The 56,225-nt window shown below is 71.2% G+C and carries 53 protein-coding genes and 1 pseudogene (2 of these 54 only partly in view); 31 read left to right on the forward strand and 23 right to left on the reverse strand.

Going from position 1 to position 56,225, the window contains the following annotated elements:
• The 12 genes from BFN33_RS25175 to hypE form a co-directional block, all read left to right on the forward strand.
• A protein-coding gene (locus BFN33_RS25175; RefSeq protein WP_069762422.1) for a hypothetical protein crosses the window boundary here: on the forward strand, positions 1-108 show its 3' portion. Its footprint begins 411 nt before the window's first position; only the last 108 of its 519 coding nucleotides appear in the window; its start codon lies beyond the left edge, outside the window; the stop codon is at positions 106-108.
• Positions 105-746 (forward strand): DUF5947 family protein, encoded by a 642-nt coding sequence (locus BFN33_RS25180; RefSeq protein ID WP_069762423.1) that lies wholly within the window; start codon positions 105-107, stop codon positions 744-746. Before BFN33_RS25175 ends, BFN33_RS25180 begins: the two co-directional genes overlap by 4 nt.
• A complete protein-coding gene (locus BFN33_RS25185) occupies positions 743-1,426 on the forward strand; it encodes a DUF6084 family protein (protein ID WP_069762424.1) in 684 nt (227 codons plus the stop codon). Before BFN33_RS25180 ends, BFN33_RS25185 begins: the two co-directional genes overlap by 4 nt.
• A complete protein-coding gene (locus tag BFN33_RS25190) occupies positions 1,423-2,853 on the forward strand; it encodes a hypothetical protein (protein ID WP_069762425.1) in 1,431 nt (476 codons plus the stop codon). Before BFN33_RS25185 ends, BFN33_RS25190 begins: the two co-directional genes overlap by 4 nt.
• On the forward strand, positions 2,850-3,410 hold the full coding sequence (locus tag BFN33_RS25195) for a hydrogenase maturation protease (protein ID WP_069762426.1): 561 nt from the start codon (positions 2,850-2,852) through the stop codon (positions 3,408-3,410). The genes BFN33_RS25190 and BFN33_RS25195 overlap by 4 nt, the downstream gene beginning before the upstream one ends.
• Positions 3,407-3,511, forward strand: a complete 105-nt coding sequence (locus BFN33_RS55585; RefSeq protein ID WP_370743317.1) for a hypothetical protein — start codon at positions 3,407-3,409, stop codon at positions 3,509-3,511. Before BFN33_RS25195 ends, BFN33_RS55585 begins: the two co-directional genes overlap by 4 nt.
• Before the next feature lie 142 nt (positions 3,512-3,653).
• Positions 3,654-4,052 (forward strand): hydrogenase maturation nickel metallochaperone HypA, encoded by a 399-nt coding sequence (locus BFN33_RS25200; protein ID WP_069762427.1) that lies wholly within the window; start codon positions 3,654-3,656, stop codon positions 4,050-4,052.
• Positions 4,053-4,054: 2 nt separating this feature from the next.
• A complete protein-coding gene (gene hypB / locus BFN33_RS25205; RefSeq protein ID WP_069762428.1) occupies positions 4,055-4,816 on the forward strand; it encodes a hydrogenase nickel incorporation protein HypB in 762 nt (253 codons plus the stop codon).
• On the forward strand, positions 4,813-7,203 hold the full coding sequence (gene hypF / locus BFN33_RS25210) for a carbamoyltransferase HypF (RefSeq protein ID WP_069762429.1): 2,391 nt from the start codon (positions 4,813-4,815) through the stop codon (positions 7,201-7,203). Before hypB ends, hypF begins: the two co-directional genes overlap by 4 nt.
• Before the next feature lie 32 nt (positions 7,204-7,235).
• Complete coding sequence (locus tag BFN33_RS25215) at positions 7,236-7,544, forward strand: HypC/HybG/HupF family hydrogenase formation chaperone (protein WP_079141009.1); 309 nt, start codon at positions 7,236-7,238, stop codon at positions 7,542-7,544.
• Positions 7,541-8,668, forward strand: a complete 1,128-nt coding sequence (gene hypD, locus BFN33_RS25220) for a hydrogenase formation protein HypD (RefSeq protein WP_069762430.1) — start codon at positions 7,541-7,543, stop codon at positions 8,666-8,668. The genes BFN33_RS25215 and hypD overlap by 4 nt, the downstream gene beginning before the upstream one ends.
• Positions 8,661-9,740 (forward strand): hydrogenase expression/formation protein HypE, encoded by a 1,080-nt coding sequence (gene hypE / locus BFN33_RS25225; protein WP_069762431.1) that lies wholly within the window; start codon positions 8,661-8,663, stop codon positions 9,738-9,740. Before hypD ends, hypE begins: the two co-directional genes overlap by 8 nt.
• Positions 9,741-9,833: 93 nt before the next feature.
• Here the strand turns inward: hypE and BFN33_RS25230 are convergent, their stop codons facing one another.
• Complete coding sequence (locus BFN33_RS25230) at positions 9,834-10,208, reverse strand: hypothetical protein (RefSeq protein ID WP_069762432.1); 375 nt, start codon at positions 10,206-10,208, stop codon at positions 9,834-9,836.
• Between the two features lie 197 nt (positions 10,209-10,405).
• Here BFN33_RS25230 and BFN33_RS25235 point away from each other — a divergent pair, with 197 nt between their 5' ends.
• Positions 10,406-10,930, forward strand: a complete 525-nt coding sequence (locus BFN33_RS25235; protein ID WP_069762433.1) for an ATP-binding protein — start codon at positions 10,406-10,408, stop codon at positions 10,928-10,930.
• 269 nt (positions 10,931-11,199) lie between these two features.
• A complete protein-coding gene (locus BFN33_RS25240) occupies positions 11,200-12,264 on the forward strand; it encodes a LacI family DNA-binding transcriptional regulator (RefSeq protein ID WP_069762434.1) in 1,065 nt (354 codons plus the stop codon).
• Here the strand turns inward: BFN33_RS25240 and BFN33_RS25245 are convergent.
• Genes BFN33_RS25245 through BFN33_RS25260 form a run of 4 tightly spaced genes read right to left on the reverse strand, consistent with a single transcriptional unit; the run spans position 12,227 to position 16,939 of the window.
• Entirely contained in the window at positions 12,227-13,627 is a 1,401-nt protein-coding gene (locus BFN33_RS25245; protein WP_069762435.1) for a glycoside hydrolase family 32 protein, read from the reverse strand. The genes BFN33_RS25240 and BFN33_RS25245 overlap by 38 nt on opposite strands.
• 5 nt (positions 13,628-13,632) lie before the next feature.
• Positions 13,633-14,493, reverse strand: a complete 861-nt coding sequence (locus BFN33_RS25250; protein ID WP_069762436.1) for a carbohydrate ABC transporter permease — start codon at positions 14,491-14,493, stop codon at positions 13,633-13,635.
• A 53-nt stretch (positions 14,494-14,546) separates the two neighbouring features.
• Complete coding sequence (locus tag BFN33_RS25255; protein WP_069762437.1) at positions 14,547-15,533, reverse strand: carbohydrate ABC transporter permease; 987 nt, start codon at positions 15,531-15,533, stop codon at positions 14,547-14,549.
• Positions 15,530-16,939, reverse strand: coding sequence for an ABC transporter substrate-binding protein (locus tag BFN33_RS25260; RefSeq protein WP_069762438.1), 1,410 nt, complete (start codon positions 16,937-16,939; stop codon positions 15,530-15,532). The genes BFN33_RS25255 and BFN33_RS25260 overlap by 4 nt, the downstream gene beginning before the upstream one ends.
• Before the next feature lie 207 nt (positions 16,940-17,146).
• On the opposite strand from BFN33_RS25260, the gene BFN33_RS25265 reads away from it, so the two are divergent.
• Entirely contained in the window at positions 17,147-18,724 is a 1,578-nt protein-coding gene (locus BFN33_RS25265) for a glycoside hydrolase family 32 protein (RefSeq protein ID WP_069762613.1), read from the forward strand.
• 1,344 nt (positions 18,725-20,068) lie between these two features.
• On the opposite strand, the gene BFN33_RS25270 is transcribed toward BFN33_RS25265, so the two are convergent.
• The 6 genes from BFN33_RS25270 to xylB all read right to left on the reverse strand — a co-directional run bounded on the left by BFN33_RS25270 (position 20,069) and on the right by xylB (position 27,592).
• Complete coding sequence (locus BFN33_RS25270) at positions 20,069-21,592, reverse strand: aldehyde dehydrogenase family protein (protein WP_069762439.1); 1,524 nt, start codon at positions 21,590-21,592, stop codon at positions 20,069-20,071.
• Positions 21,593-21,647: 55 nt separating this feature from the next.
• Positions 21,648-22,928 carry a GAF domain-containing protein gene (locus tag BFN33_RS25275; protein WP_069762440.1) on the reverse strand — a complete coding sequence of 427 codons (1,281 nt, stop codon included), beginning with the start codon at positions 22,926-22,928 and terminating at the stop codon, positions 21,648-21,650.
• Positions 22,929-23,025: 97 nt separating this feature from the next.
• Positions 23,026-23,625, reverse strand: a complete 600-nt coding sequence (locus BFN33_RS25280) for an N-acetylmuramoyl-L-alanine amidase (protein ID WP_069762441.1) — start codon at positions 23,623-23,625, stop codon at positions 23,026-23,028.
• 29 nt (positions 23,626-23,654) lie between these two features.
• Entirely contained in the window at positions 23,655-24,668 is a 1,014-nt protein-coding gene (locus BFN33_RS25285; protein WP_069762442.1) for an acetamidase/formamidase family protein, read from the reverse strand.
• 262 nt (positions 24,669-24,930) lie between these two features.
• On the reverse strand, positions 24,931-26,139 hold the full coding sequence (locus BFN33_RS25290; protein WP_069762443.1) for an ROK family transcriptional regulator: 1,209 nt from the start codon (positions 26,137-26,139) through the stop codon (positions 24,931-24,933).
• A 7-nt stretch (positions 26,140-26,146) separates the two neighbouring features.
• Positions 26,147-27,592, reverse strand: coding sequence for a xylulokinase (gene xylB, locus BFN33_RS25295; RefSeq protein WP_069762444.1), 1,446 nt, complete (start codon positions 27,590-27,592; stop codon positions 26,147-26,149).
• A gap of 162 nt (positions 27,593-27,754) precedes the next feature.
• Between xylB and xylA the strand changes: the two genes are divergently transcribed.
• Together xylA and BFN33_RS50185 are read left to right on the forward strand one after the other, a co-directional pair.
• The gene (gene xylA, locus BFN33_RS25300) at positions 27,755-28,921 is read left to right on the forward strand and encodes a xylose isomerase (protein ID WP_069762445.1); all 1,167 of its coding nucleotides are present in this window, start codon (positions 27,755-27,757) and stop codon (positions 28,919-28,921) included.
• A 180-nt stretch (positions 28,922-29,101) separates the two neighbouring features.
• Positions 29,102-29,557, forward strand: a complete 456-nt coding sequence (locus tag BFN33_RS50185; RefSeq protein WP_256122867.1) for a hypothetical protein — start codon at positions 29,102-29,104, stop codon at positions 29,555-29,557.
• A 1-nt stretch (position 29,558) separates the two neighbouring features.
• Here the strand turns inward: BFN33_RS50185 and BFN33_RS25310 are convergent, their stop codons facing one another.
• A complete protein-coding gene (locus BFN33_RS25310) occupies positions 29,559-30,899 on the reverse strand; it encodes an esterase-like activity of phytase family protein (RefSeq protein WP_069762446.1) in 1,341 nt (446 codons plus the stop codon).
• A gap of 136 nt (positions 30,900-31,035) precedes the next feature.
• On the reverse strand, positions 31,036-31,716 hold the full coding sequence (locus BFN33_RS25315; protein WP_069762447.1) for a TetR/AcrR family transcriptional regulator: 681 nt from the start codon (positions 31,714-31,716) through the stop codon (positions 31,036-31,038).
• A gap of 100 nt (positions 31,717-31,816) precedes the next feature.
• On the opposite strand from BFN33_RS25315, the gene BFN33_RS25320 reads away from it, so the two are divergent.
• Both BFN33_RS25320 and BFN33_RS25325 read left to right on the forward strand, forming a co-directional pair.
• Positions 31,817-32,662, forward strand: coding sequence for a patatin-like phospholipase family protein (locus tag BFN33_RS25320; RefSeq protein WP_069762448.1), 846 nt, complete (start codon positions 31,817-31,819; stop codon positions 32,660-32,662).
• A gap of 51 nt (positions 32,663-32,713) precedes the next feature.
• Positions 32,714-33,889, forward strand: a complete 1,176-nt coding sequence (locus BFN33_RS25325; protein WP_069762449.1) for a cytochrome P450 — start codon at positions 32,714-32,716, stop codon at positions 33,887-33,889.
• Here BFN33_RS25325 and BFN33_RS25330 read toward each other — a convergent pair.
• Entirely contained in the window at positions 33,869-35,137 is a 1,269-nt protein-coding gene (locus BFN33_RS25330; protein WP_069762450.1) for an SWF or SNF family helicase, read from the reverse strand. The genes BFN33_RS25325 and BFN33_RS25330 overlap by 21 nt on opposite strands.
• Complete coding sequence (locus BFN33_RS25335; RefSeq protein WP_256122868.1) at positions 35,134-37,905, reverse strand: DEAD/DEAH box helicase; 2,772 nt, start codon at positions 37,903-37,905, stop codon at positions 35,134-35,136. The genes BFN33_RS25330 and BFN33_RS25335 overlap by 4 nt, the downstream gene beginning before the upstream one ends.
• Before the next feature lie 296 nt (positions 37,906-38,201).
• Here BFN33_RS25335 and BFN33_RS25340 point away from each other — a divergent pair, with 296 nt between their 5' ends.
• The gene (locus BFN33_RS25340; RefSeq protein ID WP_069762451.1) at positions 38,202-39,260 is read left to right on the forward strand and encodes an acyl-CoA desaturase; all 1,059 of its coding nucleotides are present in this window, start codon (positions 38,202-38,204) and stop codon (positions 39,258-39,260) included.
• Positions 39,261-39,392: 132 nt separating this feature from the next.
• Positions 39,393-39,575 carry a hypothetical protein gene (locus BFN33_RS25345; protein ID WP_069762452.1) on the forward strand — a complete coding sequence of 61 codons (183 nt, stop codon included), beginning with the start codon at positions 39,393-39,395 and terminating at the stop codon, positions 39,573-39,575.
• Between the two features lie 53 nt (positions 39,576-39,628).
• Here BFN33_RS25345 and BFN33_RS25350 read toward each other — a convergent pair whose 3' ends face one another.
• Both BFN33_RS25350 and BFN33_RS25355 read right to left on the reverse strand, forming a co-directional pair.
• On the reverse strand, positions 39,629-40,606 hold the full coding sequence (locus BFN33_RS25350) for a hypothetical protein (protein ID WP_069762453.1): 978 nt from the start codon (positions 40,604-40,606) through the stop codon (positions 39,629-39,631).
• Between the two features lie 135 nt (positions 40,607-40,741).
• A complete protein-coding gene (locus BFN33_RS25355; RefSeq protein ID WP_069762454.1) occupies positions 40,742-41,038 on the reverse strand; it encodes a hypothetical protein in 297 nt (98 codons plus the stop codon).
• Between the two features lie 370 nt (positions 41,039-41,408).
• On the opposite strand from BFN33_RS25355, the gene BFN33_RS25360 reads away from it, so the two are divergent.
• Positions 41,409-42,767: an NAD(P)/FAD-dependent oxidoreductase gene (locus BFN33_RS25360; protein WP_069762616.1), complete on the forward strand. Its 1,359-nt coding sequence runs from the start codon at positions 41,409-41,411 to the stop codon at positions 42,765-42,767.
• A 17-nt stretch (positions 42,768-42,784) separates the two neighbouring features.
• Positions 42,785-43,556, forward strand: a pseudogene (locus tag BFN33_RS25365) (alpha/beta fold hydrolase).
• A 6-nt stretch (positions 43,557-43,562) separates the two neighbouring features.
• Here BFN33_RS25365 and BFN33_RS25370 read toward each other — a convergent pair.
• Complete coding sequence (locus BFN33_RS25370) at positions 43,563-44,162, reverse strand: class I SAM-dependent methyltransferase (protein WP_069762617.1); 600 nt, start codon at positions 44,160-44,162, stop codon at positions 43,563-43,565.
• A 153-nt stretch (positions 44,163-44,315) separates the two neighbouring features.
• On the opposite strand from BFN33_RS25370, the gene BFN33_RS25375 reads away from it, so the two are divergent.
• The 5 genes from BFN33_RS25375 to BFN33_RS25395 all read left to right on the forward strand — a co-directional run bounded on the left by BFN33_RS25375 (position 44,316) and on the right by BFN33_RS25395 (position 49,389).
• Positions 44,316-45,089, forward strand: coding sequence for an MHYT domain-containing protein (locus BFN33_RS25375; protein ID WP_069762455.1), 774 nt, complete (start codon positions 44,316-44,318; stop codon positions 45,087-45,089).
• 63 nt (positions 45,090-45,152) lie between these two features.
• Positions 45,153-47,678: a nitrate- and nitrite sensing domain-containing protein gene (locus tag BFN33_RS25380; protein ID WP_069762456.1), complete on the forward strand. Its 2,526-nt coding sequence runs from the start codon at positions 45,153-45,155 to the stop codon at positions 47,676-47,678.
• The gene (locus BFN33_RS25385) at positions 47,675-48,148 is read left to right on the forward strand and encodes a roadblock/LC7 domain-containing protein (RefSeq protein WP_069762457.1); all 474 of its coding nucleotides are present in this window, start codon (positions 47,675-47,677) and stop codon (positions 48,146-48,148) included. Before BFN33_RS25380 ends, BFN33_RS25385 begins: the two co-directional genes overlap by 4 nt.
• A 22-nt stretch (positions 48,149-48,170) precedes the next feature.
• Positions 48,171-48,584 carry a DUF742 domain-containing protein gene (locus BFN33_RS25390; RefSeq protein WP_069762458.1) on the forward strand — a complete coding sequence of 138 codons (414 nt, stop codon included), beginning with the start codon at positions 48,171-48,173 and terminating at the stop codon, positions 48,582-48,584.
• 199 nt (positions 48,585-48,783) lie between these two features.
• Positions 48,784-49,389 carry an ATP/GTP-binding protein gene (locus tag BFN33_RS25395; RefSeq protein ID WP_069762459.1) on the forward strand — a complete coding sequence of 202 codons (606 nt, stop codon included), beginning with the start codon at positions 48,784-48,786 and terminating at the stop codon, positions 49,387-49,389.
• Between the two features lie 29 nt (positions 49,390-49,418).
• Here BFN33_RS25395 and BFN33_RS25400 read toward each other — a convergent pair whose 3' ends face one another.
• Positions 49,419-49,847, reverse strand: a complete 429-nt coding sequence (locus tag BFN33_RS25400) for a PPOX class F420-dependent oxidoreductase (protein WP_069762460.1) — start codon at positions 49,845-49,847, stop codon at positions 49,419-49,421.
• Positions 49,848-49,941: 94 nt separating this feature from the next.
• On the opposite strand from BFN33_RS25400, the gene BFN33_RS25405 reads away from it, so the two are divergent.
• Positions 49,942-50,355, forward strand: a complete 414-nt coding sequence (locus tag BFN33_RS25405) for a roadblock/LC7 domain-containing protein (protein ID WP_069762461.1) — start codon at positions 49,942-49,944, stop codon at positions 50,353-50,355.
• Between the two features lie 125 nt (positions 50,356-50,480).
• Complete coding sequence (locus BFN33_RS25410) at positions 50,481-51,365, forward strand: DUF6397 family protein (protein ID WP_069762462.1); 885 nt, start codon at positions 50,481-50,483, stop codon at positions 51,363-51,365.
• Between the two features lies 1 nt (position 51,366).
• On the opposite strand, the gene BFN33_RS25415 is transcribed toward BFN33_RS25410, so the two are convergent.
• Positions 51,367-52,233, reverse strand: coding sequence for an acyl-CoA thioesterase II (locus BFN33_RS25415; RefSeq protein WP_069762463.1), 867 nt, complete (start codon positions 52,231-52,233; stop codon positions 51,367-51,369).
• A 19-nt stretch (positions 52,234-52,252) separates the two neighbouring features.
• Complete coding sequence (locus tag BFN33_RS25420) at positions 52,253-54,766, reverse strand: RNA helicase (protein ID WP_069762464.1); 2,514 nt, start codon at positions 54,764-54,766, stop codon at positions 52,253-52,255.
• A gap of 145 nt (positions 54,767-54,911) precedes the next feature.
• Between BFN33_RS25420 and BFN33_RS25425 the strand changes: the two genes are divergently transcribed.
• Positions 54,912-55,706 carry a metal-dependent hydrolase gene (locus BFN33_RS25425; RefSeq protein WP_069762465.1) on the forward strand — a complete coding sequence of 265 codons (795 nt, stop codon included), beginning with the start codon at positions 54,912-54,914 and terminating at the stop codon, positions 55,704-55,706.
• A 23-nt stretch (positions 55,707-55,729) separates the two neighbouring features.
• On the opposite strand, the gene BFN33_RS25430 is transcribed toward BFN33_RS25425, so the two are convergent.
• Positions 55,730-55,990, reverse strand: a complete 261-nt coding sequence (locus BFN33_RS25430; protein WP_069762466.1) for a type B 50S ribosomal protein L31 — start codon at positions 55,988-55,990, stop codon at positions 55,730-55,732.
• Positions 55,991-56,068: 78 nt separating this feature from the next.
• Positions 56,069-56,225, reverse strand: partial view of a DUF5709 domain-containing protein gene (locus tag BFN33_RS25435; protein WP_069762467.1) — the 3' portion only. The gene runs 314 nt beyond the window's last position; the window shows 157 of its 471 coding nt (coding positions 315-471); the start codon falls outside the window, past its right edge — the gene reads right to left on this strand; it ends in the stop codon at positions 56,069-56,071.

Genomic DNA, 56,225 nt, shown 5'->3' on the forward strand with positions numbered 1-56,225 from the left:
GCAGCGCTCGCCTGCTTCGCACCGGAGGTCAGGGCGGTCGACGTACAGACCGCCCCGGCGGGGCCGACGCTCCTCCAGATCGGCACGGCACCGACGGGGGCCCGATGACGGCGTCCCCGGCGACACGCACGCCCGGCCTGCGGCGGTTCCTCACCGAGAGGCTTCCGCAGCCCGAACGATGTGAGCTGTGCGCCGTAGCGGTGGAGGCGGGCCACCGTCATCTCGTCGACACCGAGAAACGCGCCCTCGTCTGCGCCTGTGCCCCTTGCGCGCTGCTGATGGAGCAGCCGGGCGCCGCCGCGGGCCGCTTCCGTACGGTCCCGGCCCGCTACCTCACCGACCCCGGACACCGCCTCGACGAAAGCGCGTGGGAGGCGCTGCAGATCCCGGTCGGCGTCGCCTTCCTCTTCCGCAACGCGGCGCTCGACCGGCTGGTCGCCCTCTACCCGAGCCCGGCCGGAGCCACCGAGAGCGAACTCGAACCGGCCACGTGGACGGACGTCCTCGGTGGCAGCCGCCTCGCCGGACTGCTCGAACCCGACGTGGAGGCGCTGCTGTTGCGCCGCACCGACGGCCGCTTCGAGTGCCACCTCGTACCGATCGACATCTGCTACGAACTCGTCGGCCGTATGCGCCTGTTGTGGCAGGGCTTCGACGGTGGGGCCGAGGCCCGCGCCGCGCTGGACGCGTTCTTCGCGGACGTCGCGCGACGCGTCCGGCCCCTAAGCGAGGTGGGTCAGCCGTGACCGAGTTCTCCTTCGCCTGCACCGGCGTCCGCGCCGACCGGTACGCCGCCGGACCGACCCTCGTCTTCCGGCTCCGCGTCACCGCCGCCGACAACGCACGCGTGCACGCCCTCGCGTTGCGCTGCCAGATCCGCATCGAACCCGCCCGCCGCGGTTATGCACCCGCCGAGGCCGACGGCCTCGCGGATCTCTTCGGCGAGCGCTCACGCTGGGGCAGCACGCTCCAGCCGGTGCAGTTCGCCCAGGTCGCGGTCATGGTCCCGAGCTTCACCGGAGAGATCGAGACCGACCTCGTCGTGCCCTGCACCTACGACATGGAGATCGCCGCCACCCGCTACCTCACCGCCCTCACCGACGGCGAGGTGCCCCTGCTGATGCTCTTCTCCGGTACGGCGTTCACCGGAACCGGCGGCTTCCAGGTGGAGCCCGTCCCGTGGGACCGCGAGGCGGCCTTCCGGATGCCCGTCACCGCCTGGCGGGAGATGGTCGAGCAGCACTTCCCCGGCTGCGGCTGGATCCGGCTGCCCCGCGACACCATGGACGCCCTCCTCGCCTACCGCTCCCGGCACGCCCTGCCCTCCTGGGAGGCGACCCTCGCGGCCCTGCTGGACGGTGCCGACCCACCCGCGCACGACCCGCTGCGCGCCCTCACCGCCACCACCGGAAGGACCGATCCGTGACCGTGACCGCGTTCGCCCCCGAGACCGAGGAGCGCTTCGCTCTCGCCCGGCAGGTGGCCGACGCCGTCCTCTTCGAGGGCTATGTGCTCTACCCGTACCGCGCCTCGGCGGCCAAGAACCGGCTGCGCTGGCAGTTCGGTGTGCTCGTGCCGCCCGGCTGGGGCGCCGAGTGCGAGGAGCACGACTTCCAGCACACCGAATGCCTGATGGAACCGAAGGCGGGGGCGACCCTCTCGGTCGAGGTGCGCTTCCTGCACGCCCGAAGGCGCACGGTGCAGCGGGCCCGTCCGGACGGCGGCTTCGACACGGTGCCCGAACTCCGCCTCGAAGACCGGGTGTTGATGCCCTGGGACGAGGGAGGCGAGGAGCGCGTCGAGGTGGTCGCCTCGGTGGACGAGCTCCTCGGCGACGGCGTCACACATCCCTTCCGGCTCCCCGCCCGCGAGGACACCGAGCCGGTCGTGGACGAGGACGGCCGTGCCGTCGGCCGACTGGTCCGGCGCTGCGAGGAGATCAGCGGGGCGGTACGGCTCTCCGCCCGCGAACTCGACGGTCCCTACCGGACCGTGCGGCTGACCGCCGTCGTCGAGAACACCAGCGACTGGACTCCGCCCGAGGGCCACGGCGCGGACCGGGAGGCGGCCCTGCCGCGCTCCCTGGTGGCCACCCACCTCCTCATGGCCCTCAGCGCTGGATCGTTCCTGTCGATGACCGATCCCCCCGAGTGGGCGAAGGGCGCGGTCGCCGCCTGCCGCAACCTGCACACCTGGCCCGTACTCGCCGGCGAACCCGGCCGCGCCGACCTCGTGCTGTCCTCGCCGATCATCCTTCAGGACCACCCGGCCATCGCGCCGGAGAGTCCCGGCGCGCTCTACGACGCCACCGAGATCGACGAGATCCTCGCGCTGCGCACCGCGGCCCTCACCGACGAGGAGAAACGCGAGGCCCGGGGTACGGACGAGCGGGCGGCCGCCGTGATCGACCTGGCGGACTCGATGCCGCCCGAGGTTCTGGAGCGTCTGCACGGGGCGGTGCGCAGCCTGCGCGAGGTGACCGGTCCCGGCCCGGCCGCCCCGGACGGCGGCTTCCCCGACGAACACGGGGTGATGCGGCCGGACACCCCCTGGTGGGACCCCGCGAGCGAGGAGGGCTTCGACCCGGCGCGGGACCGGGTGGTCGTGGACGGCCGGTCGGTGGGCCAGGGCAGCCGCGTCGAACTGCACCCGGGCCTGCGGCGCACCGACGCGCAGGACATCTTCCTGCGGGGCCGCACCGCGACGGTCGAGGCGGTGCTGCACGACGTGGACGGCGGGGTGCACCTGGCGGTCACCGTGGAGGGCGACCCCGGCGCCGACGTCCGCCGCGAGCAGGGACGGTTCCTGTACTTCCAGCCCGACGAGGTCACACCGCTGGAGGACGACGTATGACCCTTCTCCCACCGCCGGGTCCGAGGACTCTCGTGGCGGGCATCGGCAACGTCTTCCTCGGCGACGACGGCTTCGGGGTGGAGACCGCACGCCGGCTCGCCAAGCGTGACCTGCCCGGACACATCGAGGTCGTGGACATCGGAGTGCGCGGGGTGCACCTCGCCTATCAGCTGCTGGACGGCTACGACACCCTCGTCCTCGTGGACGCCACGGCACGCGGCGAAGCACCCGGCACGCTGTACGTGATCGAGCACGACGTCGGCGGAGCGAGCCCTTCACCCGCCGTCCCCGCGCTGGACGGCCACCGGATGACCCCCGACACCGTCCTGGCATTGCTGGGCACCCTGTGCGCCGGGACCGGCAGCGAGCCACCACGCCGCGTCCTGGTCGTGGGATGCGAACCGACCTCGGTGGACGAGGGCATCGGTCTCAGTCCGCCGGTGTCCGACGCCGTACCGAAGGCCGTCCGGCTGATCGAAAAGCTGCTGCGGGACGGCGAGCCGTCCGTGGCGCAGGCCTCAACCGCTGGGGCTCCGACAAGAGGAGAGACCGGATGAAGAAGATCGTCATCGGCGGAGCGGCCCTCGCCGCCATGGTCGCCGTCGTCGCCGAGGTGCTTCCCGACCTGAGGCGCTACCTGCGGATCCGACGCATGTGAAACGTGGGAGCCACCGGTACGCCGTGAGGTTGCGTCGAACGGTGTATCTGCCGGCCGGTGACGGCGTGCCGGGCCGTGCGACCGGGGGCGCCCGCCTCTAATGAAGCCCGGCGGGAGGCAGGCTGCGGAAGGACGGAGACCCATGCACGAGATGTCCATCGCGCTGGCCGTCGTCGACCAGGTGCAAGAGGCCGCCACACGCGCCCAGGACGTCACGGCGGTGCGATCGGTACGGCTCCAGGTGGGCGCACTGGCCGGCGTCGTACCCGACGCGCTCGCCTTCTCCTTCGAACTGGCCTGCGCCGGAACCCTGCTGGAAGGCGCCGAACTGATCACAGAAGCGGTGCCGGGGCGGGCCCGCTGCACCCCCTGCGCACACGAATGGGCCGTCGGCATGCCGCCCCGGCTGACCTGCCCCGCGTGCGGCGGTACGCGGACCGACCTGCTCGCGGGCCGGGAACTGCAGATCCTCGACGTGCACTGGGAGGACAGCGGCCCCGCGCACACGCCCACCCGCGAACCGATCTCCGAGGAGCGCTGAACATGTGTCGTGTCGTCGACCTGCGGCAAGCCGTTCTCGCGAAGAACGACGCGAGCGCCCACGAACTGCGCGCGCACCTCGCGGCTCGCGGCATTGCGGTCGTCAACCTGCTGTCCAGCCCGGGCAGCGGCAAGACCGCGCTGCTGGAGCGCGAGCTGCTGCGGGCACGGGAGCGGGCCGTCCCCGTCGCGGCGCTGAGCGCCGATCTGGCCACCGAGAACGACGCGGTCCGGCTGGCGCGTTCGGGAGTCCCCGTCAAGCAGGTGCTCACCGACGGACTGTGCCATCTGGAGGCGGGGATGCTCGCCGGGCACCTGGACGGGTGGCTGCCCGACGACACCCGGCTGCTGTTCGTGGAGAACGTCGGCAACCTGGTCTGCCCGGCCTCCTACGACCTGGGGGAGACTCTGAGGGTCACCCTCGCCTCCGTGACGGAGGGCGAGGACAAGCCGCTCAAGTACCCCACCGCCTTCGGCCTCGCCCACCTCGTGGTGGTCACCAAGACCGACATCGCGGAGGCCGTCGACTTCGACGAGACGGCGTTCCGCGCGAACGTGGAGCAGGTCAATCCCGGAGTCGAGGTCGTCCTGACGTCGGCACGTCGGGGGCAGGGAGTCGGCGCGCTGCTCGACCGGGCGCTGGGTGCCCTGGACGGCACGCCCGTCCACGCACCGGTCATGGCCCGGGAGCCTCATCACCACGGTCACGGTCATACGCACGCGCACCCGGAGGCCACCGGCACCACGGCCCACATCCACTCGTGAGCGGTCCCCAGGCTCCGACCGCCGTCGCCGAGAACACCCCACGACGCCGCCGGGTCACCGTCCGGGGAGTGGTGCAGGGCGTGGGATTCAGGCCCTACCTCTACGGCCTCGCCACCGAACTCGCCCTGGCCGGACACGTGACCAACACCCCGGAGGGTGTCGTCGCCGAGGTCGAGGGCAGCGCCTCGGCCGTGGCCCGGTTCTGCGACCTGATCGCCGCCCAGGCACCGCCGCTGGCCCGTGTGGAGTCCGTCCACCACCGGGAGATGCCTGCCGTCGGCGGCACCGCGTTCACCATCCGCACCTCGCGCACCGGCGGACCGGCCCGCACCCTGGTCTCCCCCGACTCCGCCACCTGCGCCGACTGCCTCGCCGAGCTGACCGCCCCGGCGGACCGGCGCCACCGGCACCCGTTCGTCAACTGCACCCACTGCGGCCCGCGCTTCACGATCGTCACCGGCGTGCCCTACGACCGGGCGAACACGACCATGGCCGGCTTCGCGATGTGTCCCGACTGCGCCCGGGAGTACGCGGATCCGGCCGACCGCCGGTTCCACGCGCAGCCGGTCGCCTGCCCGGCCTGCGGGCCCCGGCTGCGGCTGGTCCTCGCCCAGGAGGCACGGCTCGGCGATGTCGAGCGGGCGGACCCGGTCACCGAGTCCCGCGCGCTGCTGGAGCAGGGCGCGATCCTCGCGGTGAAGGGCCTGGGCGGCTACCACCTGGCCTGCGATGCCTCGAACCAGGAGGCGGTCGCCCTCCTGCGCCGGCGGAAGGCGCGCGGGGACAAGCCGTTCGCCGTCATGGCCAGGACAGCGGACGACGTCCGTCACCTCGTCCGGCTGAGCCCGGCGGAGCGGACCCTGCTCGAAGGCCGTGCCAGGCCGGTCGTACTGATGAGGCGGCGTCCGCACCCGTCGTACGCCCCAGGGGACCTCCGGCCCGCCGAGGCCGTGGCACCCGGCAGCCCCGACCTCGGCGTGATGCTGCCTTACACGCCCGTGCACCATCTGCTGCTCGGTCTGCCAGGCGACCCGGACGGCCCCGGTCTGCTCGTCATGACCAGCGGCAACCTGTCCGGCGAGCCGATCGTCACCGACGACGACGAGGCGCTGGAGCGACTCGCTCACCTGGCCGACGCCTGGCTCACGCACGACCGGCCGATCCACGTCCCGTGCGACGACTCCGTGGTCCGCGTCTGCGACGGGGAGCCACTGGTGCTCCGCCGCTCGCGTGGCTACGCCCCGTTGCCGGTCTCCCTCCCGCTGCCCGTGCGGCCGGCCCTCGCCGTCGGCGGAGACCTGAAGAACGCCTTCTGTCTCGGGGCGGGCCGGCAGGCCTGGCTGTCGGCGCACATCGGCGACATGGACGACGTCGGCACACAGCGGGTCTTCGAGCGCGCGGTCGAGCAGTTGGAGTCCATTACTGGGGTGCGCCCCGAGTCCCTGGTCTCCGACCGGCATCCCGGCTACGGCTCCGTCGGATGGGCCGACCGGAACGCGGCGCACCGGCCCGTCGTACGCGTCCAGCACCATCACGCGCACATCGCCGCCGCCATGGCCGAGCACGGACTGGACGGCACCCGGCAGGTGATCGGCGTCGCCTTCGACGGCACGGGGCACGGCGACGACGGTGCCGTATGGGGCGGGGAGTTCCTGCTCGCGGACTACGACCGCTTCACCCGGTTCGGACATCTCGCGTACGTTCCACTGCCCGGTGGTGACGCCGCGGTGCGCCGGCCGTACCGCATGGCGCTGGCCCATCTGAGGGCGGCCGGGATCGACTGGGCCGGCGACCTCGCCTGTACGACCGCCTGCCCGCCCGACGAACTCCACGTCCTGGAACGGCAGTTGGAGCGGGGCCTGAACTGTGTCCCCACGTCCAGCATGGGCCGGCTCTTCGACGCCGTGTCCTCTCTCGCCGGGGTGTGCCACCGAGCCGGATACGAGGCACAGGCCGCCGTCGAACTCGAGGGGGCGGCTCTGCACGCACCGGCCGACGACACCACCGCGTACGACTTCGCCCTGCACGCGTCGCAGGAGACGCGGGACGGCGCCGTACGGGCCGATCCGGCACCCGTACTCGCGGCGATCGTCCGCGACCTGCGCGCGGGCGTCGAGCCGGCCCTGGTCGCCGCGCGCTTCCACCGCTGCGTGACCGGCCTGGTGCACCGGATGTGCGCGCGGGCCCGAGAGCGGCACGGGCTGGACACGGTGGCCCTGACGGGAGGCGTGTTCGCCAACACGCTGCTCTCCTCGGCCTGTGCCGCCACCCTGCGCGAGGACGGCTTCACGGTCCTGCGACACCACCTGGTGCCGCCCAACGACGGTGGCCTGGCGCTGGGCCAACTGATGGTGGCCGCCCGCGCCACCCCCCTTCCCACCGACTGAGCAAACGCGCGACCCACAGCGAGGAGAGGCTCATGTGCCTGGCGGTACCCGGCAGAGTGCTGGACATCGAGGAACGGGACGGCACCCGGATGGCCACCGTCGACTTCGGCGGCGTGGTCAAGGAGGTGTGCCTGGAGTACCTGCCCGACCTCCAGGTCGGCGAGTACGCCATCGTCCACGTCGGGTTCGCCCTGCAGCGGCTGGACGAGGAGTCGGCGCGCCAGACGCTCGAACTCTTCGCCGAACTCGGCCTGTTGCAGGAGGAGTTCGGCGATCCCTGGGAAGCGGCGGCGGCGGACGCCGCCGGCTCGGAACCGGTGGAAGAGGTGCACAACCAGTGAAGTACATCGACGAGTTCCAGGACCCGGAGCTGGCACGCCGGCTCCTCGACGACATCCACGCCACCGTGACCAGGCCGTGGGCCCTGATGGAGGTGTGCGGAGGGCAGACGCACAGCATCATCCGGCACGGCATCGACCAACTCCTGCCGGACAAGGTCGAGTTGATCCACGGACCTGGCTGTCCGGTGTGCGTGACTCCGCTGGAGGTCATCGACAAGGCACTGGAGATCGCCTCCCGACCGGAGGTGATCTTCTGCTCCTTCGGTGACATGCTGCGGGTGCCGGGCACCGGACGGGACCTGTTCCAGGTCCGCGGAGAGGGCGGTGACGTGCGCGTCGTCTACTCACCGCTCGACGCGCTCGGGATCGCCCAGCAGAACCCGGACCGCGAGGTGGTGTTCTTCGGCATCGGCTTCGAGACGACCGCACCCCCCAACGCCATGACGGTCCATCAGGCCCGGAAGCTGGGCATCCCGAACTTCAGCATGCTGGTGTCCCACGTCCGGGTGCCTCCCGCCATCGAGGCCATCATGTCGTCGCCGAGCTGCCGGGTGCAGGGCTTCCTCGCGGCCGGCCATGTCTGCAGCGTGATGGGCATGGGGGAGTACCCGGAACTGGCGATGCGCTTCCGGGTGCCGATCGTGGTGACGGGCTTCGAGCCACTGGACATCCTTGAAGGCGTGCGCCGTACCGTGCGGCAGCTGGAACGCGGTGAGCACACCGTCGACAACGCCTACGCCCGTGCCGTTCGCGCGGAGGGCAACCCGGCCGCCCGGGCCATGCTGGAGGACGTCTTCGAGGTCACCGACCGCGCCTGGCGCGGCATCGGAGTGATCCCGCAGAGCGGCTGGCGGCTGGCGCCGAAGTACCGCGCCTACGACGCCGAGCACCGGTTCTCCGTCGAGGGCATCCGCACGCAGGAGCCGGCCGAGTGCCGCAGCGGTGAGGTCCTGCAGGGGCTGCTCAAGCCGCACGAGTGCGAGGCCTTCGGCACTCTGTGCACGCCTCGTACACCGCTGGGGGCCACCATGGTCTCCAGCGAGGGAGCCTGCGCCGCGTACTACCTCTACCGGCGGCTGGACATGCCCGCCACCAAGGCCCAGGAGGCGACCCCCGTTGTCTGACACCACCGATCTCCCCGTCCCCGCCCTGGACGTCGAGGCGTGGACGTGTCCGGCGCCGCTGCGGGACCGGCCGCGTGTCGTCATGGGCCACGGCGGCGGCGGAGTGCTCTCCGCCGAACTGGTCCAGCAGATCTTCGCGCCCGCTTTCGGAGGCGAGGTGCTCGCCCAGATGGGTGACGCCGCCGTCCTCTCCCTGGGCGGTGCCCGGCTGGCGTTCTCGACCGACTCCTACGTGGTGCGGCCGCTGTTCTTCCCCGGCGGCAGCATCGGCGACCTGGCGGTCAACGGCACCGTCAACGACCTCGCCATGAGCGGCGCCCGTGCCGCCTACCTCTCCTGCGGATTCATTCTGGAGGAGGGTGTCGAGCTGGACGTGGTCACGCGCGTGTCCGAGGCGCTGGGCGCGGCCGCGCGCACGGCCTGCGTGGAGGTGGCCACCGGTGACACCAAGGTGGTGGAGGCCGGCCACGGCGACGGGATCTACATCAACACCGCGGGCATCGGTCTGGTCCCGGCCGGCGTGGATCTGCGCCCTGAGCGGGTCGTCCCCGGCGACGTCGTGATCGTCAGCGGCGCCATCGGCGTCCACGGGGTGGCGGTCATGAGCGTTCGCGAGGGACTGGAATTCGGGGTGGAGATCAAGAGCGACTGCGCGGCGCTCGGCGGCCTGGTCGACGCCATGCTCGCCGTCACGCCGGATCTGCACGTCCTGCGCGACCCCACCCGAGGCGGCCTGGCCGCCTCGCTCAACGAGATCGCGCAGGCCTCCGGCACCGGAGTGGTCATCCAGGAACGCGACGTGCCTGTCCCGCCGGCCGTGGCCAACGCCTGCGCCATTCTCGGACTGGACCCCATGTACATCGCCAACGAGGGCAAGCTGGTGGCCTTCGTCCCGCGCGAGCACGCCGACGCCGTCCTCGCGGCGATGCGCGCCCACCCTCTGGGCGCGGACTCCGTGATCATCGGTGAGGCGGTGGAGGCGCATCCCGGCATGGTCGTGGCACGGACCGGCCTGGGAGGGACGCGGGTGGTCGATCTGCCGATCGGGGAGCAACTGCCGAGGATCTGCTGACAGGGGCGTCGTTCGCGGAGGAGCTGCCGTCCGGGGCCGATCGGAGCGGATCGCTGCGGATCGGATCGAAGCGGGATCGGAGCGCTGATCCGGTCAGCGTCCGGGCGGCGGATCCTGTGGGTCCACGCCGGTCTTGGCGGCGGCGTCCTTGGTACCGCTGGGGCGCTGGGAGCGGCCCTTGCGTCCGGTGTCGCGCCTGCCCTTCTCGTCCGCGTCGCCGTACTCCTCGCCGCTCGTGTTCGGGCTCTTGACCGTGTCACCGGGGACGGACTTCGTCTCCTCGGCGGACTTCGTCCGACCCGGACCGGGCTTGCCTGCATGCTCGGCACGGAAGGAGCGTTCGGCGCTCGGATTGTCCTGCTGACGCGTCTCGTCCACATCGGGCGACCAGCCGTGCTGTCCGGTGCCCTCGTGTCGGCTGGGGCCCTTTCCGTGTGGTGGCTCGGACGAACGTGGTTTCTTCGACATGGTCGGATCCGCCTTTTCACGGTTGGTGGGGGGCGCTGGCAACGCGTCCCGAGTTACGTGAATTATCCCATCTTGCGTAATTTTGGTCACTTCATACGTGTCCTTGGGTGGGGGCCTCCTGGAGAGGCCAAGTCGAGCGAACGGTCGACGCGCCGAAGCACTCCGTGATCACTTGGCCTGCGTGACAAGATCTGGGCGTGACGGCGTTGTTCCTGACGGTCGGCCTGCCAGGGGCCGGAAAGACCACCAGAGCGCGGCAGCTGGCTGAGGAGCACAGTGCCCTGCGGCTGACCCCGGATGAGTGGATGATCCCGCTGTTCGGTGATCCGCAGCCGGAAGGGAAGCGCGATGTGCTGGAAGGACGGCTGCTCCGGCTCGGTCTGGAGGCGCTGAAGCTGGGGACGAACGTGGTCCTGGATTTCGGATGCTGGTCTCGTGACGAGAGGTCCGCGATCCGCTGGTTGGCGATGTCTGTGGGCGCGTCCTGTCGCCTTGTGTACGTGCCGGTGGACCATGAGACCCAACGCGCTCGCATCGCCCATCGCCAGTCGACCACCCCTGAGCAGACCTTCGCGATGAGCGAGACGGACCTCGCGCACTGGAGAACGCTGTTCGAGGAGCCCGACGCCACGGAACTCGATGGACACGAGGTGGGAGCTCCGCCTCCTGGGTGGCCAGGATGGCTGGAGTGGGCCGCCGACCGGTGGCCATCACTCGCGTGACTGTCCCGACAACTGGTGGTGATGAGCGAGATCGCCTGGACCAAGCACCGCCGTGTGCAGTGGTCGCCCACGTTGGCAGTTGCGCGCGACTTTGTGGAACGCGGGCGTCTGCGACCGTTCCGGTGTTCCGGCGTGGATCCGTACTGCTGACGGCGTGCCGAGGACAGCGGCTGTTCCACCGCGGTGTCCCCATTCGGTCTGCGTCGGGCTCCCCGACTTCTCCCGCAGGTAGGCTTCGGCTGATCAGGCAAAGTCGGCGGGGACGAGGCATGGGCGGGGTCGAGAAGACGCGGGGCGGCGGGGCCGAGCGGGCGACCTCGCGCGATGTCGCCCGGCTTGCCGGGGTGTCGCACACGGCCGTGTCCTTCGTCTTCAACGGGCGTGCCCAAGGCAACCTCTCCGCCGAGACGCAGGAGAAGATCCGCAAGGCGGCCGAACAGCTCGGCTACCGGCCGAACGCGGTCGCCCGTGGTCTGCGCCGGCGTCGTACCGCCGTGATCGGTCTGGTAACGGACGAGATCGCCACCTCGCCGTTCGCCGGGCGGCTGCTGCGCGGGGCCATGGACATGGCGTGGAGCAGTGAGCACCTGGTGCTCACCGTCGACTCCGGGCAGGACCCGGTCGCCGAGGACGCGGCTGTCGCCGAACTGCTCGACCGGAGGGTCGACGGGATCATCTACGCCGCGCTGTCGCTGCGCCGCGCCCGAGTCCCGAAAGGGCTGCACCGCACGTTCGCCGTGCTCGCCAACTGTCTCCCCGAGGACGGCTCCCTCCCGGCCGTCATCCCCGCCGAGCGGGCCGGCGGCCGCAGCGCCGCGCGTGTCCTTCTCGACGCGGGCCACCGCCGTGTCGCCCTGGTGGGCGGACTGGACGACATCGCGACCGCGGAACGGCTGCGCGGCTTCCGGGACGCGCTGCGGACGGTGGGCCTGACCGCCGAGAAGGACTGGATCGTGCGGACGGGAGGGGAGATCTCCGCCGGGTACCAGGGCGCGCTGCGGCTGCTGGACGGTGTTCCCGCCCACCGGCGGCCCACGGGGATCGTCTGTTACAACGACCGGGTCGCCGCTGGGGTCCTTCACGCCGCCGCGCGCCTGGGCCTCGACGTGCCCGCGGACCTGTCCGTCGTCGGCTATGACGACCAGGAACACATGGCGGCTTTCCTCAGCCCGCCCCTCACCACGGTCGCGCTGCCCCATCGTGCGATGGGAGAGACGGCCGTCCGCCTGCTCCTGGACGCCATCGACAGCGGGACCGCGCCGCCGGTCACCACTCGGCGGCTGGAGTGCCCCGTCGTCACGCGGGGTTCGGTGGGACCAGCTCCCAGCCCGTGACCTGGACGTTCGTCCCCTGCACGGTCAGCTCCGCGATGTCGTCGTCCCGTCGGTACACCCGTTCCGTGGCCGTCGCCCGGTCACCCGCGAACAGTTCCACCAGCGAGCCGTCCACGAGGATCCGTACCGTGAGGGTCTCGCCCGGCGGGGTCGGCAGGACCAGGGGGGCCGTGCCGTCCGGGCGGGAGCGTGGCCAGGCCGTGCGGTCCAGGGTCACCGTGCCGGACGCCGGGTCGAGGCGCACGGTCAGTGCGGCCCCGGACGTGGCCCGCAGCAGACTCACGGTCGCCGCCGAACGTGCAGTCACCAGCAGGTCGTACGCGAGAGGGAGTGGCCGGTGCGCTCCTGGTGCGACCGTGAACGGGACGTCCGCTCGCAGGAGTTCGAGCTCCGGAGCCGGTACGACCCGTAGCGTGCCGTCCTCGTGGGTGTCCATCACCCGGGGTGCCGTGAGGACGCCGGACCAGCCCGCGCGGTTGACCTCCTCGGGCGGCCGTGACTCCCAGGACCAGCCCCAGAGCAGGGCGCGGCCCGACTGCGTGTCCTGGAGGACGGAGGGGGCGTAGAAGTCACGGCCGAGGTCCAGCGGGCCGCCGCTCGTCACGGCCGCGAACCTCGGTCCACCGTCCGCCTGCTCCACCAGACGGCCCGTGACGTACGCGGTGCTCAGCGGGTCGCCGTCCCACAGGGCCACCGCCAGGGCCCAGTCGCCCCCGGGGGTCACCCACAACTGCGGGCACTCCCAGCCGGTCGCCCGCTCGCCGAAGGCGCGGACCGCTGCCGGGTCCCGGCCGTCCAGCAGGACCCCGGCGAACCGCCAGTCGTACAGGTTCTCACAGTCGTACACCAGGACGGACGGGGTGCCGTCGGCGTGGCCGGCGCCCATCAGCGCCCAGCGGCGTCCGGCGAAGTGGAAGACGAAAGGGTCCCGGAACATCGTCACGTCCAGGCCGGGCGGTGGGCCGGCTACCACCGGCACCGGCAGTTGCTTCCACCTCTGGAGGCCGTCGTCCTCGGTCACGGCGAGACAGATCGCGCTCAGACCCCGGTGGTCGTGGTCGATGCCGGAGTACACCGCTGTCGGTACACCACCGTCGTCCACCACGCAGCCGGACCAGCAGCCCGCCTCGTCCGGGCCGTCGGGGGTGGGGCGCAGGGCGATCCCGTGGTCGTCCCAGTGGGCGAGGTCGGGGCTGGAGGCATGGCCCCAGTGAACGTTCATGTGCACGGGGGCATCCGGGTTGTGCTGGTAGAAGAGGTGGTACCGATCGCCCCAGCGGAACGGGCCGTTCGGGTCGTTCATCCAGTTGGCCGGCGGGCGGACCCTGAAGCGCGGGCTGTTGGCGTCGGTCGACCGGCTCACGGAACTCAACGATTGACTCCTGCGGATGTGATGCCCTCGCGCAGAGGGCGCTGGCCGACGAAGAACACGACGACGGCGGGGATCATGGAGAGGACGACTCCGGCGAGGACGACGGAGATCGAGCCGGTGCCGAGATTGCCCTGGAGGGAGACCAGGCCGAGGGGCAGCGTGAGGTTCTCGGTGGAGGTTTCGAGGATCAGCGGCCGGAAGAACTCGTTCCAGTGGTAGTTGAAGGCCAGCACGCCGACGATGGCGAGACCCGGGGCCGCCAATGGGGCGTACACCGACCGGAAGACGCGCCACGGACCCGCGCCGTCGATCATCGCCGCCTCGCCCAGGTCCTTCGGCATGCCCAGGAAGTACTGGCGCATCAGGAAGGTGCCGAAGGCCGTCGGGAAAGCCGGGACGATGAGGCCGAGCAGGGTGTCGGTCAGACCCATCGTCTTCAGTTCCAGGAAGACCGGGACCATCGTGACCTGCAACGGCACCATCATCGTGGCCAGGACCAGCGCGAACAGCGGCTTCTTGAAGCGGAATTCGAGGCGGGCGAAGGCATAGCCCGCCAGGCCCGCGGTGATCATCTGGCCGGTCGCGATCAGCGCGGTCACCAGGGTGGAGTTCAGTGCGTACAGCCAGACGTCGATCTGTTCGAAGACCCCGCGGTAGGCGTCGACGGTGGGGTCCGTGGGGATGATCTTCGGCGGCAGGTCGAAGGACTCCGCCGGCTTGCGCAGTGACGTCGACACCGTCCAGATGACCGGGCCGAGCGTCAACAGGGCGCACAGCGCCAGGCCCGCGATCCGGCCCCAGGGCGCCAGGCCGTGCCGTACGCGTGACGCGGTGGGGCTTGTGCGGGGACCCGGCATCGAAGCCGATGCCGAACCCGAGAGGGAACTCGTACTCATCTGACTCACCCGGCTCACTGGTAGTGGACGTAACGCCGGCTGAGCCGGAACTGGAGTGCGGTGACCGCCATGATCAGGGCGAAGAGCAGGACGCCCACGGCGGACGCCTCGCCGAAGCGGAGCTGTTCGAAGGCCGTCTCGTAGATGACCATCACGACCGTGCGCGTCGAGTCGCCGGGACCGCCCGCCGTGAGGACGTACGGCTGCTCGAAGACCTGGAGGGCGTTGATGATGCCGACCACGGACGCCACCAGCAGCGTGGGCGACAGCAGCGGCAGGGTGATGGCGAGGTGTTTGCGCACCCCGCTCGCGCCGTCCAGCGAAGCCGCCTCGTGCACCTCCTTCGGGATGTTGTTCAGGCCGCCGACGAACAGCAGGAACGAGAAGCCGAACTGCTGCCAGACGTACGCAAGGACCACGGCCGCCATCGCCCCGTTCTCCGAGGTCAGCCAGGGGACCGAGGGGACACCGACCGTGCCGAGGAGCCAGTTGACGGGGCCGAAGTCCTGGTTGAACAGGTACTTCATCACCACCGAGATGGACGCGGCGGACAGCACCAGCGGGAAGAAGAACGCCGAACGGAACACGGACCGCAGCCACTTGGGCATCCGGCCGTTCACCGCGATCGCCAGCACGAGCGCGACGAGCAACTGGAGTGCGACCGCGAGCACCATGAAGACGAGCGTGTTGCGGAAGGAGATGAGGACCGTCGAATCGGTCAGGATCTTTCGGTAGTTGGCCGCCCCGGCCCACCGCGGGTCGTCGATCACGTCCCACTGGAAGAAGCTGAGGACGACCGAGCCGACGATCGGTGCGACCGTGAAGACGACGATGCCGACGACGGTCGGCGCGAGGAACAGTACGGCGAGGAGGCGGGTGCCCCGGGTGCGGATGGTGGTGGCGGCCGTGGACCCGGATGACTTACCGATCTGACCGGTCCTGCGGCTCTTGCGGGTGCGGGCGGGCTCCGGTCCTACAGGCCTGATCTCGGTGTTCGTCACACTTCACGCTCCATGGCCTGCTCCAGGTCCCCCTGCAGTCGGCGCAGCGCGGGACGCACCGCGCCGGGGCTCGAAAGGGCGGTTCCGGTGTGCTTGATCAGCAGCTGCTCGACCTCGTTGACCTGCGGCGGGGCCGGGATCGGACCGGTGGTGGGGATCTTGTCGAGGGTGTCGTAGAAGACCTGCCAGTGGGCCGGGCCGGTCTCCCGATAGCGGGCCTCGTCGACCATCGAGCGGCGGGCCGGAGTGGTCTGGTTTGCCGCGAAGAGCTGGGTCATCACGTCCTTGCGGGCGGTGTACTTGATGAACTCCCAGGCCTCGTCCCGCAGCTTCGACGTGCGCAGCATCGCGTACCCGGCGGCGCCGAACTGGTGACGCCGGGTACGGCGGCGCGGGAAGTACCGCACGTCGTAGTCCGCCGGTTTCATGCCCGCCTGATGCAGGCCGCCCGCCCAGAAGCCGCCCGCGGGCGTGACACCGACGCGGCCGGTGGAGAAGACGCCGACGAGGTTGCGGCCGTCGCCGCCCTCCGGCCGGGTGCACAGGTCCTCCTGGACGAGGGAGGAGAGGTAGTCGTAGACCTCCGCGACGCGGTCGGAGTCGGCCAGGGGTGTCGTCCACCGGTAGCCGCCGCCCCGGCCGCGCCGCTGTGCCTCGGGATAGAAGGCGTTCCAGAGCCAGTCGCCGCCGGGGGCCTTGGACTCGGTGAGGAGGTTGGTGCCGTTGGCGAAGAGCCAGGGGACCACTCCGCCCCACAGCCGGTTGGTCCAGAAGTACGGGGTGAACCGGTCGCCGTTGCTGCGTTTCATCGCTCGCAGCAGCGTGGTGAAGTCGTCGTGGGTCCAGTCGTCGTCGGGGAGGTCGGCACCCGTGCGTGCGAGGACCCGGGTGTTGAGGTACATGTCGGCCGCGTTGAACTCGACCGGCAGCTGGTAGAGGCTCCCCTCGTACATCATCGACTCGACCAGCGAGGGATGGACGTCGGCGAAGTACGTGCGCAGCTCGGCCGCGTCGCGCCTCGCCCACCTGTCCAGCGGTACGCCGAGCCGTTGCGCGAAGAGCTGCACGCCCTCGGTGGCGACGTACACGAGGTCGGGTGCGGTGCCCGCGGCGATCTGGGTGAGGATCTTGGAGAAGAAGTCCGACCAGTCGTAGGCCTGTACGGGGTTGATGCGGATCCTGATGTCGGGGTGGGCCTCGCGGAATCCGTCGCGCAGGGCACGCTGCGCCTCGGGGTTGAAGGCGGAGCCCAGGGTGGCGATGACGAGCGAGCCGTCGTCGCGGCCGGGTATGTCGGCGCCGGTGAGGCGGTCCCAGCCGGCCGCGACACCGGCGAGAGCGGCGGCTCCGGCGCCGTACGCGCCGTAGCGCATCAGGGCCCGTCGGGGGAGGAGCGAGTCGGTCATCGGCGAGCCTAACTCGTGTTAGCCGAAGTTGGATTCCCTGATGATGAGAACCCCGCTGCGGGCCTGTCAAGGGATCTGCGGGGATGGGAAGTTGCGGACGGCCGGTCCGCGAGGGCTTGACCTTTAACGAGTTAGGTATACGGTTCCGGACCACATGAGCCGCGTCCCGACGACGATGTCGGGGAAGGGAGCCGCACGATGCGTGGCATGAAGAGGAGTTCGCTCCGACCGGAGGAGACCGTGTCCAGGCGGTCGCTGCTGACGGCCTCGGCGGTCGGCGCCGCCGGTGTCCTGCTGCCGGACCTCGTGAGACCGGCGGTGGCGGTGCCCCGCGAGCCGACGGCCGCGTGCACGGGCAGCTACCGCGCCGAGTACCACTTCACGGTCCCCGACCAGTGGATGAACGACCCGCAACGCCCGGTCTGGATCGATGGCGAGTACCACTACTACTACCTCTACAACCCCGACTACTCGACGGGCGGCACGACGGCCGGTACCGCCTGGCGCCTTGCCACCAGCACCGACCTCGTCTCCTTCACCGACCGGGGCATCGCCGTGCCGAAGGACATGACTGCGAACGGCGATGTCTGGTCCGGCTCGGCGGTGGTCGACACGGACGACACGGCGGGCTTCGGCGCGGGCGCGGTGATCGTCATCGCCACCATGGCGCCCGACGAGGTCACCCAGGCCCAGTACCTGTACTACTCGACGGACGGCGGCCGCACCTTCACGAACCACGGCACCGCCCCGGTCCTCCCCAACCCCGGCGTACGGGACTTCCGCGACCCCAAGGTGATCCGCGACGAGGAGCGCGGGCGGTGGGTGATGCTGCTCGCCGAGAACGACAAAGTCGGCTTCTACCATTCCGCCGACCTCAAGGCGTGGACGTACGTCGGCGGCTTCGTCAAGGGCGGCATCGGCGTCCTGGAGTGCCCCGACCTGTTCCGGATCAGAGCGGACGACGGGACCTGGAAGTGGGTGCTGGGCGCCAGCGCCAACGGCAAGGGCTCAGGGCTGCCGAGCACGTTTGCGTACTGGACGGGTTCCTTCGACGGTACGAGCTTCACCGCCGACGCGTCCGATCCCCAGTGGCTGGACCACGGCTGGGACTGGTACGCGGCGGTCACCTTCGACAAACGTGACGCGAACGGGGTCCTGGATTCTGACGCGCGGTACGCGATCGGTTGGATGAACCACTGGGACTACGCGAACACCACGCCCACCACCGAGTGCGACGGCTTCAACGGCACCGACTCGATCGTCCGCGAGGTACGACTGAAGCACGCGTCGGGAACGTACTACCTGGCGTCCCAGCCGGTGGCGGCCCTGGACGACCATGTGTCGCGCACGGTGAACCTCGGCGACATCGCGGTCGACGGCACCCGGCCGCTCGACTACACGGGTACCGCGTACGAGCTGGCCTGTGAGATCACCTGGGACCAACTGACCGGCGCCGGCCTCCAGCTGCGGCGGTCGTCCGACGGTGGGCGGCACATCGACGCGGGGGTCTACGGCGACTACGCCTTCGTCAACCGTGCTTACACCGTGAGCCCCGACACCTCTGGCCGCTGGCAGGAGAGCCGCACGCCGTTCGACCTGTCCGCCGGCACGGTCCGCCTGCGGATCCTCGTCGACCGCACGTCCGTCGAGATGTTCGTCGGCGACGGCCGGTACGTGCACTCGACCGAGGCCTTCCCCGACCCGTCCGACACCGCACTGGCGCTGTTCACGATCGACGGGCAGGCGGTGTTCCGGAACGTGGTGATCCGGGAGTTCACGGTCTGACCCGACGGGGAGGTGCCCGGGACGGGCCGAGAGGCCGGCGACGACCGGTACGCCGGGGCTCTCTGTACCGGGCCGGCCGGACAGCGGTACCGCGGGGGCGGCCCGGGATTCCGGCCCGCACATCAAAGGCAGGAACGAACCGACACCCGCGACAACAGCCGTGGAGGCTCCGCCCCGATCACCAGGGCGGAGCCTTTGTGTGCTGGAGGGGAGACCGCTGCGGGCAGGTTCGGGATCTCCCTCCGAGTCGGCGTGATGGACGCAAGCCGAAAGCCGAACGCGGCCCTCCTGGTACCCGTTGAGGTGGGCGAGGGTGTGGCCGCCGCTTGTCGGCATGGCCCCGAGCAGCGAAACGACCACCGTATGTTCCCCAACCTGTCGCCTGTCGGGGCTACTTCCGTGCCACTGACAGGTCTTCACCTGGTGAGCTTCGTACGCCACAATGACTTCAATTCCGCTCGGGGGATTTGGACGCACCTTCCCGCACGAACTCGGGTTCGCCAGCCGAGAGAGTCGGATGCGAGGCGCTTCCATGAACGACGTCGGAGATGTGCCGGCGTAACGCGTTGTGGAAGGCGGTCGGAGCCCGAAGCTCCCTGGACCGAGAGGACCTTGTGCGCATGGCGAGCACTATCGACCCGTGAGGGCGCGGCCGCTGCTCGGCCTGGTTTCAGGGAGCGCTCTGATACCCGTCGCAGTGGCCTACCCGTGGGTTGCTCTCATCCCCCTCTTCAGTGCGCTGGCCATACTGGCCTGCGTCGTTGTCCCCGGCGTCTGGTCTGCGAAGCCAGATCGGCGGCGGGATGCCCGCGCCATGACCGAACTACTGCTCGGGGTGTCTTCTCGCAGGCGTCGGTGACCCGTGCTCAGACGTGCTGACGCGGGGCCGGCCACAGGCCGGTGCGGAGCCGAATTCCCCGCTGCCGCGGGGTCGGTCTCGCGCCTTGCTCGTCTTCGCCTTCCCGCTTGGTGTGATGCCAGGATGCGGCGCGTTGGGCTTCGTGCAGGCCGTGCACATGACTGTGACGACCGTCGGTTGATCCACGCGGCTGTCTCAACCCAGCACTGTCCATGTCCGCCACGGCACGTAGCGCGAGGGCCCGTGTTTCCCCGGCGATGTACAAAGCAGTGCTCGGCGAGGCATGGGAAGGCTCCGACGGGTGACGGCGCGAAGACCGAGGAGGTGCCGGCGAACTCGCCGACAGTTTGGTGGAGGGCTGTGCGTCTGAACTGTTCATCGCCGCGCACCTTCACCTCGGCGCTCCGCTGAGTCGACTCCTTCGAGTCTGCGGTTCCCGGGTGCCTGGAGGGCGAAGGCTCCCTCCAGGCAATCGACTTCAGGCTCTAGAAGAACCCAAGCTTCTTCGGGCTGTATGAAACAAGAAGGTTCTTCGTCTGCTGGTAGTGCTCCAGCATCATCTTGTGCGTCTCCCGTCCGATCCCCGACTGCTTGTACCCGCCGAAGGCGGCATGCGCCGGGTACGCGTGGTAGCAGTTGGTCCAGACGCGGCCCGCCTGGATCGCCCGTCCTGCCCGGTACGCCGTGTTCATGTCCCGGGTCCACACGCCCGCCCCTAGTCCGTACAGCGTGTCGTTGGCGATCTTCAGCGCGTCGTCGAAGTCGTCGAACGAGGTCACCGAGACGACAGGGCCGAAGATCTCCTCCTGGAAGATCCGCATACGGTTGTCCCCCTCGAAGATCGTCGGCTGGACGTAGTAGCCGCCCTTCAACTCACCGTCGTACTCGATGCGTTCGCCGCCGGTGAGGACTTTCGCGCCCTCCTGCCGGCCGACGTCCAGGTAGGAGAGGATCTTCTCCAGCTGGTCGTTGGAGGCCTGGGCGCCGATCATCGTGTCGGTGTCGAGGGGATGGCCCGGCTTGATGAGCTCGGTGCGGGCGACGGCGGCCTCGAGGAACTCGGCGTAGTTGCCGCGCTGGATCAGTGCCCGGGAGGGGCAGGTGCAGACCTCGCCCTGGTTGAGGGCGAACATCGTGAACCCTTCGAGCGCCTTGTCCCGGAAGTCGTCGTCCCGCGCCCAGACGTCGTCGAAGAAGATGTTCGGTGACTTGCCACCGAGTTCGAGGGTCACCGGCTTGATGTTCTCCGAGGCGTACTGCATGATCAGCCGCCCCGTGGTGGTCTCGCCGGTGAACGCCACCTTGGCCACCCGTGGGCTGGACGCGAGCGGCTTGCCCGCCTCGACACCGAAGCCGTTGACGATGTTCACCACGCCCGGCGGCAGCAGGTCCGCGATCAGGCTCATCCAGTAGTGGAGGGAAGCCGGGGTCTGCTCGGCGGGCTTGATGACGACCGCATTGCCCGCCGCGAGGGCCGGGGCCAGCTTCCACACCGCCATCAGGATCGGGAAGTTCCACGGGATGATCTGCGCGACGACACCGAGCGGCTCATGGAAGTGGTACGCCACGGTGTCGTCGTCGAGCTCGCCGAGCGAACCCTCCTGCGCGCGGATCGCCCCCGCGAAGTACCGGAAGTGGTCGATGGAGAGGGGGATGTCGGCCGCCAGCGTCTCCCGCACCGGCTTGCCGTTCTCCCAGCTCTCGGCGACCGCCAGCTTCTCGAGGTTGGCCTCCATGCGGTCGGCGATCTTCAGCAGGATGTCGGACCGCTCGGTCACCGAGGTCCGGCCCCAGCCCGGGGCGGCGGCGTGCGCGGCGTCCAGCGCCCGCTCCACGTCCTCCGCGGTGCCCCGCGCGACCTCGGTGAACGGCTGCCCGTTCACCGGGGACGGGTTCTCGAAGTACTGCCCGCGCGCCGGCGGCACGTACTCGCCACCGATGAAGTGGTCGTAGCGCGCCTGGTAGGAGACGATCGCGCCCTCGGTGCCGGGTGCCGCGTAACGGGTCATGCTGGCCAGCCTCCTTCAGCAGCGCTGCCCGCCATTGGGCAGCTCTGGCGTGAGGCTAGGAGCGCGGACGTTGCAACCACGTTGCCGTCGGCGCGGCCAGTTCGGACTCCAGCGCGGTCAGCCGGGCCCGGACGCTCGCCGTGGGCCGCACGGCGGCGAGAGCTCGCCACACGTCGATGTCGTCCTCGCCCCATGGTGTGTGTGCCCAGTCCGCCAGCAGGTCCGGGTCGCGGGCGGCGACCAGCGCCGTCCGCAGCCCGTCGGCGATCCGGCGCCTGAGCCTGACCACCGCCGGTGCCTGCGAGGCCGGCAGCAGCGGACCGGTGTATCCCCGCGCCGCCGCGGTGACCGCCCCGCTCTCCAGGCGCCGCTCCACGACGGCCACGTCCGACTCGACCCGCGCGGTCAGGCGGTACGGCCGCGACGACAGCAGGCCCGGACCCAGCACCCTGCGCAGCCGCGCCAGTTCGGCCCGCAGCGTCACCGGCGTCACCGACTCGTCCTCGTACAGCGCGCACAGCAGCTCGTCCCCGGTCAGACCCTCCGGGTGCCGGGACAGCAGCACCAGGATCTCGCTGTGCCGGCGGCTGAGCCTGACCCTGCGGCCGGCACCGACCAGCAGCGCCTCGTCACGGCCCAGTGCGCTCAGCTCAGACGTGTCGGTGGCGGGCTGCTGCGGGAGGAGCAGCGCCAGCTGCGACTCGGCGGCCCGCGCGACCGCCTGGACGAAGCCCAGGCTGTGCGGATGCGCGAGGCCGTTCCCGCCGGTGATGTCCACGGCCCCCAGTACCCGCCCCGTCCGCGGATCGTGCACCGGCGCCGCCGCGCAGGTCCACGGCTGGACCCGGCGGATGAAGTGCTCCGCCGCGAACACCTGCACCGGCCGGTCCACCGCGACCGCGGTACCCGGCGCGTTCGTCCCGACAGCGGTCTCCGCCCACCGCGCGCCCGGCACGAAGTTCATCCACTCCGCCTGCCGCCGGGTCCTCGCATGGCCCTCGACCCAGAGCAGCCTTCCGTGCTCGTCGCACACCGCGAGCAGATGCTCCCCGTCGGAGGCGAAGGTGCCCATCAGCTCACGGAACAGCGGCATGACCCGCGCCAGCGGGTGCTCGGCCCGATACGAGCCGAGGTCCCCGTCGCTCAGTTCGACGCTCGCGGTCCCGTCAGGCCCGACACCGGCCCGCGCGGAACGCCGCCACGAGTCGGCCACCACCGGGCGTACCGGCCGCTGCACCGTGCCCGCCTCGGTGAACGTCTCGTACGCGCGGCGCAGCAGCCGGACATGCTCGGCAGCGTCGGCCCCCGGTTCCAGGGCCACCCATGGATCGGTCAACTCGGCCTCCCGGAGCGCGATGCGGCTGCGACCATCGTCACTCCGGGTGCGCGCGCAAACAACCTCCTCGACCGGCCTCACCCGAACGATGCGCGGCTCACACGGCTTCGACCATGCGCAAGTAGCGCTGCCAGTCCCAGTACACCCCCGGGTCGCTGTGGTCGGTGCCCGGCACCTCGTAGTGCCCGATGATGTGCGCGCGGTCCCTGGGGATGCCGTATCTCCCGCAGATCCCCGCCGTGAGCTTCGCGGACTCCTGGTACAGGGCCTCGGTGAAGTAGGCGGGCTTGTCCACCCATCCCTCGTGCTCGATGCCGATGCTGCTGGTGTTGTAGTCCCAGTTCCCGGCATGCCAGGCGATGTCGGCCTCCCGCACGCACTGCGCGATGTGCCCGTCGGCCGATCGCACGACATAGTGCGCGGACACCTTCTTCGCCGGGTTCTGGAAGATGGCCAGGGTGCCGGTGTAGGCCGTCTGCGTGACGTGGACGATCACCTTGTCCACGGGGTGGGACCAGGGGCGGTCCGCCGCTGTGAAGTTGGAGGGGGTGGCCGGCTGCCACTCGGCGAGCGGGTGGTCGACGGGTTGCGGGGCCGCCCCGGCCTGGGCTTCGGGAAGCAGCGCGTACGGTGTGGCGGCCAGGACGGCCCCCTTCAGCAACCGCCGTCTGCCGAGCAGCGGTCTGGCGCGTTCCATGAATCAAGTCCCTTTCGTCTCAGCGGTGTTCAGCCAAGCAGGGCCACCGCGGTCTGGCGGAGCCGGTCATGTACTCCGCGGTGAGTCTCGCGCGCCGGCAGCCATTCCTTGCGGATCTTCGCCACGCAGGTGTAGTTGGTGTCGCACACGTTGGCCAACGGCGACTCCACCGCCTGGGTCGCGAACTGGTACGCGTCCAGTTCGCTGAACCCGTAGTCGCGCACCAGCCACTGCACGAGGTCGAGCTGGGATATCCGGAACGCGTCCTCCAGTGGGCGGGCCGAACCGGTCGAGATGATGTGGGTGTCCGACTCGATGCGCGGCCAGGGTGTGGCGAGTCCCTTGAGCAGCTCGACGATCACCACGGTGTTCATCGCGCACTCGACGGCGACCCCGCAGGTCTCTCCCTCGCCCTGGCGGGCGTGCCCGTCGCCGAGGCTGAGCAGGGCGCCCTCCACATTGACCCCGAGGTAACAGGTGACACCCGCCCGCATCTCGGGTGTGTCCATGTTCCCGCCGTGCGCGTCGGGCACCAGTGCCGACCGCACTTCCAGATTGGCGGGGGCCACTCCCACGGTGCCGTGCATCGGGTCCATGGGCAGTTCGATCTCGATGTCACTGTCGCGTGCCCGGAACAGCGCCGTGCGCCGGGTCCGGTCCAACTGCCAGATCCACACGGTTTCCGGCAGCGGAGGCTGCAGCGTGGCGGTGGTGTGCGTCGAGGTGAGCGCGCCGAACAGGGGGACCGTGGTCGATGCGGCCCAGTCCCGGGCCGGTTCGATCGACACGAAATGCACGGCGACCGTGTCACCCGGCTCCGCGCCCTCGATGTGGAAAGGGCCGGTCTGCGGATTCAGGAAGGGGAACTCGCACACCTCGGACACCAGGTCCTTCTCGGACCGCACCCGTCCCGCGAAGCAGTCCTCCGTGTACAGGTCGAGGACCGTGCCGGGCGCGATGCGGGCCACGGGCGGTGCGCCGCCGAACGTCCAGGCGTACTCGCCGGGTTCGGGCCGTACGGTCAGGATCCGGGGGTCGTTCATCGCTGTGCACTCCGTTCTGTGCGGGTTCGGCGAGGTGGCCACGGGCGGTGTCGGCCATGTGTTCCGGAGGCCGCCGTATCAGCGCGATCAGCACCACGATTCCCACGTCACCCCCCGATTCCCGCCGTTCGAGGCCGCTGAGGGCCTCGCGTGAATCACGGTACGGTGCCTGCCGGTTGGGCAGTAGAGCGCTTGGTGTTTCGGTGGACAACCTTGGGGTTGTGGACAACTCCCTCACCCGATGGGGTGAGGCCGCCGCGGCTCAGACCCGTTCGCCCACAACCGCCGGGTCGTCCAGCACGGCCCGCACCACCGAGTGCGCGGCCCCCAGCAGCGGACCCTGCGAACCCAGGCGGGACACGGACACCGGACAGGCCGGACCCGCCGTGCGCCGGGCCAGCTCGTCCCGCAGCGAGGGCAGCAGCCAGGGTGCGAGCCCCGCCAGCGCGCCGCCGAGCACCACGGCTTCGGGGTCCAGCAGATTGACCGCCCCGGTCAGCGCTATGCCGAGCGCTTCCCCGGCCTCGCGCAGGGCGTCACGTACGTCCTCGTCGCCGTCCGCCGCGCGCTGGGCGAGCAGTCCGACCCGGTCCTCGCCCGGCTCCAGACCGGCCGCCCGCAACACCGCCTCCTCACCGGCGTACTGCTCCAGGCAGCCGCGCCCGCCGCACGCGCATGGGGGTCCGTCGGGACGGACCGGCACATGGCCGAGCTCGCCCGCGAAACCGCGGGTGCCGCGCAGGAGTTGCCCGTCCACGACGAGTGCCGCGCCGATGCCGATCTCCGCCGAGACGTGCAGGAAGTCGCGGGGGGTGCCGTCGCCGAGCCAGAGTTCTGCCAGCGCGCCGAAATTGGCCTCGTTGCCCACGGTCAGCGGGAAGTCCTCGGGCAGCAGGGCGCCCAGGTCCGTGTCGTGCCAGTCGAGGTTCGGGGCTCGGACGACGGTCCGGGCGTCACGCGCCACCAGACCGGGCACCGCCACCGCGAGGCCCGCGGGCCACAGGCCCTCGGCGTCCGCCTCGGCCACCACCTGGTGTACCAGGGAGGTGAGTTCCGCGATCACCGGCTCGGGGGAGCGGCCCCGGTTCGCGGCGTACCGCACCACCCTCGAGCGCACCTGCCCGCGCAGATCGACCGCGCAGACCGCGAGGTGGTCCACGCCGATCTCGGCGCCTATCCCGGCCGGCCCCCGTCCGCTGACGGCGAGCGCGGAGCCCGGCCTGCCGACCCGGCCGGGACGCTCGGGGCCCAGCTCCTCGAGCAGCCCCGAGCGTATGAGCTCGTCGACGAGGGTCGACACCGCGGCCCGGGTCAGCCCGATGCGCGAGGACACCGCGGCACGCGACAGCGGTCCCTCGGCGCTCACGGTGTGCATGACTCTGGCCAGGTTGCGGCGGCGCATGCCCTGCTGGGTGTCGGGCAGGCGACGCCCCGGACCCGCCGGGTGGGCGTCGTGCAGCGGTGCCGTCATGCCTCCCTCACCCCTCAGAGGTCCCCCGCTCCAGCAGCGGCGCCGCGTCGGAGAGTACCCCGGCGATCCTGGCCAGCGTCTCGTCGTCCCGCTCCACGGCCTCCAGTACCGGTCCGGCGGCGGTGTTCCAGCGCCGGGCGACCGCGCCCGGGTCCTCGCCGGTGAGCAGTCCGGCGGCCTGCGCCGCGGCGCCGAGCGCGACCAGCTCCTTGGCCTCGGGCACCTGGACGGGACGCCCCGAGAGCCGCCGTACGGTCTGCTGCCAGGCGGTGCCCTGCGCGCCGCCGCCGATGAGCAGCAGGGGCGTCGAACGATCCGCGTCCTGGTCGAGCACCAGGTCCAGGGCTCCGAGCAGTGCCTGTACGGCGCCGTCGTAGGCCGCCTGGAGGAGCTGGCCGCCGGTGGTGTCGTGGCGAAGGCCGTGCAGTAGGCCGGAGGCGTTCGGCAGGTTCGGGGTCCGCTCGCCGTCCAGGTAGGGCAGCAGGGTGACCCCCGGGACCGGCTCGACGGCCTCGCGGTCCAGGCCGAGCAGCGCCGCGATGCGGTCCACGGCGAGCGTGCAGTTCAGGGTGCAGGCCAGCGGCAGCCAGTCCCCGTGGGCGTCGGCGAAGCCCGCCACGGTGCCGGTCGGGTCGGTGGGGCGGTGCTTGGAGACGGCGTACACCGTGCCCGAGGTGCCCAGGCTCAGCACCGGCGTGCCGGGGCGCAGCCCGAGGCCGAGCGCGGCCGCGGCGTTGTCGCCGGTGCCGGGGGCGACCAGGGTGCCCCTGGAGAATGGCAGGTCATGCCCGTCGCGCACGGTACCGGCCACCTCGCCGGGCCGGACCACGCGGGGGAGCAGAGCGGAGTCGAGTCCCACGCGCGCGAGGATCTCGTCGTCGTACGACTCCGTCGCCGACGCCCACCAGCCGGTGCCCGAGGCGTCGCCCCGGTCGGTCGTGCCCTCGCCGGTGAGGCGCTCGGTGAGGTAGTCGTGGGGAAGACGCACGGCCTTCGTGGCGCGCAGGGCCTCCGGTTCGTGTTCGGCGAGCCAGGCCCACTTCGTGACCGTGAAGGAGGCGCCCGGCACGCTGCCGGTGCGCTCCGCCCAGGCCTTCGGGCCGCCCAGTTCCTCGATCAGACGCCGGGCCTGGGGCGCCGAGCGCACGTCGTTCCACAGGAGGGCCGGGCGCACCGGCTCGCCCTGGGCGTCGAGCGTGACGAGGCCGTGCTGCTGACCCCCGATCGACACCGCGGCGGCCTCGCGGGCCGCGTCCCCGCACTGGCGCAGCGCCTCGGACAGCGCGTCCCACCACTGACGGGGGTCGCTCTCCCGGCCGGCCCCGGAGGACACGGTGTGCGGTGCCTGGCCGCGCGCGACGACCCGGCCGGTGGCCGCGTCGACCACCAGCGCCTTGGTGGACTGGGTGGACGTGTCCACGCCGACGACGAGCGGACCCTCGGCTGCTGACATCGGGCTCTCCCTTTTTGCGGCTCTTGGCCGTAATGCGGCTCATGACCTTGATGCGGTTCATGTCTCCACCCGGAGACACCTTGTCTCTTCCCAGAGACGTGTGTGCATACTAATTTGTAAACCGCCATGACGAAATAGTCCGCAGCAGCAAGGAGCCGCGTCATGAACTACCAGCCCACCCCCGAGGACAGGTTCACCTTCGGCCTGTGGACCGTCGGCTGGCAGGGAAGGGACCCGTTCGGCGACGCCACCCGCCGTGCCCTCGACCCGGTCGAGACGGTGCAGCGCCTGGCCGAGCTCGGCGCCCACGGCGTGACCTTCCACGACGACGACCTGATCCCCTTCGGATCGTCCGACAGCGCGCGCGAGGGTCACATCAAGCGCTTCCGCGAGGCCCTGGACGCCACCGGCATGAAGGTGCCGATGGCGACCACCAACCTCTTCACGCACCCCGTCTTCAAGGACGGCGCGTTCACCGCGAACGACCGTGACGTGCGCCGTTACGCGCTGCGCAAGACGATCCGCAACATCGACCTGGCGGTCGAGCTCGGCGCCGAGACCTACGTCGCCTGGGGCGGCCGCGAGGGCGCCGAGTCCGGTGGCGCCAAGGACGTGCGCGTCGCGCTGGACCGCATGAAGGAGGCCTTCGACCTCCTGGGCGAGTACGTCACCGAGCAGGGCTACGACCTGAAGTTCGCCATCGAGCCCAAGCCGAACGAGCCGCGCGGCGACATCCTGCTGCCCACCGTCGGCCACGCCCTGGCGTTCATCGAGCGCCTGGAGCGCCCCGAGCTGTACGGCGTGAACCCCGAGGTCGGCCACGAGCAGATGGCAGGGCTTAACTTCCCGCACGGCATCGCGCAGGCCCTGTGGGCGGGCAAGCTCTTCCACATCGACCTCAACGGCCAGTCCGGCATCAAGTACGACCAGGACCTCCGCTTCGGCGCGGGCGACCTGCGGGCCGCCTTCTGGCTCGTCGACCTCCTGGAGAGCGCCGGCTACGCCGGTCCCAAGCACTTCGACTTCAAGCCGCCGCGCACCGAGGACCTCGACGGTGTGTGGGCGTCGGCCGCGGGCTGCATGCGCAACTACCTGATCCTCAAGGAGCGTGCGGCCGCCTTCCGTGCCGACCCGCAGGTCCAGGAGGCGCTGCGTGCCTCGCGTCTGGACGAGCTGGCGCAGCAGACGGCGGCGGACGGCCTGAAGTCGCTGCTCGCGGACCGCAGTGCCTTCGAGGACTTCGATGTCGAGGCGGCCGCCGCGCGCGGCATGGCCTTCGAGCAGCTCGACCAGCTCGCCATGGACCACCTGCTGGGTGCGCGCGGCTGAATGAGCTCCACGCGCGTGTGCCGGCGGCCGTGAGTGACCTCCGCCGACGGCACGCGCGCGTGCGGACTTGCGGCGACCCCCGCGTGGAATGTGCCGGAACCATGCGATCCACGGCATGGGGGCGTATCAACTTCCGCGCGGGGGTCGCCGCATGACCGGTTCGAGGCGAGTCTGGACGGTATGGCCATGCCGCCGGTACCGCCCCAGCCGCCCGGACCGCCGGGTGACACACCGCCTCCGGGCGGTGGCTTCGGACCACCTCCTGACGATTTCGGCCGCAAGGGCCCCGACCCGTACGGGGGTCTGCCGCCGACCCAGCGGATGGGTCCGGTCGGCGACCCCGGGCCGAGCGGACCCAGAAGGCGCCGGAGCCCGCTGTTCGCCCTGCTCGCCGTCATCGCGGCGGCCGTGGCCGTCGCCCTCGTGGTGGTCTTCATGGCCTCGGGGAACGACGACTCGCCGGACAAGAACCCGGCCCCGGCGACCAGTACGAGCGGATCTCCCAAGCCGTCGTTCAGCCTGCCCACCCGACTTCCCAGCGAGTTGCCCAGCGAGCTGCCGTCGCAGCTCCCTACCGACCTGCCCAGCGAGTTCCCGAGTGACCTGGAGTCGTTGCTCCCTTCTCTGATCGGGTGAGTCAGAGGCGGTGCGGCAGCCGGACGTACGACACCGTCGTCTCCACCCCGCTGTCGACCAGTCGGCCGTCGGCGTCGAACGCGCCCGCTCCGTCCGTCATGCCGAAGTCGTTGTCGTTGATCAGGGCGAGGGTGTCGTGGTCCACCCGTGCGACGCCCTCGATCTTCCCGGGCACCCCGGCGACCGTGCCCAGGTCGACGACCAGCTTCTTGGCGAGTACGGGCACGCCCGAGGCCGCCGGATCGTCGAACTGCTCCAGCGACGGAGACGTGGTGTCGTCGTCCCAGGTGCTGCCGAGGATGTTGGAGGACCGGTCAAGGCGCACCAGTTGAAGCCGTGCGGCCTTGTCGGTGCGCTCCTCGACCAGTAGCCGGTCACCGCCCACCGCGACCACCGACGAGATCTTGAGCTCGGAGGTGTCGTCCTCGCTCGGGTCCACGACGTTCACCGGGTCGAAGCGGTACACGTACTCGGCGGTGACCGTCTTCTTCTTCGGCGCGAAACGCAGCAGCCGGATGGTCCTGGAGGCCTCTCCTGCGTCCGTGTCCGGCAGGGACAACGGGCTCTGCACCGCCAGTACCAGATCGCCACCGGGCAGTTGGGCGAGCCCCTCGAAGCCCCGGTTGATCTTCCGGTGCAGCAGGACGGAGGGCAGCGCCTCCACCACGGGGTAGCCGGCGCCGGTGAGGTTGAGCCCCTTGGGCACGTAGCGCGTGAGGACCTTCCCGCGCGCGGAGACGTGCACCAGGCTCGGCCCGTACTCGTCGACAAGCCAGAAGGTCCCGTCCGAGGCCCGCACGATGCCCTCGGTGTCCAGGCCGTTCGGGTTGTACGACAGCGCCGTGAGCGCGTTGTAGTCGTACGGCGCCTCGTCGCGCACCTGCTGGTCGGGCAGCCCCGTGACGGGCTTGCCGGAGGAGGTGGTGACCGGGATCGCGTCCAGCACCTTCACGGTGTCGCCGGAGACGCGGATCTTCACGATCGCCGGGTCGAAGCCGGGGACCGGGAACGTGCGGCGCTTGGCCCCGGCCACCTTGATCTGGCCGTTGGGCCCGCGGTCGGTGACGGTCCAGAACTCGCCCTTGCGGCCCGCCGGGTAGATGTCACTGCCGATGCCGCCGAGGTCCACCCCTCGGTCGTCGGTCACCGTGCCCGGCAGGAGCGTGTTGCTGAACGCGCCCAGCGGGATGTCACCGAGCGTCGCCGTCCGGACGACACGTGCCTCGCCCGACGGGGCGCCCATGGCCGGCCCCGCCGCGATCAGCGCGGCGATCAGGGCGAGGGGTACACCCGCCGCTGCGGTGCGTCTGGCGGGGCGTCGGCCGTCGGCGTGCGGGGACATGGGGCCTCCTGGGAACCAAGTGCGGTGACAGGGGCCAGATTTGGGCCCCGCTCGGAACGCCGTACGACCGAAGGGTGAACGTGTGGCGTCGGCCGTGCGTCGGCCCGACACCGCGGCACGCGCGCGTGTCGTGCGCTCAGTTGGTCGAGCTGCGAGGCGGCCGGTGCGGTCCCAGTCCTTGGAGTACATCGCCCAGTTCGTCCGCCGTGAGCGCGGGGGACGGGAGGGGCGCGACGGCCGGCGAGACGCGCAGGCTGTCGAGGAGCAGGACGAGAGGGCGACGCCAGGCTTCGGGGCCGACGGCCGTGGCGAGGGAGGGAACGGCCCGGCCGAGTGCGGCCAGCGCGAAGAGAACGTCCTCCGTCGTGACGTCCGCCCGGACGCTTCCCTCGTCGCGCCCACGGCGCAGGAGCAGCTCCATGGTCGCCCGGTTGTGGGTGTGCACGGCCTGCAACGACTCGACACCCTCGAGGTGCGTGGTCATCAGGTCGTTCGTACCGCGATCGGTCGCCAGGACGGCGAACACCGCTTCCACGTAGCCGACGAGTCCCTCCCAGGCGTCAGCGGCGGCCCGGGCCCGCTCGCCGGCGGCCATGGTGCCCGCCAGCGGATCGCGGAAGACCGCGTCGACCAGGACGGCACGGCTCGGAAAGTGCCGGTAGAGCGTGGCGTTTCCCACCCCCGCCCGCCGCGCGATGACGTCCAGGGGTGCCTCCAGCCCCTGCTCCGTGAACACCTCGTGAGCGGCCTCGACCAGCAACTCCCGGTTGCGTCGCGCATCGCGACGCCGTACCGGCGCCGTCGAGTCGTCCGCCATGATCGCCCCTTCGCACTACCGGGGAGTGTTCCCCGGTAACGATGCTATCGTCGTCCAGGTAAATGGGGAGCACTCCCCGTTTAACTGTGAGGGGTGGGACATGGGCAGTACGGCGCTCGTCCTCGGCGGGGGCGGCCTCGTCGGCGGAGCCTGGATGACGGGAGTTCTCGCCGGCCTGTGCGACGCCGGTGTCGACCCGTCCCGCGCGGATGCCGTCATCGGGACCTCGGCTGGTGCGATCTTCGGTGCGCGTCTCCTCGCGGGCGAGCCCGCGCGCGAGCTGTACGAACGCCAACTGGTCGGCGCCGACCGGGTGGGCCTCGGAGTGACGCCTGCTCAGACGCTTCGCTTCCTGTGGGCCGCGCTGGGCTCCCGCGATCCGGAGCGTTCCGTGCTGCGCCTCGGGCGAGCCGCGTTGAGGGCACGCACGGGTCCCGAGGCCGATGTGTACGACGCCCTGCGTCCGCTGCTGTGGAGCGTGGGGGACTGGCCCGACCGCGCACTGCGGATCACGGCCGTCGACGCCCTCTCCGGGCAGCTGACGGCCTTCGACGCCGACTCCGACGTCACGCTCCTCGAAGCCGTCGTCGCCAGCTGCGCGGTACCCGTCGTCTGGCCCCCGATCACCTTGGCCGGGCGCCGCTGGATGGACGGGGGCAGCCGCTCCACCGCCAACATCCACCTCGCGGGTGGCCATTACCACGTCCTGGCCATCGCCCCGATCCCCGCCGCCGTGGGCCCGCACCCCAGTGCCGATCAGCAGGCGGCCGCCCTCGCCGCCGAAGGCGCCCACGTCACCCTCGTGACCCCGGACCGCGCCGCACGCCGGGCCATGGGCCGCGACATGACGTCCGACGCGCGCCGCCCCGCGGCAGCTCTGGCCGGCCACGCCCAGGCGACGGCCCTCGCGGCCTCGGTGCACCCGCGCTGGCGCGCCGAGCGGTGAAGGCCGGTTCGGGACGCCGTAAGCCTGACCATCGCTGCCGAGAGGAACCCCATGCCCGCGCCCACTCTGGAGGAGCTGACCCCGGACGGCCATGACTTCGCCTCGAACCCGTACCCGGTCTACGCCGCGCTGCGGGCCAAGGGCCCCGTGCACCGCGTCCTCGTGCCCGGAAGCGGTGAGAGCTGGCTCGTCGTCGCCCATGACGCGGCGCGAGCCGCGTTGACCGACCCGCGCCTGCGCAACGACATCCGGCATTCCTCGTCCTGGCGCAGCGACGGCGGACACGCCGTCGGCCGCAACATGCTCCAGAGCGACCCTCCGCAGCACACCCGGCTGCGTCGACTGGTGGCGGCTCACTTCACGGCAGGGAGGATCGCCGCGCTGCGACCGAGCATCGAAGCCACAGCCCTCGAACTCCTGGACACGCTGCCGGAGCGGGGAACGGCCGACCTGGTCGCCAGGTACGCGCTGCCGCTGCCCGTCACGGTGATCTGCGACCTTCTGGAGGTGCCCGCGGCGGACCGCGCGGTGTTCCACGCCTGGGCCGACGAACTCGTCATGCCCGCCTCCGCCGAGACGGCGACCGCCGCAGCGGCCGCACTGACCGACTACCTCGCCGGTCTGCTCGACCGAGGACGCGAACGGCGCGCGACAGGCCTGCTCGGCGACCTCGTGGCAGCCTCGGACCTCACCGCCGAGGAACTCCTCGGCATGGCGTTCCTGATCCTCGTCGCCGGCCACGAGACGACCGTCGACCTGATCTCCGGCACCGTCCACGCGCTGCTGGCCAACCCGGACCAACTCGCCCTGCTCCGCGCGGAACCGGACCTCACCGAAGCGGCCGTCGAGGAGTCCCTGCGCCACAACTCACCCGTCCACGCCACCGCGTTCCGCTTCGCGGCCGAGCCGCTCGACATCGACGGCAGGCGGATCCAGGCGGGCGACTCCGTGCAGGTCTCGCTCGCCGCAGCCTCCCGCGATCCGCTGCGGTTTCCCGACCCCGACCGCTTCGACCTACGGCGTCCCACGCGCGCGCACCTGGCATTCGGCCACGGCCCGCACCACTGCCTGGGCGCCCCGCTGGCCCGCGCGGAGGTGGCCGTCGCTCTGCGCCTGCTGCTGCGCCACCGGCCCGCTCTCGCCTTCGCGACCGACCCGGGCACGTTGACCTGGCGCAGCGGCACGCTCCTGAGGGGGCTCGCTGAACTACCGCTGCGGTTCGGCTGAGGAGAGCTCCGCCGAGGACAGAGCCGTCGCCGGATCCAGGGCCGCCGGGCCCGCGAGCACCCAGCGTTCCCGCTCCTGGCGGTACGGCCACCACCGCCCGTCCCGGCCCAGGCGCACCTGGGCCGGCGCGTCGACGGCCGTCCAACGGTTGCCCTCTGCCCTGAGCGACGGCCGTTCGTCCTCGTCCCAGGCCGAGTCCAGAGCGGCACGCGCGCGTGCGAGGGTGTCGCCCGAGGGCGCCCACTCCTCCTCCAGCACCGACAGCGCTTCCGCACCACCGAGACGCCACGCGTGCGTGGCGTCCGCCAGCGACTGCGGATCACGGCCCGATCCGTTGGCGAGCCGTTCCGTCAGTGCCGGGTCGGGTGCATCGACGGCGAGACGTACGGCGTCCTGAGCGGCCGTCAGTCCGCGTGCCGCGGCAGGCCGTTCGGACGGTGGCCGGAGAGCCTCCACGAGCAGCCGATGAGCCTCCTCGGCGGTCCGAGCGGCCAGATGACGGACGGCGACCGGGTCGACTCCCGGTGCGGGCGGGGCCTCGGTGTCCAGCGAGGGCGGCGAGCCGGGCTTCGCGGGCAGCTCCGCGGCCAAGGGCAGGGGCGGCAGGATGTCGCCGGCCGCATACGCCTCGGCGGCATCCACCCCCTCCGGTTCGGGAGCCTCTTCCACGGACGTGGCGCTGCGGTCCTGGAGCTCCCCGAGGAGGGCGTGTTCGCCGCGGCCGCGCATCAGCAGCAGTACGAAGGGATCCTGGTCCAGCAGCCGGGCCACCTGATAGCAGAGAGCTGCCGTGTGCCCGCAGTGGTCCCAGGCACCGCAGTCGCACTCCGGTTCCAGATCGCCCAGCCCCGGCAGGAGTTCGATGCCCGCGGACGCCGCGTCCTCGACCAGATGCGGCGGCATCTCACGGTCCAGCAGGGCCGCGACGTGAGCGGCCCGCTCGACGGCCATGTCGAGGAGGCGGTCCCACTGCTCGACCGACAGTTCGGCCAGCAGAACGTCGGCGCGGTGCGCGGTGCGATCACGGTCCTGGACCACGGCCGTGATGCGCCCGGGACGTACCGACACCGCCCCCACGGCGCCCGCGCGTGCGATCCTGCGGCCCGTCTTCACCTGCCCCGAGTCCAGCGCGGCGTCCTCCAGTGCCCGCAGCCAGGCCCGGCCCCACCAGGTCTGGGCGAAACCCCGCCCGTGCGCGGGCGGCAGCGCCGCGAACGTGCGCTCCGTGTCACCGTCGTGTCCGGTCATCGTGCACCCCCTCGAAGCCCGACCAGATCGGCCAGCTCCGCGTCCGTCAGCTCGGTCAGTGCAGACTCGCCGGAACCGAGTACCGCCTCGGCCAACTCCCGTTTGTGGTGCAGCATGTCGGCGATGCGGTCCTCGACGGTCCCCTCGGCGATCAGCCGGTGCACCTGCACGGGCCGGGTCTGGCCGATGCGGTACGCGCGGTCGGTGGCCTGCGCCTCGACGGCCGGGTTCCACCAGCGGTCGTAGTGCACGACGTGCTCGGCGCGGGTGAGGTTCAGGCCGGTGCCGGCTGCCTTCAACGACAGCAGGAACACGGGCACTTCACCCTCCTGGAACCGCCGCACCATCGCTTCACGCCGGGCGACCGGTGTCCCGCCGTGCAGGAACTGCGACGGCAGGCCACGCGCCGCGAGGTGCTGCTCGATGAGCCGGGCCATGCGCACGTACTGCGTGAACACCAGGACGCTCGCTCCTTCGGCGACGATGGTGTCCAGGAGCTCGTCCAGCAGTTCGAGCTTGCCGGAACGGCCGGCGATCCTCGGCCGGTCCTCCTTGAGAAACTGCGCCGGGTGGTTGCAGATCTGCTTCAGCCCGGTCAGCAGCTTCACGATCAGCCCGCGCCGCGCCATGCTGTCCGCCCCGGAGATCTCGGCCAGGGTCTCGCGCACCACTGCCTCGTACAGGCCGGCCTGTTCCTGGGTGAGCGACACGGCATGATCGGTCTCGGTCTTCGGCGGCAGCTCCGGGGCGATGCCGGGATCCGACTTGCGGCGGCGCAGCAGGAAGGGGCGCACCAGCCGGGCGAGACGTTCCGCGGCGGCCGGGTCCTGACCGCTCTCGATGGTCTGCGCGTACCGGGCGCGAAAGGTGCCGAGGCGGCCCAGCAGACCGGGAGTCGTCCAGTCGAGGATCGCCCACAGCTCCGACAGGTTGTTCTCCACCGGGGTTCCGGTGAGCGCCACGCGTGCGCGTGCCCCGATCGAGCGCAGTTCCCGGGCGGTCGCCGAGTACGGGTTCTTCACGTGCTGCGCCTCGTCCGCCACGACCATCCCCCACGCGGCTTCGGCGAGCCGGGGGGCGTCCAGGCGCATCGTGCCGTACGTGGTGAGCACGAACTCCCCGCCGGCGAGGTCGTCGAGCTCGCGCCGCGGACCGTGGAAGCGGCGCACGCGCGTTCCCGGTGCGAACTTCTCGATCTCGCGCTGCCAGTTGCCCATCAGGGACGTCGGGCACACCACGAGGGTGGGTCCGGCGGTGGCCGTGTCGGTCTGCCGGTGCAGATGCAACGCGATCAGGGTGATCGTCTTGCCGAGTCCCATGTCGTCGGCGAGACAGCAGCCGAGTCCCGAGGACGTCATACGGGCCAGCCAGTTCAGGCCCCGGCGCTGGTAGTCCCGCAGCGGTGCGGCGAGCGCGGCGGGTTGCGGGACCGGCTCCTGCGCCTCCGGGTCCGCCAGCCGGTCCCGCAGCGCCGCCAGCCACCCGGTGGGCTGCACCTCGACCCTGCGGCCGTCGACCTCGGCCGAGCCCGTCAGAGCGGCGCTCAGCGCGTCGACGGGCGTCACCTTGCGGTCCTGCCGGGCACGGGCTCGGCGCACCTCGTGCGGGTCGACCAGCACCCACTGGTCACGCAGTCGCACCACGGGGCGGTTGGCCTCGGCGAGCCGGTCCAGCTCCTCGCGCGTGAGCTGCCGGTCGCCCAGCGCGAACCACCAGTCGAAGGCGAGCAGCGCGTCGGCGGACAGGAACGACGGAGTGCCCGACCCGATCCGGTCGTTGTCGTCCGGCGGACCGACCGTCGCGCGCGTGGTGAGGTTTCTGGACAGCTCCTTCGGCCAGTGCACCTCGACACCCAGGTCGGAGAGGCTTCGCGCGCCCGCTCCGAGCAGATCGGTGATCTCCTCGTCGGCGAGCTCGACCGCGTCCGGGACGGTGGCCGAGAGCAGCGGGTTGAGCGGGGGCCACGCGCGTGCGGCCCTGCGGAGCGCGAGCAGGCAGTCCAGCTGCGCGTGCGGGCCGAAGGCCGTGGAACCGGCCCACACGTCGGCGGCGTCCGCGACGGTCGTCGGATCGCTCACGCTGTGCACTTGGAGAACGGCCCGGAAGGAGGGCTCCTCACCAATGACCAGGCCGAGCACCTCGACGCGCAACGAGACGCGTACGCCCGCGTCGTGACCCGCGGCGACATCCGCCGCCCACGCGCGCTGCTCGGGCAGGTGCTGCGGTTCCTGGGCGGCGTAGGCGGGTCCGCCCGTGACGAGGGGCGCAGCGGGGGAGCGGGGCAGGGTGTCGGCGACCGCGTCCAGGAAGGCGCGCACCAGCCGTTCGGGGTCGGGCAGCCGGAGCGGCTCGACGGCGCTCAGGGGCACGGCGTGCGCCTCGGGCGGCATCACCGCGGCAAACAGGCGGACACGCTCGACGTCGGCCGCTCCCAGGGGGCCCATGCGCCAGGCGTCGTGGTCGGCGGGGGACAGCCCCGGCAGCAGCAGCCCTCGGGCCGCGCACTGCAGGGCCAGCACGGCGGCGGCACCCCAGAAGAGGGTCGCCCGGTGCCCGTGCGCGGAGGCACGCGCACGCGTGAGGACCGGCAGCGCGGCGCGGACCGGCAGCAGCACCGCAGGCCGGCTCACCAGACCCACACCGCCGTCGCCGGGCACCACGAGCGTCAGATCCTCGACCGTCCCTGCCGCGACAGCGGGAGGAGGAGCGCCGTCGGGCCGCCAAAAGGCCACACTGCCCGTGCGGGCGGGATCGCCGGGCACGAACACGGCACAGCACGAAGCCAGTTCGGAGATCTCGGACGGTGATGCCGCGGGAACCCTCTGGACAGAGATCGCGGGACTCCTCAAACTTGACTACGTCACGGAGTGGTCGAGGGTACATCACCCCTCGGGCCCGCCGCGGATGGCTTGTATCACCTTCGCGCCAGGGTGTCGTCAACCCCCCTGCGCGGCCGGTGCTGCCCCCCGCATGGAGACGGGGGGTTGCCACATGGTCGCAACAGGTCACGGGTCCGTACGTTTCCTCAGGTCAGCACGTTTCCTGAGAGAGCCGGAGCCCGGACATGCCGCAGAGCACCGCAACCGTCGCACCCCGCCCGCGCGGTACGTCCGGCTCCCCGCCCGGCGGAAGCGAATTCGCGCCCCTCCTGCGCGCGGTGAAGGGCCAGGGCCTCCTGGACCGCCGCCATGACTGGTACGCCCGGGCCATCGCCGTCAACGCACTCGCCCTCGCCGGTCTCGTCACCGCCGTCGCCCTGTCCGGCGACTCCTGGCGGACCCTGCTCCTGGCCCCGCTCCTCGCCGTGTTCTCCGCCCGCACCGCCTTCATGGGCCACGACGCGGGACACGCGCAGATCACCGGCGACAAGGCGGCCGGCCGCGCCATCGGTCTCGTCCACGGCAACCTGCTGCTCGGGATGAGCTACTCCTGGTGGAACCACAAACACAATCGCCACCACGCCAACCCCAACCACATCGACAAGGACCCCGACGTCGCCGCGGACGTCCTCGTCTTCACGGGCGAACAGGCGAAGGGACGTACCGGCTTCAGGCGCCGGCTCACCCGCCATCAGGCATGGCTGTTCTTCCCGCTCACCCTCCTCGAAGGCGTCGCCCTGAAGGTCCAGGGCTTCCGTGACCTGCGCCGACAGGCGCCGGGGGAGCGTGCCGCGGAGGGCGCCCTCCTGGTGGGCCACCTCGCCGCCTACGCCACCCTGCTGCTGACCACCATGTCCCCCGGCAGGGCGCTGGCCTTCGCGGCGATCCACCAGGCGCTGTTCGGGCTGCACCTCGGGATGGCCTTCGCCCCCAATCACAAGGGCATGGAAATGCCGGACCCGGACGGCGAGCCCTGGGGCCACCTGCGCCGCCAGGTGCTCACCTCCCGCAACATCCGCGGCGGCATCCTCACCGACTGGTTCCTCGGCGGCCTCAACTACCAGATCGAGCACCACCTCTTCCCGAGCATGCCCCGGCCTCACCTGCGCCTCGCCCAGCCGCTGGTGCGCGCCCACTGCCGGGATCTGGGTATCCCCTACACGGAGACCGGACTCGTCGACTCCTACCGACAGGCCCTGAGCCACATGCACGAGGTGGGCGAGCCGCTTCGGGCGGACCGCTAGGAAGCGTGTGCATCCGGGGCGTCTCAGGGCGAGGTCTCAGGGATGTCTCAGGGTCGCGATTCGGAACTGCAGGAGGCGCGGACCCGTTTTTCTGGACAGAGAGCGGCAACCGCCGCGAAGGAGGCGACGTACATGTCGAAGAACGCGAAGATCGCCGCAGGGGGAGTGGCGGTCGGGCTGCTCCTGCTGATCTGGCTGCCGTGGTGGGCCTCGGTCCTGATCATTCTGGGAGTCCCGGCCGCCGCATACCTGACACTGGACCCCTCGCAGCGGCGCCGACTGCGCCGCGTCAGCCGCAAGGAGCTCGGCCGCTGACGCACCCGCACCGGCCGGGAGCACGACAGTCCCGGACGGTGCGGCACGGCGGCTCAACTGGGACGTACGGCCATCTTGTCGAGCGCTTCCAGCAGCCCCGGCAGCTCCGGGCCCCGGCCCACCGGCAGGACCTCCCCGGGCTCGTCGTCGAGCAGCACGAACGCGATGTCGTCGGTCCTGGCCACCAGCGACCAGCCGGGACCGTCGGCACGCAGCGTCCGCGCGCCGCCCGGCGCGAAGGATGACCGGACCCGTCCGAGGGGAGGCGGCGAATCCACGTAGGCGCGGGCCTCCGCGAGGACCCGCCGGATGCCTTTGTGGCCCTTGCGAGCCACTTTCTCGGCCCCGCCCGAGGCCTTGGCTGCCGCAGCCTGGTCTCCCGCAGCTTTCTCTCCCGGGCCCTGCTGGGCCGAGCCCTCGTCGCCCGTGGCCTTCTCCTCCGGGGCATCGCGGTCCGCGGCCTCGCCGTCGGAGACGTTGCCGGCCACGGGTTTGGCACCACCGGTGGACTCGCCGTTCGGGCTCGCGAAGGCCGATTCGTCGATCTGCTCCCGCCACATCGCCCACTGGAGCGCGATCTCGTCGGCGCCCAGCCGCCGCTGGGCGGATCCCCAGGTGGACGTGTCCGGCGGCGTCAGCCGCGGGCCCTCGGCGACCTCGGGATCGGGGTCGTGCGGCGCCGGCACACCGGGCGCGGCGACGGCGAGCGCGAGCGGCCAGCCGGGGAGCGCGGCCACGACCGAGCGCTCGTCGGGCGACAGGTCGTACTCCATGCCGCAGTCCCAGGACGCGATGGCGACAGCGACCAGCGAGACGTCGTCGATGGCGACCGTCCATCGGGCGCCGTCGCCGTCCTGGCCGAGCACCAGGCCGTACCCGTCGGCCAGCGGTGCCAGACCGAGCGCCGCGCAGGCCTCCGGATAGTCGTCGCCCAGCACGCTCGGGAACTTCGCCGGCGTCAGCAGCACCGCCGTCAGCACATAGAGCGCGTCGTCCGCAGCGGCGACGGCGTCCTCGTCCGTCACGGCCATCCCAGCCTCCCCATCGGTTCGTCCAACGGCGCGCACCCTAGTGCGCGCGGAAGGCGCTTGTCACGACTCACAAGCACACCCGGAGCTGCAGTTTTCCGACTGGACGGGGCGAATCGACCATCCTTTGCCGGCCGGTCAGGCCGCCGGCAGCCCGAGGAGCGCACGTGCCACCGTACGCGGCGACTCGTCGCGCTCCCGCGCGAGGGCGATGACGGCCCGGCACGCCAGCTCATTGACCCCGAACGACAGTGCCTCGGGTGATACCCAGGCCGAGGCCTCGTCGATCCGGTCCTGATCGTCCTCCGCGCAGGCCGAGACGTACGCGGCGGCGGCCTCGAACAGATTGTGCGTGCGGGCCTCCCGGCCGGCCGGCGCCTCGGTGCGCAGCGCACTGACGAATCTGGCGCTGGACTTGCGGATCCTTTCCCACATGCCGACTACCTTCCCCGTGAGCGACGTGGTTCTGCCGGACGTTCGTCTTCTGCTCTCAACGTAGAGTCGGAGCCCCGGCCGCAGAAGGGGGACGAGGCGGTGGCGAGGGGAAACGGGGCGGTGGCGCCTCAGCCCGCTCGTCGGTCGCCGCCTGTTGCGCCACCCCCGGATGATCGATGGAGCCGGCGACCCGGGGCGGTCGTACACGTGGCGCTCGGAAGGGCCGGAAAACGGTCATCCCGCCTTTGCGGGACGGGATACTTGGGTCTTCTCACGACGTGGCTACCAGGGGAGTGGTTCGGTGAACTCTGCCGGAGAGAAGGGCCGTTGGGGCGCAGGCGGCGGCCGGGGCGGTCGGCACGCCGTCGTCGTGGGCGGGAGCCTCGCGGGGCTTCTCGCGGCCCACGTCCTGGCCGGGCACGCCGACCGGGTCATTGTTGTCGAGCGTGACCGGCTGCCGGACGGCCCACAGCCGCGGCCCGGCGTACCACAGGGCCGGCATCCGCACGTCCTGCTGCAGGGCGGGCAGGTGGCCATGGAGTCGCTGCTGCCGGGGTTCCTGGCGGAGCTGCGGGAGGCGGGCGCGCCTCGGGTGGGCATGCCGTCGGACATGGTGATGTGGCAGACCGGCCGCTGGTTCCGCCGGCTGCCCGCGACGACACACATCTACACCGGTTCCCGTGCGCAGCTGGAGGACCTGGTGCGGCGGCGGGTTCTCGCCAACCCCGTGATCAGCGTGTTGGAGGGGACCGACGTCGTCGGGTTCCTCGGTGACGCCTCGCGCGTGCGGGGCGTGCTGGTGCGGGACCGCTCCGGCGACGCCCGTGCGGAGTCCCGGCCCCTGGAGGCCGATCTGGTCGTCGACGCCTCCGGTAGCGGCACGAAGGCTCCGCAGTGGCTTGCGGCGATCGGCGCCGAGGGTCCGCAGGAGGAGACCATCGACACGGGACTCGCCTACGCCTCCCGCGTCTACCGCGGCACGAACGGCGCCCTCGACGGCGAGACCCGCGGCTACTACGCCTATCCCGACCCCGAGCAGGTGCATGCCGGTGGCGCACTGCCGCTGGAGGACGGCAGCCATCTGGTGATCGTCTCGGGCCTGCGCGGGGACGAACCGCCCACGGACGACGACGAGTTCGTGACGTACGCCAAGAGGTTGCCGCATCCGCTCCTGCACCGGTGGCTGGACGAGGCCGAACCGCTTTCCCCGGCCTTCGGCTTCCGACGGACCGCGAACATCCGCCGCCGTTACGACGGTCCCGGGCATCCTGCGGGGTTCCTCGCCACCGGCGACGCCCTGTGCACCTTCAACCCGATCTACGGGCAGGGCATGGCCGTTGCCGCGATGAGCGCGGTCGCCCTGCGGGACGCGCTGGCCGACCGGCGCCGGACGCCCACGACACGGCGCGTGCAGCAGGCGCTCCTTGCGGCGTCCCGGCTGGCGTGGGACATCTCCGCCGGGGCGGACCGCAAGATGCCGGGCGCGGTCGGCACGGCGATCGACGGCGGGCCCGCGGACCAGGTCGCCGGCTGGTACCTGAGCCGCGTCCAGGAACGGGCCCCGGGCGACCCCGTCGTGGGGCGGGCCTTCCGTGCCGTGCTGACCCTCTCCGCGCCCGTCACCGCCCTGTTCGCTCCGCCCGTGGCCCGCGCGGTCCTCTTCCGGGCACCCGCACCGACCCCCACCGAGCCGCCCGCGGCACCGGAGGAGTCCGGGGCCCGGGCGTAGTGATCAGCTGACTCGGGCTGTGCGATTCGGTGTCGGTCCTCCGGCGCAGGGTCAATGCCTACAAAGAGGCTCCGGACTCGACCGTCTATCACGCGCACATCGCGGCCCGGCCCGAACTCGCGGGCCGACGCGGCTTGTTCGTTGATCTGCCCGGACACGGGGTTGGCGATCGCCCCGAGGGCTTCGGATACACGCTGGAGGGCCACGCGGACGCTCTGGCCACTGCTCTGGACGCCGCGGAGTCTGACCGGCGGCGAGGTCGTCGCGCACCGCATGGACGGGTCGGTCGCGCTCGTGCTTGCCCACCGCAGGCCCGAGCTGGTCTCCCGGCTGGTCCTCACCGAAGTCAACCTCGACGTCTCGCCTCCGGCCACGGCCGGCAGCACCTGGATCGACGCCTACGAGGAGGACGATTTCGTCGCCGGCGCCCACGCGCGTGTGCTCAAGAAGTTCGGCCCTGTGGGCGGCGACCATCCGGTTGGCCGACCCGCGCGCCCAGCACCGCAGCGCGACCGGGCTCAGGCGCGGATCGCATGCACCTGCTGGCCCTGCAGAAAGCACTGCCCGCCACGTCGTACGCCTCCCTCACCGACGCCCATGATGCGCGCGATCCTCGAAGAGTTGTCCATCGACCGTGTGTATCTCAAGGGCGAGCTCAGCGGTGAACTGGAGGGGCGAAAGATGCTGGAGGCGTCAGGCGTGCGGGTGGTAACCGTCCCCGGTGCGGGGCACAACGTCATGCTCGACAACCCCGACGCCTTCGTGGCGGCGGTCGCCGGGACGGAGTGAGTCCCGTCAGTCCTCGCGGACGGCCAGGGCCAGGAAGCGGGCGTCCTCGTCGGCGTACGACGTCATGCGCCAGCCCGAACCGGCGAGCAGCGGGCGGAGGTTGGGCTCCGCGCGCAGGTCCTCCGGAGTGATCTGGCGCCCCTGGCGTGCGGCGAGCGCCGCCCTGCCGATCGGGTGGAACAGGGCCAGGACGCCGCCGGGCCGCACCACCCGGGCCAACTCGCTCAGATTCTCGGCCGGTCGGGACAGATGGGAGATCAGACCCGCTCCGAAGACGGCGTCGAGCGACCGGGAGCGAAGCGGCAGCGCGGCCACGTCGGCGAGCAGCAGCCGCCCGTCCCGGTCCCGTCCGGCCCGGACGGCGGCCTCCAGCATGGCCGGGGTCAGATCGGCCCCCACGACGACTCCCGAGGGCCCCACGGCCGCACGCAGGGGCGTCAGGGCCCGTCCGGTGCCGCAGCCCGCGTCGAGCACGCGGTCGCCCACGCGCAGCCCGAGCTCCGCGACCGCTGCGGCGTAGGCCGGACCGTCGTCCGGGAACCGGCTGTCCCAGCCGGCGGCACGGGCCGAGAAGAACTCCTGGACATGTGTGTGGTCGTCACTCATGTTCCGCATGATCCCGCACCGACACGGATGGGAGCCCATGCGCACACGTTCGAGCGTGACGCGATCGTTCAGATGCATCTCTGCGCCATATTGCAACACCTTTCGAAATGCGCCCTCTTTGTGCGCCCCTGCCCCCACTAGCGTCCCTTGGCCATGGGACACCTGGACCACGCTGCCCTGGGCTGGCTGACGCCCACGCTCTCCTACGTCATGGCCTGTATCGGCGCCGCGCTCGGCCTGCGCTGCACCGTCCGCGCGCTCGGCGCCACCGGGCGTTCGCGCCGGAACTGGCTCATCACCGCGGCCTCGGCCATCGGCACCGGCATCTGGACCATGCACTTCGTGGCCATGCTCGGCTTCAGCGTCAGCGGTACCGACATCCGCTACGACGTACCACTGACCATCGCGAGCCTCCTGGTCGCGATGGCGGTCGTCTCCGCAGGGGTCTTCGCGGTCGGCTACAGCCGTGACCGGGTCCGCGCACTCTTGCTGGGCGGGCTCACCACCGGCCTGGGCGTGGCGAGCATGCACTACCTCGGCATGGCGGCCGTACGGCTGCACGGCGACGTCGACTACGACCCGGTACTGGTCGGACTCTCCGTCCTCATCGCCGTCGTCGCGGCGACGGCGGCCCTGTGGGCGGCGCTCAACATCAGGTCGCCCGTCGCCGTCACCATCGCCTCCCTCATCATGGGCGCCGCGGTCAGCAGCATGCACTACACCGGGATGTTCGCCGTGAGTGTGCGGGTCTCGCCCTCCGGTGCGGTCCTGCCAGGGGCCACGGCGATGCAGTTCATCTTCCCGCTCGCCGTCGGCCTCGGCTCCTACCTGTTCCTGACCTCCGCCTTCGTCGCCCTGTCGCCCACGACAGGCGAGCGCGAGGCATCTGCCTCGGCCCAGCGCGCGGTCGAGAGCATTCCCTCCTAGCGGCGGATCCGGGCCGAACGCCCGACGACACGCCCCCGAACCACTCTCCCGAGCGAGGAGGCCATGCGTACACCGCGTAGGACCCCCACAGACGGCGCCGAGACGCCGCTCCAGACACCCGCGCGCGGGCGACGCGCACATGCCGGACGACCGGCCGACGAAAGTCCGGACGATCCGGCGGGCGCCCTGCCGGAAGACATACCCGTGCGCGCGGGGTCCTGGCGGATACGTCCCCGGACGGTCCGCGCCAAGATCGTCTGCCTGCTCATGGTGCCCGTCGTCTCACTGCTCGCGCTCTGGGCGTACGCCACGGTCACCACCGCCCAGGACGTGGCCCGGCTGCGGCAGTTGCAGCGCGTGGACGACGCCGTGCGCTCGCCCGTCACCGACGTCGTGACCGCGCTCCAGGCGGAGCGTGCCGCCGCGGTCCGCTACGCGACCGACCCGTCCGCCGCGCAGAGCGACGACCTCCGCAAGCTCGCCCAGCGCACCGACCGGGCCGTGGCACGGCTGCGGCTCGGTGACGGCAACACCGTCGCCGACAGCGAGGAACTGCCCGCCGGTGTCGCCCAGCGACTCGAAGTCTTCGTGACCGGCGCCGAACAACTGCGCTCCGTGCGCACCGCCGTCCTGGACCGCAGCGCCGGATGGGACGAGACGTACGGTCGCTACACCAGGACCATCGCCGGTGCCTTCGCGGTGGGCGGCGCCCTCACCGGCATCCAGGACGCCGACCTCGGCTCCGACGCGCGCGTGCTGCTCGAGTTCTCCCGGGCCGGCGAGTCGCTGGCCCAGGAGGACGTCGTGCTGGCCAGCGCGCGCCTTGCGGGCGTTCTCTCCGGTGAGCGGCTGCGGCTGTTCACCGGAGCCGTCGACACCCGCCGGGCCCTCACCGAGGGTGCCGTGGCCGACCTGCGCGGCTCCGACCGTGCCGCCTGGCAGAAGGTCGCCGACAGCGGCGCGTACGCCACCGTGACCGCCGCCGAGGACCGGACACTCGCAGCCGCCCCCGGCGTCCGCGCCGTCGAGTCGACGCCGCAGGCCACCTGGCAGGCGGCACACACGCGTGTGCAGAGCGGTATGCGGACCGTCGAACAGGCGGCGGGCAGCGGTGTCGCGCACCGCGCCGACCCGTTCACCCGGGGGCTGCTCACCCCGGCCGGCGCCGCGGTGCTGCTCGGTCTTGTGGCCGTCGCCGCGTCGCTCGTCATCTCCGTGCGCATCGGGCGCGGACTCGTCGTCGAGCTGGTGAGCCTGCGCAACAGCGCCCTCGAGATCGCCCGCCGCAAGCTGCCCGAGGCCATGGGCAGGCTGCGGGCCGGCGACGAGATCGACATCCAGTCCGAGGCCCCGCCGGGGCCGCCCGCGGAGGACGAGGCCGGTCAGGTCGCCGAGGCCCTGACGACCGTGCACCGCGCGGCACTGCGGGCCGCCGTGGAGCGCGCGGAACTCGCCAGCGGCATCTCGGGGGTCTTCGTCAACCTCGCCCGCCGCAGCCAGGTCCTCGTGCACCGCCAGCTGAACCTGCTCGACAGCATGGAGCGCCGCTCCGACGACCCGAACGAACTGAGCGACCTCTTCCGGCTCGACCACCTCACGACCCGCATGCGTCGCCACGCGGAGAGTCTGATCATCCTCTCCGGAGCGGCACCCGGCCGTGCCTGGCGCATGCCGGTGTCGCTGACCAACGTGGTCCGCGCGGCGGTGTCCGAGGTCGAGGACTACGCGCGCGTGGAGGTGCGTCAGCTGCCCGACGCCTCCGTAGTCGGCGCGGCGGTCGCCGACCTCACCCATCTGCTGGCCGAGATCATCGAGAACGCCGCCCAGTTCTCACCGCCCCACACGCGCGTGCGGGTCACCGGCGAACCCGTCGGCAACGGCTACGCCGTCGAGGTGGAGGACCGCGGCCTGGGCATGGGCAAGGAGACCCTCACGGAGGCCAACCGGCGCATCGAGCAGTCCGAGGCGCTCGACCTGTTCGACAGCGACCGGCTCGGTCTGTTCGTGGTCAGCAGGCTCGCCGCCCGGCACGGCATCAAGGTGCACCTGCGCACCTCGCCCTACGGCGGCACCACCGCGGTCGTCCTGCTGCCCACGGCGCTGCTGCACATCAAGGCGGCGGAACGTTCCCCCGCCAAGACCACGGACCGGGAACGGCTCACGGAACGCGAGTACGCACGCGTGGCCGCCGCCGAACGGGACCAGGAGTCCGTCCCCGCCCCGGCCGAGCGGCCCGCCCTGGTGGCTCCCCTGACGGCCTCGGCGGACCGGGGCACGACCGGCACGCCGCCCCCCGGAGTCACCACGCTGCGTCTGCACCGCCCGCCCGACGAGCCGGAGGAGTCCGACAACCTCCCCCGCCGGGTTCGGCAGGCGCACCTGGCTCCCCAGCTGCGCGAACAACGCTCCGAGGAACCGGCCCCGGCAGCCGCCGGCCGGGACGACGACGGCCGTACACCCGAGATGGTCCGGGATCGGATGGCGGCGTACCGGGACGGCTGGACGCGCGGCGGAGGCAGGCAGCCCGGCCGTGGTGCCACTCCTGATTCCCCAGCGGGCAGAGACAGCAGCGAAGGAGACCGAGGATGATCCAGGACCCGAGCACGAGGGCCGACACGGGAGTCCCCCCGCGCGAGCGAAGCCGGGAGTGGGGAAGGTCCGGCGAACTCGACTGGCTGCTGGACGACATGGTGCTGCGGGTGAGCGAGGTACGGCATGCCGTGGTGCTCTCCAACGACGGCCTCGCGGTGGGGGCCTCGACGGACCTGCGCCGCGAGGACGCGGAACACCTCGCCGCGGTCTCCTCCGGCTTCCACAGCCTGGCCAAGGGGGCGGGCCGGCACTTCGGCGCCGGGGGAGTGCGCCAGACCATGGTCGAGATGGACGACGGGTTCCTGTTCGTGGCCGCCGCGGGAGACGGCTCCTGCCTCGCCGTCCTCACCGCCGTGAGCGCGGACATAGGCCTGGTCGCCTACGAGATGGCACGGCTGGTCAAGCGGGTCGGCGAGCACCTCTACACGCCACCGCGCATGGGCGCGCGGCCACCCGCGGCAGGATGAGAGGGAAGGGCGGTCGGCTCACATGACCGAGGACACGGAGGGCGTCCCGTACGAACCGGGCAGCCAGTGGTACGACGGCGAGGCCGGCCCCCTCGTCCGCCCCTACGCGATGACGGGCGGCCGGACCCAACCCGGCCCCACCGGGGTGCGTTTCGACCTGATCGCCCTTGTCACCCTGGACGGGGGCGCGCCCGGAGCCGGCGACGACACGGCGCTCGGGCCCGAACACCGCGCTCTGATCGACCTGTGCCGTACGGAGACGCAGTCGGTGGCGGAACTCTCCGCGGGCGCCGACCTGCCCGTGGGCGTGGTCAGGGTGCTCCTGGGAGACCTCCTGGAACTCGGCTGTGTCACCGTCAGCCGCCCGGTGCCGCCCGCGCAGCTGCCCGACGAACGGATTCTGCGCGAGGTGATCGATGGACTCCGGGCGCTGTAGATGAACGTTCAGAACCACCGCGGTCCACTTACTGCACCGACTCGTGCACCCTTTCCGACACCGATCGGGCGCCAGTCGGTCACAACGGGCAATAAGCGGTCCAACCACTCGAAGGGGAGCTCCAGTTGCCATGATGCTGCCTTCGCGACCCCATACCGACGTCGCCGCCCGTTGCCGGCCCTCCCGAGAGAAGTGATCGATGGTCTCCGAGAACTCCGATGCCCAGGGCGGCGAGACGACCGCCCTCGCGCTGAAGATACTGGTCGCCGGCGGGTTCGGCGTGGGCAAGACCACCCTGGTGGGCGCCGTCAGTGAGATCAGGCCGCTGCGCACGGAGGAACTGCTCAGCGAAGCGGGCCAGTTGGTGGACGACACCGACGGTGTGGACCAGAAGGTCACCACCACGGTCGCCATGGACTTCGGACGCATCACCATCCGCTCCGGCCTGTCCCTCTACCTCTTCGGCACCCCGGGGCAGGACCGCTTCTGGTTCCTGTGGGACGAGTTGTCACAAGGGGCTCTGGGCGCCGTCGTCCTCGCGGACACCCGGCGCCTTGAGGACTGCTTCCCGGCCGTGGACTACTTCGAGCACCGGCACATCCCCTTCGTGGTGGCCGTCAACTGCTTCGCCGGTGCCCGGACCTACGGCGCCCACGACGTCTCGCGCGCTCTCGACCTCGACCAGGGCACACCCGTGGTGCTGTGCGACGCACGGGACCGTGACTCGGGCAAGGAGGTGCTGATCCGACTGGTCGAGTACGCCGGGCGGATGCACACCGCCCGGCTGCTCGACTCGGTGAGCTGACCCAGGGGAAGGGCCCGCTCACCGGCACATCACTCCGCGACGGCCTTCTCCGCCAGCACCCTGTCGATCTTCACGCGGACGAGGAGTTCTCCCGGCACGCCGTTACGGGCACCGAACTCCTCGGCCCGTTCCTCGCCCATGTACCGCGCCGCGATCCGTCCGGCCCAGTGCCTGACCTCGTCGAGATCCTCCGACAGCCGGGCCTGGCCGCGGAGCACCACGTAGTCGAAGGGCGGCCGGTCGTCGTCCACGCACAGGGCGACGCGCCCGTCCCGCGCCAGGTTGCGCCCCTTCACGGTGGCCTTTCCGGTGTTGAACACCACGTCGTCTCCGTCGAGCACGAACCAGATCGGTGCCACATGCGGGCTCCCGTCGGCGCGGACGGTCGACAGCTTGCCGGTGCGGGTGCCGTGCGAGACGAACTCCCGCCATTCCTCATCGGTCATCTTCTGTGCCATGTCCCCATTCTCCTTGCCCCGTCGACAGCCGTGGGGAAGGCTTGTGTGGAGATCCTCCGGGCAGGAGGAGACGTCACACGGGGAGACGGGACACATGCCGGAGAAGCAGGGGCTCGGCTGGCTGCTGGACGATCTGACCGAGCGCGTCGACCATGTGCGGCACGCGCTGGTGCTGTCCAACGACGGGCTGGTCACGGGCGCCAGCACGGGGCTGCGCCGTGAGGACGCGGAACATCTCGCCGCCGTCTCGTCCGGACTGCACAGCCTGGCCAAGGGCTCGGGACGCCACTTCGGCGCGGGCAAAGTACGGCAGACGATGATCGAGTTCGACGACGCGGTGCTCTTCGTCACCGCGGCGGGCACCGGCAGCTGTCTGTGCGTGCTCAGCGGCTCGGACGCCGACATCGGCCAGATCGCCTACGAGATGACGCTGCTCGTCAACCGGGTCGGCGAGCACCTCGACGTGGACGCCCGCCGACCCGAACGGAGCCCGGCGCCAGACCTCTGACCTGCGCGTTCCATGGTCCACGAGGAGTTATCCACAGGCTCGCCACCCATCTCGCCCCACGGGCTACGGTTTCTGTCACAGCGAGCGCACACAGCGTGAGCGACGACTCCACGGGGAGAGCGACCATGTCGGGCAGCCTGATCACCCAACGCCATCACCAGCCGCACACACCCAGCCGAGCCGCCCGGGAACTGGGCCTCAAGCGAAGCGAGTTCGACCTCGCGGTGCACCTCGGGCAGATCCGGACCGTGCCCGACGAAGGAGGCGGGGGACGGCGCGTCACCGGCTCCGAGATCGACCGGCTGCGGGCGACGGACGGCTTTCCGGACTCGCTGCTTCAGCGCGTGCGGGTCGTGGGCACCACCGAGGGCGCGAAGGTCCTGGACGTCCCCGCGGGCAGGTTCACCCGCCTGGCCCGCCTTGGACTGTTCTCGCCGGTCCGCTTCTATCTCAACCGGTACCGAGCCGTGGTGTGGCTGTATCTCGCCGAAGAACTCGAGGAGTTCACGGCAGTCGAGGAGAACGCGACACTGCTGACCGCGCGCCGTATGCCCGAAGGACTGCGCGACATGCTGGACGCGGGCGTGGACCTGCGGGCCCGCAACTGGCGGGGGCGCCACCGCGGATTCCTCCTGCGGCTCGCCGAGGACCCCTGGGAGAGCGCCGGAGCCCTCGCCGCCTTCCTCGACCCCGTCCAGATCGCCGAACTCGTCCCCGACCCGTACGAGCGATCCCATCTGGGCCGCTTCCGGCCGGGGCCACCGGCCCGGGGCGCACAGGGCTCGCCCACCGCGCATCTCGTCGAGAAGATCATGACGGCGGACCACCCGGACGAGATCGAATGGCTGAGGACCGACCTGACCCGCGCCCTGGAGGACGCCCGGAGGTTCCGGCCCGCGCCGCGCCCCACGGCCCGGCGGACTGCCTCCGCCCAGCCGCAGGACCTGTCGACGCCCCAGGAGGAGCCGGCTCGCGGCCTGCTGGGCTGGCTGCGGCGCAGAAGTTCCTGATCTACAGCGCCCGGAACAACCCTTCCTGGACGACGGACACCAGCAGGCGCCCCTCCAGGTCGTAGATCCGGCCACGAGCCAGACCGCGTCCGCCCGTCGCGATCGGCGACTCCTGGTCGTACAGGAACCACTCGTCCGCGCGGAACGGCCGGTGGAACCACATGGCGTGATCCAGCGACGCGATGTCGAAGCTCCGCGGGCCCCACAGGGGCTGGACCGGGAGGCGGACGGCGTCCAGGAGGGTCATGTCGCTGGCGTAGGTCAGCGCGCAGGTGTGCACGACCGGGTCGTCCCCGAGCGGCCCGACCGCGCGCATCCACACCGCGCTGCGCGGCTCGGCGTCCTTGACCTCCTCGGCGCTCCAGCGCAGCCGGTCCACATACCGGATGTCGAAGGGCTGGCGACGCGCCATCCGCTCCAACTGCTCGGGCAGTTCGCCCAGATGCTCCCGGATCTCGTCGCCGACCTTCGGCAGGGACTCCGGGGCCGGGACCTTGCGAGCCGGCGGCAGCTGGTGCTCGAAGGGACCTTCCTCAGGCTTGTGAAAGGAGGCGGTGAGATTGAAGATCGTGCGACCCTGCTGCACGGCGGTGACCCGGCGCGTCGTGAACGACCGTCCGTCCCGCACCCGCTCGACCTGGTACACGATCGGCACGCCGGGCCGGCCCGGGCGCAGGAAGTACGCGTGCAGTGAGTGCACCGGGCGGTCGCCGTCCGTGGTGCGGGCGGCGGCCACCAGTGCCTGGCCCGCCACCTGGCCGCCGAAGACCCGCTGGAGGGACTCGTTCGGGCTTCGACCTCGGAAGATGTTGACCTCGATCTGCTCCAGGTCGAGCAGGTCGACGAGGCTCTCGGCCGGGTTCGTCATGGGTGCGATTCTCCTGTGCTCACAGCTGGCCGACATCGGTGACCCGGACGACCGCGCGGCCCTCCGCGTCGGAGGCGGCGAGATCGATCTCCGCGCTGATGCCCCAGTCATGGTCGCCGTTCGGGTCGGCGAAAGTCTGCCGTACGCGCCACAGCCGGTTCTGCGGCTCCTCCTCGATCTGCAGCAGCTTGGGCCCGCGGGCGTCGGGTCCGGTGCCGAGGTCGTCGTACTCGTCCCAGTACTTGTCCATGGCCTCGCCCCACGCGTCGGCGTCCCAGCCGGCCTCGGCGTCCATCTCGCCGAGCTCCTCGACCTGGTCGAGGGCGGCGAGTTCGACGCGGCGGAACAGGGCGTTGCGGACCAGGACGCGGAAGGCACGCGCGTTGGTGGTGACCGGCTTGACCTCGTCGGCCCTCTCCTGGGCCTCCTCGGCGGTCATCTCCTCGGGGTTGGCGAGCTGCTCCCACTCGTCCAGGAGGCTGGAGTCGACCTGGCGGACCGTCTCGCCGAGCCACTCGATCAGATCCTGCAGATCCTCGGACTTGAGGTCGTCCGGGATGTTGTGGTCGAGCGTCTTGTAGGCACTGGCGAGGTAGCGCAGGACAATGCCCTCGGTGCGCGCCAGCTCGTAGAAGGACACCAACTCCGTGAAGGACATGGCCCGTTCGTACATGTCACGGATGACGGACTTCGGGGAGAGGGGATGGTCGCCGACCCAGGGGTGGCTCTTGCGGTACGTGTTGTACGCGTGGAAGAGGAGCTCCTCCAGGGGCTTCGGGTACGTGATGTCCTGGAGGCGTTCCATGCGCTCCTCGTACTCGACGCCGTCCGCCTTCATCGCGGCCACGGCCTCGCCCTTCGCCTTGTTCAGCTGCGCGACGAGGATCTGGCGAGGGTCGTCCAGCGTGGACTCCACGACCGAAACCATGTCCAGGGCGTAGGACGGCGATTCCGGGTCGAGCAGCTCGAACGCGGCGAGCGCGAACGTGGACAGCGGCTGGTTGAGCGCGAAGTCCTGCTGGAGGTCCACGGTGAGGCGGACGATGCGGCCACTGGCGTCGGGCTCGTCGAGTTTCTCGACGATGCCGCCGTCCAGCAGCGAGCGGTAGATGGCGATCGCCCGCCGGATGTGCTTGAGCTGCTGCTTGCGCGGCTCGTGGTTGTCCTCCAGGAGATGCCGCATCGCCTCGAAGGCGTTGCCCGGACGGGCGATCACCGACAGCAGCATGGTGTGAGTGACGCGGAAGCGGGACGTCAGCGGCTCCGGTTCGGAGGCGATCAGCTTCTCGAAGGTGTTGTCCGTCCAGCCGACGAAGCCCTCGGGCGCCTTCTTGCGGACGACCTTGCGGCGCTTCTTCGGGTCGTCGCCGGCCTTGGCGAGTGCCTTCTCGTTCTCGACGACGTGCTCGGGTGCCTGGGCGACGACGAAGCCCGCCGTGTCGAAGCCCGCCCGGCCCGCGCGGCCCGCGATCTGGTGGAACTCGCGAGCGCGCAGGGTGCGGACGCGGGTGCCGTCGTACTTGGTCAGCGCCGTGAACAGCACGGTGCGGATGGGCACGTTGACGCCGACGCCCAGCGTGTCCGTGCCGCAGATGACCTTCAGCAGACCGGCCTGGGCGAGTTTCTCCACCAGCCGTCGGTACTTGGGCAGCATGCCGGCGTGATGGACCCCGATGCCGTGCCGTACGTAACGGGAGAGATTGCGGCCGAACTTGGTGGTGAAGCGGAAGTTGCCGATCAGATCGGCGATCTTGTCCTTCTCCTCACGCGAGCACATGTTGATGCTCATCAGCGCCTGCGCCCGCTCCACCGCCTGCGCCTGCGTGAAGTGCACGATGTAGACGGGCGCCTGCTTGGTCTCCAGGAGCTCCGTGAGGGTCTCGGTGAGCGGGCTGAGCTTGTACTCGTAGGAGAGCGGCACGGGGCGGGTCGCCGAGCGGACCACCGACGTGGGCCGGCCGGTGCGCCGGGTCAGGTCCTTCTCGAACATCGAGACGTCGCCGAGCGTGGCCGACATCAGCACGAACTGCGCCTGGGGCAGCTCCAGGATCGGGATCTGCCAGGCCCATCCGCGGTCCGCCTCGGCGTAGAAGTGGAACTCGTCCATGACGACCTGGCCGACGTCCGCGCCCTTGCCGTCGCGCAGCGCGATCGAGGCGAGCACCTCGGCGGTGCAGCAGATGACGGGAGCGTCGGCGTTGACGGATGCGTCGCCGGTCAGCATGCCGACGTTCTCCGTGCCGAACATCTTGCACAGCTCGAAGAACTTCTCCGACACGAGTGCCTTGATGGGCGCGGTGTAGAAGGTGACCTCGTCACGGGCGAGGGCGGCGAAGTGCGCACCCGCCGCGATCATGCTCTTGCCGGACCCGGTGGGCGTCGACACGATCACGTTCGCGCCGGAGACCACCTCGATCAGCGCCTCCTCCTGGTGGGGGTAGAGCGTCAGCCCCCGCTCCTCGGCCCACGACTCGAAGGCGTCGTAAAGGGCATCGGGGTCGGCGGTCGGCGGCAGCTGATCGATGAGGGTCACCCACCCATCTTGCCTGCCCGGATGCCCGATGGGGGAATCGGATGCGAGTGGGAAGATCACGACCAGTACGCTGTGTCGCCGACGGGGCGTCAGCGCAGCCGGTCAACTGGACAGTGGCACACGAGGAATGGGGCGGGCAACGCCGATGATGGGACCAGCACACTCTCTGTCGGGCGCCGCGGCCTGGCTGGGCGTAGGAGCGGCGGCCGCCGCCACGGGGCACACCATGCCGTGGCCCGTACTGCTGGCCGGAGCCCTGATCTGCGCGGGCGCCGCGCTCGCTCCCGACCTCGACCACAAGGCGGCCACGATCTCGCGGGCCTTCGGGCCGGTCTCGCGGGGCCTGTGCGAGATCGTCGACAAACTCTCGTACGCCGTCTACAAGGGCACACGGAAGCAGGGCGACCCCCGTCGCTCCGGCGGACACCGCACGCTCACGCACACCTGGCTGTGGGCCGTGCTGATCGGCGCGGGCTGCTCGGTGGCGGCGATCACCGGCGGCCGCTGGGCGGTGCTGGCGATCCTGTTCGTGCACATGGTGCTGGCCATCGAGGGCCTGCTGTGGCGGGCGACCCGGGGTTCCAGCGCCGACGTCCTGGTCTGGCTGCTGGCCGCGACCAGCGCGTGGATCATCGCGGGCGTTCTGGACAAGCCGGGCAACGGCTCGGAATGGCTGTTCACGCAGCCGGGCCAGGAGTACCTGTGGCTGGGGCTGCCGGTCGTGCTGGGCGCGCTCGTGCACGACATCGGGGACGCGCTGACGGTCTCCGGCTGCCCGATCCTGTGGCCGATCCCGGTGGGCCGCAAGCGCTGGTACCCGATCGGCCCGCCGAAGGTCATGCGGTTCCGGGCGGGCAGCTGGGTCGAGCTGAAGGTGCTGATGCCGGTGTTCATGCTCCTCGGCGGAGTGGGTTGCGCGGCGGCGCTCAACTTCATCTGAGGCCGGGGCGCCGGATTCCTCCGTCAGCCGCCCTGACCGGTGCCGCCTCCGTACCGCCGCTCGAAGGCGGCCACACGTCCTTCGGAGTCCACCGTCCGTGCCTTGCCGGTGTAGAAGGGGTGGCTCTCGGAGGAGATCTCCACGTCCACCACCGGGTAGGTCTCGCCGTCGTCCCACTCGATGGTCCGGTCGCTGGTGGCGGTGGACCGGGTCAGGAAGGCGTAGCCGGCGGAGCGGTCACGGAAGACGACCGGGTGGTAGTCGGGCTGCTTGTCCTGCTGCATGGCTGCTCCTTCGGCGGTGTGGGAGGGGGCGTGGGCGGTGCGGTGGGCGGCGCGGGACCGGTCGGTCGGCCGCGGTGGTCAGCCGGGCAGGGGCTCCTCGTCGACGATGTGCATCGCGGCCTCCTCCGCGGACGCCGCGGCACCGTCGATGCCCACGTCCGTGGCGATCAGCGCGCTCTCCTCGTCCTCGTGGACCCCTTCGTCGGGGGCCACGAGACGGCCGGAGCGCATCGCT

The organism is Streptomyces sp. LUP47B, from assembly GCF_001746295.1.
Lineage (GTDB): Bacteria > Actinomycetota > Actinomycetes > Streptomycetales > Streptomycetaceae > Streptomyces.

Coding starts and splice junctions, on each gene's coding strand:
- BFN33_RS25180 (WP_069762423.1), top strand. CDS start 105: ATGACGGCGTCCCCGGCGACACGCACGCCCGGCCTGCGGCGGTTCCTC.
- BFN33_RS25195 (WP_069762426.1), top strand. CDS start 2,850: ATGACCCTTCTCCCACCGCCGGGTCCGAGGACTCTCGTGGCGGGCATC.
- BFN33_RS55585 (WP_370743317.1), top strand. CDS start 3,407: ATGAAGAAGATCGTCATCGGCGGAGCGGCCCTCGCCGCCATGGTCGCC.
- BFN33_RS25200 (WP_069762427.1), top strand. CDS start 3,654: ATGCACGAGATGTCCATCGCGCTGGCCGTCGTCGACCAGGTGCAAGAG.
- hypB (WP_069762428.1), top strand. CDS start 4,055: ATGTGTCGTGTCGTCGACCTGCGGCAAGCCGTTCTCGCGAAGAACGAC.
- BFN33_RS25215 (WP_079141009.1), top strand. CDS start 7,236: ATGTGCCTGGCGGTACCCGGCAGAGTGCTGGACATCGAGGAACGGGAC.
- BFN33_RS25230 (WP_069762432.1), bottom strand. CDS start 10,208: ATGTCGAAGAAACCACGTTCGTCCGAGCCACCACACGGAAAGGGCCCC.
- BFN33_RS25240 (WP_069762434.1), top strand. CDS start 11,200: ATGGGCGGGGTCGAGAAGACGCGGGGCGGCGGGGCCGAGCGGGCGACC.
- BFN33_RS25250 (WP_069762436.1), bottom strand. CDS start 14,493: ATGCCGGGTCCCCGCACAAGCCCCACCGCGTCACGCGTACGGCACGGC.
- BFN33_RS25260 (WP_069762438.1), bottom strand. CDS start 16,939: ATGACCGACTCGCTCCTCCCCCGACGGGCCCTGATGCGCTACGGCGCG.
- BFN33_RS25265 (WP_069762613.1), top strand. CDS start 17,147: ATGAAGAGGAGTTCGCTCCGACCGGAGGAGACCGTGTCCAGGCGGTCG.
- BFN33_RS25270 (WP_069762439.1), bottom strand. CDS start 21,592: ATGACCCGTTACGCGGCACCCGGCACCGAGGGCGCGATCGTCTCCTAC.
- BFN33_RS25280 (WP_069762441.1), bottom strand. CDS start 23,625: ATGGAACGCGCCAGACCGCTGCTCGGCAGACGGCGGTTGCTGAAGGGG.
- BFN33_RS25285 (WP_069762442.1), bottom strand. CDS start 24,668: ATGAACGACCCCCGGATCCTGACCGTACGGCCCGAACCCGGCGAGTAC.
- BFN33_RS25290 (WP_069762443.1), bottom strand. CDS start 26,139: ATGACGGCACCGCTGCACGACGCCCACCCGGCGGGTCCGGGGCGTCGC.
- xylB (WP_069762444.1), bottom strand. CDS start 27,592: ATGTCAGCAGCCGAGGGTCCGCTCGTCGTCGGCGTGGACACGTCCACC.
- xylA (WP_069762445.1), top strand. CDS start 27,755: ATGAACTACCAGCCCACCCCCGAGGACAGGTTCACCTTCGGCCTGTGG.
- BFN33_RS50185 (WP_256122867.1), top strand. CDS start 29,102: ATGGCCATGCCGCCGGTACCGCCCCAGCCGCCCGGACCGCCGGGTGAC.
- BFN33_RS25310 (WP_069762446.1), bottom strand. CDS start 30,899: ATGTCCCCGCACGCCGACGGCCGACGCCCCGCCAGACGCACCGCAGCG.
- BFN33_RS25315 (WP_069762447.1), bottom strand. CDS start 31,716: ATGGCGGACGACTCGACGGCGCCGGTACGGCGTCGCGATGCGCGACGC.
- BFN33_RS25320 (WP_069762448.1), top strand. CDS start 31,817: ATGGGCAGTACGGCGCTCGTCCTCGGCGGGGGCGGCCTCGTCGGCGGA.
- BFN33_RS25325 (WP_069762449.1), top strand. CDS start 32,714: ATGCCCGCGCCCACTCTGGAGGAGCTGACCCCGGACGGCCATGACTTC.
- BFN33_RS25330 (WP_069762450.1), bottom strand. CDS start 35,137: ATGACCGGACACGACGGTGACACGGAGCGCACGTTCGCGGCGCTGCCG.
- BFN33_RS25340 (WP_069762451.1), top strand. CDS start 38,202: ATGCCGCAGAGCACCGCAACCGTCGCACCCCGCCCGCGCGGTACGTCC.
- BFN33_RS25345 (WP_069762452.1), top strand. CDS start 39,393: ATGTCGAAGAACGCGAAGATCGCCGCAGGGGGAGTGGCGGTCGGGCTG.
- BFN33_RS25350 (WP_069762453.1), bottom strand. CDS start 40,606: ATGGCCGTGACGGACGAGGACGCCGTCGCCGCTGCGGACGACGCGCTC.
- BFN33_RS25355 (WP_069762454.1), bottom strand. CDS start 41,038: ATGTGGGAAAGGATCCGCAAGTCCAGCGCCAGATTCGTCAGTGCGCTG.
- BFN33_RS25370 (WP_069762617.1), bottom strand. CDS start 44,162: ATGAGTGACGACCACACACATGTCCAGGAGTTCTTCTCGGCCCGTGCC.
- BFN33_RS25375 (WP_069762455.1), top strand. CDS start 44,316: ATGGGACACCTGGACCACGCTGCCCTGGGCTGGCTGACGCCCACGCTC.
- BFN33_RS25380 (WP_069762456.1), top strand. CDS start 45,153: ATGCGTACACCGCGTAGGACCCCCACAGACGGCGCCGAGACGCCGCTC.
- BFN33_RS25385 (WP_069762457.1), top strand. CDS start 47,675: ATGATCCAGGACCCGAGCACGAGGGCCGACACGGGAGTCCCCCCGCGC.
- BFN33_RS25390 (WP_069762458.1), top strand. CDS start 48,171: ATGACCGAGGACACGGAGGGCGTCCCGTACGAACCGGGCAGCCAGTGG.
- BFN33_RS25395 (WP_069762459.1), top strand. CDS start 48,784: ATGGTCTCCGAGAACTCCGATGCCCAGGGCGGCGAGACGACCGCCCTC.
- BFN33_RS25400 (WP_069762460.1), bottom strand. CDS start 49,847: ATGGCACAGAAGATGACCGATGAGGAATGGCGGGAGTTCGTCTCGCAC.
- BFN33_RS25405 (WP_069762461.1), top strand. CDS start 49,942: ATGCCGGAGAAGCAGGGGCTCGGCTGGCTGCTGGACGATCTGACCGAG.
- BFN33_RS25410 (WP_069762462.1), top strand. CDS start 50,481: ATGTCGGGCAGCCTGATCACCCAACGCCATCACCAGCCGCACACACCC.
- BFN33_RS25415 (WP_069762463.1), bottom strand. CDS start 52,233: ATGACGAACCCGGCCGAGAGCCTCGTCGACCTGCTCGACCTGGAGCAG.
- BFN33_RS25425 (WP_069762465.1), top strand. CDS start 54,912: ATGATGGGACCAGCACACTCTCTGTCGGGCGCCGCGGCCTGGCTGGGC.
- BFN33_RS25430 (WP_069762466.1), bottom strand. CDS start 55,990: ATGCAGCAGGACAAGCAGCCCGACTACCACCCGGTCGTCTTCCGTGAC.